The organism is Pseudoalteromonas sp. 2CM32C (genome assembly GCF_023161925.1).
Taxonomy (GTDB): Bacteria; Pseudomonadota; Gammaproteobacteria; order Enterobacterales; family Alteromonadaceae; genus Pseudoalteromonas; species Pseudoalteromonas marina.
The window spans coordinates 1-57,671 of sequence record NZ_JALNTI010000014.1 but is presented as its reverse complement, the minus strand read 5'-3'; the positions used below and the strand labels follow the sequence as shown (position 1 = coordinate 57,671).

Annotated in this window: 56 protein-coding genes (1 of these 56 running past the window's edge); 25 read left to right on the top strand and 31 right to left on the bottom strand. The window is 40.0% G+C overall.

What is annotated here, in order from left to right; all coding sequences use genetic code 11:
• Positions 1–1,206, bottom strand: the 5' portion of a protein-coding gene (locus tag MTF67_RS17765; protein WP_248520278.1) for an acyltransferase family protein. It extends 24 nt beyond the left edge of the window; 1,206 of the gene's 1,230 nt are visible here — the first part of the coding sequence; it begins with the start codon at positions 1,204–1,206; its stop codon lies beyond the left edge, outside the window.
• A 143-nt stretch (positions 1,207–1,349) separates the two neighbouring features.
• Between MTF67_RS17765 and MTF67_RS17760 the strand changes: the two genes are divergently transcribed.
• Positions 1,350–2,192 carry a LytTR family DNA-binding domain-containing protein gene (locus MTF67_RS17760; RefSeq protein WP_248520277.1) on the top strand — a complete coding sequence of 281 codons (843 nt, stop codon included), beginning with the start codon at positions 1,350–1,352 and terminating at the stop codon, positions 2,190–2,192.
• 28 nt (positions 2,193–2,220) lie between these two features.
• Here the strand turns inward: MTF67_RS17760 and glmU are convergent, their stop codons facing one another.
• From glmU to rpmH, 21 genes are all read right to left on the bottom strand, one after another.
• Positions 2,221–3,579: a bifunctional UDP-N-acetylglucosamine diphosphorylase/glucosamine-1-phosphate N-acetyltransferase GlmU gene (glmU, locus tag MTF67_RS17755; protein ID WP_248520276.1), complete on the bottom strand. Its 1,359-nt coding sequence runs from the start codon at positions 3,577–3,579 to the stop codon at positions 2,221–2,223.
• Between the two features lie 318 nt (positions 3,580–3,897).
• Positions 3,898–6,033, bottom strand: a complete 2,136-nt coding sequence (locus MTF67_RS17750; RefSeq protein WP_039038496.1) for a winged helix-turn-helix domain-containing protein — start codon at positions 6,031–6,033, stop codon at positions 3,898–3,900.
• Positions 6,034–6,192: 159 nt separating this feature from the next.
• A complete protein-coding gene (locus tag MTF67_RS17745; protein ID WP_006793948.1) occupies positions 6,193–6,615 on the bottom strand; it encodes a F0F1 ATP synthase subunit epsilon in 423 nt (140 codons plus the stop codon).
• A gap of 13 nt (positions 6,616–6,628) precedes the next feature.
• Complete coding sequence (gene atpD, locus MTF67_RS17740; protein WP_006793949.1) at positions 6,629–8,014, bottom strand: F0F1 ATP synthase subunit beta; 1,386 nt, start codon at positions 8,012–8,014, stop codon at positions 6,629–6,631.
• A 33-nt stretch (positions 8,015–8,047) separates the two neighbouring features.
• Complete coding sequence (gene atpG / locus MTF67_RS17735; RefSeq protein ID WP_008130741.1) at positions 8,048–8,908, bottom strand: F0F1 ATP synthase subunit gamma; 861 nt, start codon at positions 8,906–8,908, stop codon at positions 8,048–8,050.
• A 60-nt stretch (positions 8,909–8,968) separates the two neighbouring features.
• The gene (gene atpA, locus MTF67_RS17730) at positions 8,969–10,510 is read right to left on the bottom strand and encodes a F0F1 ATP synthase subunit alpha (protein WP_006793951.1); all 1,542 of its coding nucleotides are present in this window, start codon (positions 10,508–10,510) and stop codon (positions 8,969–8,971) included.
• A 14-nt stretch (positions 10,511–10,524) separates the two neighbouring features.
• On the bottom strand, positions 10,525–11,058 hold the full coding sequence (gene atpH / locus MTF67_RS17725; RefSeq protein ID WP_006793952.1) for a F0F1 ATP synthase subunit delta: 534 nt from the start codon (positions 11,056–11,058) through the stop codon (positions 10,525–10,527).
• A gap of 16 nt (positions 11,059–11,074) precedes the next feature.
• Complete coding sequence (atpF, locus tag MTF67_RS17720) at positions 11,075–11,545, bottom strand: F0F1 ATP synthase subunit B (protein ID WP_006793953.1); 471 nt, start codon at positions 11,543–11,545, stop codon at positions 11,075–11,077.
• A gap of 41 nt (positions 11,546–11,586) precedes the next feature.
• On the bottom strand, positions 11,587–11,829 hold the full coding sequence (gene atpE / locus MTF67_RS17715; protein WP_008112128.1) for a F0F1 ATP synthase subunit C: 243 nt from the start codon (positions 11,827–11,829) through the stop codon (positions 11,587–11,589).
• Positions 11,830–11,888: 59 nt separating this feature from the next.
• Positions 11,889–12,746, bottom strand: coding sequence for a F0F1 ATP synthase subunit A (atpB, locus tag MTF67_RS17710; RefSeq protein WP_006793955.1), 858 nt, complete (start codon positions 12,744–12,746; stop codon positions 11,889–11,891).
• Positions 12,747–12,761: 15 nt separating this feature from the next.
• Positions 12,762–13,142 carry an ATP synthase subunit I gene (locus tag MTF67_RS17705; RefSeq protein WP_006793956.1) on the bottom strand — a complete coding sequence of 127 codons (381 nt, stop codon included), beginning with the start codon at positions 13,140–13,142 and terminating at the stop codon, positions 12,762–12,764.
• A gap of 142 nt (positions 13,143–13,284) precedes the next feature.
• Entirely contained in the window at positions 13,285–14,211 is a 927-nt protein-coding gene (locus MTF67_RS17700; RefSeq protein ID WP_248520275.1) for a ParB/RepB/Spo0J family partition protein, read from the bottom strand.
• 20 nt (positions 14,212–14,231) lie between these two features.
• Entirely contained in the window at positions 14,232–15,017 is a 786-nt protein-coding gene (locus MTF67_RS17695; protein WP_006793958.1) for a ParA family protein, read from the bottom strand.
• 14 nt (positions 15,018–15,031) lie between these two features.
• Positions 15,032–15,652, bottom strand: a complete 621-nt coding sequence (rsmG, locus tag MTF67_RS17690) for a 16S rRNA (guanine(527)-N(7))-methyltransferase RsmG (protein WP_248520274.1) — start codon at positions 15,650–15,652, stop codon at positions 15,032–15,034.
• A 15-nt stretch (positions 15,653–15,667) separates the two neighbouring features.
• Complete coding sequence (mnmG, locus tag MTF67_RS17685) at positions 15,668–17,557, bottom strand: tRNA uridine-5-carboxymethylaminomethyl(34) synthesis enzyme MnmG (protein ID WP_006793960.1); 1,890 nt, start codon at positions 17,555–17,557, stop codon at positions 15,668–15,670.
• Between the two features lie 426 nt (positions 17,558–17,983).
• Positions 17,984–18,433 (bottom strand): FMN-binding protein MioC, encoded by a 450-nt coding sequence (gene mioC, locus MTF67_RS17680; RefSeq protein WP_248520273.1) that lies wholly within the window; start codon positions 18,431–18,433, stop codon positions 17,984–17,986.
• A 940-nt stretch (positions 18,434–19,373) separates the two neighbouring features.
• Positions 19,374–20,738 (bottom strand): tRNA uridine-5-carboxymethylaminomethyl(34) synthesis GTPase MnmE, encoded by a 1,365-nt coding sequence (gene mnmE, locus MTF67_RS17675; protein ID WP_203985622.1) that lies wholly within the window; start codon positions 20,736–20,738, stop codon positions 19,374–19,376.
• A gap of 134 nt (positions 20,739–20,872) precedes the next feature.
• The gene (gene yidC / locus MTF67_RS17670) at positions 20,873–22,549 is read right to left on the bottom strand and encodes a membrane protein insertase YidC (RefSeq protein ID WP_248520272.1); all 1,677 of its coding nucleotides are present in this window, start codon (positions 22,547–22,549) and stop codon (positions 20,873–20,875) included.
• Positions 22,550–22,557: 8 nt separating this feature from the next.
• Positions 22,558–22,833, bottom strand: a complete 276-nt coding sequence (gene yidD / locus MTF67_RS17665; protein ID WP_006793977.1) for a membrane protein insertion efficiency factor YidD — start codon at positions 22,831–22,833, stop codon at positions 22,558–22,560.
• 126 nt (positions 22,834–22,959) lie between these two features.
• Entirely contained in the window at positions 22,960–23,385 is a 426-nt protein-coding gene (gene rnpA, locus MTF67_RS17660) for a ribonuclease P protein component (RefSeq protein WP_006793978.1), read from the bottom strand.
• Between the two features lie 7 nt (positions 23,386–23,392).
• On the bottom strand, positions 23,393–23,527 hold the full coding sequence (gene rpmH / locus MTF67_RS17655; protein ID WP_004335215.1) for a 50S ribosomal protein L34: 135 nt from the start codon (positions 23,525–23,527) through the stop codon (positions 23,393–23,395).
• A gap of 518 nt (positions 23,528–24,045) precedes the next feature.
• Here rpmH and dnaA point away from each other — a divergent pair.
• From dnaA to MTF67_RS17615, 8 genes are all read left to right on the top strand, one after another.
• Positions 24,046–25,434 (top strand): chromosomal replication initiator protein DnaA, encoded by a 1,389-nt coding sequence (dnaA, locus tag MTF67_RS17650; RefSeq protein ID WP_006793979.1) that lies wholly within the window; start codon positions 24,046–24,048, stop codon positions 25,432–25,434.
• Positions 25,435–25,447: 13 nt separating this feature from the next.
• On the top strand, positions 25,448–26,551 hold the full coding sequence (gene dnaN, locus MTF67_RS17645) for a DNA polymerase III subunit beta (RefSeq protein WP_248520271.1): 1,104 nt from the start codon (positions 25,448–25,450) through the stop codon (positions 26,549–26,551).
• A 15-nt stretch (positions 26,552–26,566) separates the two neighbouring features.
• Complete coding sequence (gene recF, locus MTF67_RS17640; RefSeq protein ID WP_008130777.1) at positions 26,567–27,661, top strand: DNA replication/repair protein RecF; 1,095 nt, start codon at positions 26,567–26,569, stop codon at positions 27,659–27,661.
• A 12-nt stretch (positions 27,662–27,673) separates the two neighbouring features.
• Complete coding sequence (gene gyrB, locus MTF67_RS17635) at positions 27,674–30,100, top strand: DNA topoisomerase (ATP-hydrolyzing) subunit B (RefSeq protein ID WP_039038505.1); 2,427 nt, start codon at positions 27,674–27,676, stop codon at positions 30,098–30,100.
• Positions 30,101–30,241: 141 nt separating this feature from the next.
• Positions 30,242–31,144 carry a glycine--tRNA ligase subunit alpha gene (glyQ, locus tag MTF67_RS17630; protein ID WP_008130780.1) on the top strand — a complete coding sequence of 301 codons (903 nt, stop codon included), beginning with the start codon at positions 30,242–30,244 and terminating at the stop codon, positions 31,142–31,144.
• Between the two features lie 2 nt (positions 31,145–31,146).
• Positions 31,147–33,216, top strand: a complete 2,070-nt coding sequence (glyS, locus tag MTF67_RS17625) for a glycine--tRNA ligase subunit beta (protein ID WP_248520270.1) — start codon at positions 31,147–31,149, stop codon at positions 33,214–33,216.
• A gap of 103 nt (positions 33,217–33,319) precedes the next feature.
• Positions 33,320–33,769: a hypothetical protein gene (locus tag MTF67_RS17620; protein WP_058430326.1), complete on the top strand. Its 450-nt coding sequence runs from the start codon at positions 33,320–33,322 to the stop codon at positions 33,767–33,769.
• 32 nt (positions 33,770–33,801) lie between these two features.
• Positions 33,802–34,281: a hypothetical protein gene (locus tag MTF67_RS17615; protein WP_006793986.1), complete on the top strand. Its 480-nt coding sequence runs from the start codon at positions 33,802–33,804 to the stop codon at positions 34,279–34,281.
• 3 nt (positions 34,282–34,284) lie between these two features.
• Here MTF67_RS17615 and tusA read toward each other — a convergent pair whose 3' ends face one another.
• The 3 genes from tusA to fadB all read right to left on the bottom strand — a co-directional run bounded on the left by tusA (position 34,285) and on the right by fadB (position 38,148).
• A complete protein-coding gene (gene tusA / locus MTF67_RS17610) occupies positions 34,285–34,524 on the bottom strand; it encodes a sulfurtransferase TusA (RefSeq protein ID WP_006793987.1) in 240 nt (79 codons plus the stop codon).
• 290 nt (positions 34,525–34,814) lie between these two features.
• Positions 34,815–35,984 carry an acetyl-CoA C-acyltransferase FadA gene (fadA, locus tag MTF67_RS17605; RefSeq protein WP_008130791.1) on the bottom strand — a complete coding sequence of 390 codons (1,170 nt, stop codon included), beginning with the start codon at positions 35,982–35,984 and terminating at the stop codon, positions 34,815–34,817.
• 4 nt (positions 35,985–35,988) lie between these two features.
• On the bottom strand, positions 35,989–38,148 hold the full coding sequence (fadB, locus tag MTF67_RS17600) for a fatty acid oxidation complex subunit alpha FadB (RefSeq protein WP_008130792.1): 2,160 nt from the start codon (positions 38,146–38,148) through the stop codon (positions 35,989–35,991).
• Positions 38,149–38,340: 192 nt separating this feature from the next.
• Here fadB and MTF67_RS17595 point away from each other — a divergent pair, with 192 nt between their 5' ends.
• From MTF67_RS17595 to MTF67_RS17560, 8 genes are all read left to right on the top strand, one after another.
• The gene (locus MTF67_RS17595) at positions 38,341–40,227 is read left to right on the top strand and encodes a transglycosylase SLT domain-containing protein (RefSeq protein ID WP_248520269.1); all 1,887 of its coding nucleotides are present in this window, start codon (positions 38,341–38,343) and stop codon (positions 40,225–40,227) included.
• Positions 40,228–40,343: 116 nt separating this feature from the next.
• The gene (gene pepQ, locus MTF67_RS17590; protein WP_039038509.1) at positions 40,344–41,666 is read left to right on the top strand and encodes a Xaa-Pro dipeptidase; all 1,323 of its coding nucleotides are present in this window, start codon (positions 40,344–40,346) and stop codon (positions 41,664–41,666) included.
• A 57-nt stretch (positions 41,667–41,723) separates the two neighbouring features.
• Positions 41,724–42,338, top strand: a complete 615-nt coding sequence (locus MTF67_RS17585; protein ID WP_006793993.1) for a YigZ family protein — start codon at positions 41,724–41,726, stop codon at positions 42,336–42,338.
• Between the two features lie 96 nt (positions 42,339–42,434).
• Positions 42,435–43,886: a TrkH family potassium uptake protein gene (locus tag MTF67_RS17580; RefSeq protein WP_006793994.1), complete on the top strand. Its 1,452-nt coding sequence runs from the start codon at positions 42,435–42,437 to the stop codon at positions 43,884–43,886.
• Positions 43,887–43,922: 36 nt separating this feature from the next.
• On the top strand, positions 43,923–44,585 hold the full coding sequence (locus MTF67_RS17575; RefSeq protein WP_033019722.1) for a flagellar brake protein: 663 nt from the start codon (positions 43,923–43,925) through the stop codon (positions 44,583–44,585).
• A gap of 463 nt (positions 44,586–45,048) precedes the next feature.
• On the top strand, positions 45,049–45,261 hold the full coding sequence (locus tag MTF67_RS17570) for an EF-hand domain-containing protein (RefSeq protein ID WP_006793996.1): 213 nt from the start codon (positions 45,049–45,051) through the stop codon (positions 45,259–45,261).
• Between the two features lie 144 nt (positions 45,262–45,405).
• On the top strand, positions 45,406–45,618 hold the full coding sequence (locus MTF67_RS17565) for a calmodulin (RefSeq protein ID WP_006793997.1): 213 nt from the start codon (positions 45,406–45,408) through the stop codon (positions 45,616–45,618).
• A gap of 80 nt (positions 45,619–45,698) precedes the next feature.
• On the top strand, positions 45,699–45,914 hold the full coding sequence (locus MTF67_RS17560) for a calmodulin (protein ID WP_006793998.1): 216 nt from the start codon (positions 45,699–45,701) through the stop codon (positions 45,912–45,914).
• A 68-nt stretch (positions 45,915–45,982) separates the two neighbouring features.
• On the opposite strand, the gene trkA is transcribed toward MTF67_RS17560, so the two are convergent.
• The 4 genes from trkA to def all read right to left on the bottom strand — a co-directional run bounded on the left by trkA (position 45,983) and on the right by def (position 50,214).
• Positions 45,983–47,359 (bottom strand): Trk system potassium transporter TrkA, encoded by a 1,377-nt coding sequence (gene trkA, locus MTF67_RS17555; protein WP_006793999.1) that lies wholly within the window; start codon positions 47,357–47,359, stop codon positions 45,983–45,985.
• An 85-nt stretch (positions 47,360–47,444) separates the two neighbouring features.
• Complete coding sequence (gene rsmB / locus MTF67_RS17550; RefSeq protein ID WP_010558121.1) at positions 47,445–48,740, bottom strand: 16S rRNA (cytosine(967)-C(5))-methyltransferase RsmB; 1,296 nt, start codon at positions 48,738–48,740, stop codon at positions 47,445–47,447.
• Positions 48,733–49,686 carry a methionyl-tRNA formyltransferase gene (fmt, locus tag MTF67_RS17545; protein ID WP_248520268.1) on the bottom strand — a complete coding sequence of 318 codons (954 nt, stop codon included), beginning with the start codon at positions 49,684–49,686 and terminating at the stop codon, positions 48,733–48,735. Before fmt ends, rsmB begins: the two co-directional genes overlap by 8 nt.
• Positions 49,687–49,707: 21 nt before the next feature.
• Complete coding sequence (gene def, locus MTF67_RS17540; protein ID WP_006794002.1) at positions 49,708–50,214, bottom strand: peptide deformylase; 507 nt, start codon at positions 50,212–50,214, stop codon at positions 49,708–49,710.
• Positions 50,215–50,333: 119 nt separating this feature from the next.
• On the opposite strand from def, the gene MTF67_RS17535 reads away from it, so the two are divergent.
• From MTF67_RS17535 to hemF, 6 genes are all read left to right on the top strand, one after another.
• Positions 50,334–51,455, top strand: a complete 1,122-nt coding sequence (locus MTF67_RS17535; RefSeq protein ID WP_006794003.1) for a LysM domain-containing protein — start codon at positions 50,334–50,336, stop codon at positions 51,453–51,455.
• 31 nt (positions 51,456–51,486) lie between these two features.
• Positions 51,487–52,578, top strand: a complete 1,092-nt coding sequence (dprA, locus tag MTF67_RS17530; RefSeq protein ID WP_248520267.1) for a DNA-processing protein DprA — start codon at positions 51,487–51,489, stop codon at positions 52,576–52,578.
• 1 nt (position 52,579) lies between these two features.
• On the top strand, positions 52,580–53,053 hold the full coding sequence (locus tag MTF67_RS17525; RefSeq protein ID WP_006794005.1) for a DUF494 family protein: 474 nt from the start codon (positions 52,580–52,582) through the stop codon (positions 53,051–53,053).
• A gap of 118 nt (positions 53,054–53,171) precedes the next feature.
• Positions 53,172–53,741 (top strand): topoisomerase DNA-binding C4 zinc finger domain-containing protein, encoded by a 570-nt coding sequence (locus MTF67_RS17520; protein ID WP_010558124.1) that lies wholly within the window; start codon positions 53,172–53,174, stop codon positions 53,739–53,741.
• A gap of 24 nt (positions 53,742–53,765) precedes the next feature.
• Positions 53,766–54,329 carry an L-threonylcarbamoyladenylate synthase gene (locus MTF67_RS17515; protein ID WP_006794007.1) on the top strand — a complete coding sequence of 188 codons (564 nt, stop codon included), beginning with the start codon at positions 53,766–53,768 and terminating at the stop codon, positions 54,327–54,329.
• 1 nt (position 54,330) lies between these two features.
• Positions 54,331–55,281, top strand: a complete 951-nt coding sequence (gene hemF / locus MTF67_RS17510) for an oxygen-dependent coproporphyrinogen oxidase (RefSeq protein WP_006794008.1) — start codon at positions 54,331–54,333, stop codon at positions 55,279–55,281.
• A 42-nt stretch (positions 55,282–55,323) separates the two neighbouring features.
• Here hemF and MTF67_RS17505 read toward each other — a convergent pair whose 3' ends face one another.
• Positions 55,324–55,761 carry a group II truncated hemoglobin gene (locus tag MTF67_RS17505; protein ID WP_243532178.1) on the bottom strand — a complete coding sequence of 146 codons (438 nt, stop codon included), beginning with the start codon at positions 55,759–55,761 and terminating at the stop codon, positions 55,324–55,326.
• Positions 55,762–55,814: 53 nt separating this feature from the next.
• Between MTF67_RS17505 and aroE the strand changes: the two genes are divergently transcribed.
• On the top strand, positions 55,815–56,639 hold the full coding sequence (gene aroE / locus MTF67_RS17500; protein ID WP_248520266.1) for a shikimate dehydrogenase: 825 nt from the start codon (positions 55,815–55,817) through the stop codon (positions 56,637–56,639).
• Entirely contained in the window at positions 56,636–56,896 is a 261-nt protein-coding gene (locus MTF67_RS17495) for a DUF1488 domain-containing protein (RefSeq protein ID WP_248520265.1), read from the top strand. The genes aroE and MTF67_RS17495 overlap by 4 nt, the downstream gene beginning before the upstream one ends.
• Here MTF67_RS17495 and MTF67_RS17490 read toward each other — a convergent pair.
• Positions 56,879–57,415, bottom strand: coding sequence for a gamma carbonic anhydrase family protein (locus tag MTF67_RS17490; protein WP_006794012.1), 537 nt, complete (start codon positions 57,413–57,415; stop codon positions 56,879–56,881). The genes MTF67_RS17495 and MTF67_RS17490 overlap by 18 nt on opposite strands.
• Positions 57,416–57,671 lie beyond the last annotated feature (256 nt).

Here is a 57,671-nt window from a genome sequence, read left to right as displayed (position 1 = left end):
AGGTAAAATAAGCAACATACCCAATACATAACCCATTTTTTTAAGCGCTTTCGAATAGTTGTTTTTAATTTTAAGACCTAGCAAGGGCCTAATGATATCAATGCGCATTACCACTAATGTAATAGCTGCGCACGCTCCCCAAGTACCCACTGTAATTAAAAATAACTCAACCACGGGGCCAAAACTAAAAGGTTGCAGCATAAAACATAAAATAATTAATACACTTTGATGCAATACATAAAAGGGAAACACCCAGCTATTTAGTGTGTTTAAGTAAGCTGCTTTAAAATTTAAAAAACGCTGCGCTAAGGTAAGCATGGTAAGTACACCAACTACTCTTTGAATATTGTATATTGCAGTCCACACATAGTTTGGCAAATCCAGTTCACTTTGATACGCCAAAGCAATACACACATACAATAGAGTAAAGCTTGTACACAATAACCAAAGGTATCGATTTAAACTTTTCCAAAAATAAGTGCTTTTAGCTAACAGGTACCCTGTAAATAAAAATATGAAGCCGCTTACTTCACGTACTGCATCACCCTTTAAATAATTATTAATAAGTAATATAGCTATCACTAATAAGCCTGTGAGTATTGGGAATGATAGGTTTACTTTAACCGTATTTAATAAAGAAGAAAAAATAGAAAGCTTTGCTACTAATGAGTATATAAAAACAATAAGCATGAACTGCCATAAAGAACGTAAATACCATAAATGATTTACATCAACATGCGGCCATACTCCAGATTGGTAATCAGCAAACATGCTATGACTGGTATCTAAAAACGCTAAATAAAACTGCCAGTACGTTATATCTATAACGCCTTGTTGATGCATTTCGGCATAAAGCTGAAAAGGCACAACTAACCATAACCCCACCAGCAGGGGGAGTAATATGAAAATAGAACGCTTTAAAACAAACAAGGTACGTAATTTATAGCCACTTACCTTATCAAGCATAAAACGAAGTGCTACCCCTGATATAAACCAAATTAGCAACATTCTCCAAGGGGAAAACAGCAACATAAAATACTCTACGTGTTCAGACGTATAATTACTTTTAAAATGAAACCCCCAATTTTGGCTATACAACATACCTATGTGATAAAAAATGAGAGTCGCAAATGCAATTACTCTCAACCAATCAATAAAGTAATGGCGAGAGTGTGCAGATTGTATTGCGTTTAATTGAGTACTCATACGTTAACCAATGTGTTTGTGATACCGGTAGTTAACTTAAAATAACTCGCAAAAACTATACATAAGTGCTTATATTACAAGCAATAGTGATAAAAGGTGGTATACAGGGATAACTGTCGCCTATAAATATAAAAGCACACATAATGAACCTTCAACACTTTCAACGTTTTCAAACTTTTTATGCCGCGTTACTTCTGTTTAGCTACGTTGTAATAAACAATACGGTTAATGCGACAACTCAAATAATGGAGGCACAAAGAGACGGCGCACTTCCTTTTTTAATATGGGAGCCGTTTGTATGGGAATATTCCAGTGCGTTTAGCACGTTACTTATATTTCCGGCTGTAGTATGGCTATTAAAAAAAATACCTTTTAATTGGCATAATATTGCGCTTTCGCTGTGTACTTACTTTGTAGCGTCTATTATTTTCAGCGTATTCCATATTAGTGTAATGGTTGGAGGACGGAAGCTCATTTATTGGTTGAACGAACTTCACTACAACTTTGGCCTCAGCTGGTTTGAATTTTTATATGAATACCAAAAAGATGCGATAAGCTTTTTATTCTTTATCACCCTTATTAAAGTTTATCAGTATATTGTTAAACAGTTGTTGGGAGAGGCTTCGTCTATTGATGAAGGTGCGCAACACAATACTGATACTATTAATCGCTTATTAGTTAAAAAGCGGGGTAAAGAATTTATTATAAAAATTGACGACGTGGATTGGCTAGAATCTTCAGGTAATTATGTAAACTTACACATTGGCACGTCCATTTACCCTTTAAGGGTGACGCTCACTGAATTAAGTAAACAACTAGAAGTGCAGGGCTTTTGTAGGATTCACCGAAGTCATGGCGTAAAGCTCGATAAAGTAGAATGTATTACACCACTCCCAAGCGGCGACAGCGAAATAAAACTAACTACAGGTAAAGTGCTCAACCTTTCAAGGCGTTATAAAGAGCAATTTAAACTTAAGCTGCAATAAAAAAGGCTACCTAAGTAGCCTTTAATTATTATTTTTTAACTGGTCGTTTCCAGCCAGTTAAATTACGTTGCTTTGAACGTGCTATTGCCAGTTGCTCGTCTTCAACAGTGCTAGTGATCACAGAGCCTGCCCCCACAGTTGCAGTAGAACCAATATTTACAGGAGCAACAAGTGATGAGTTAGAGCCAATAAAAGCGTTATCGCCAATAATGGTTTTTGCTTTATTAACACCATCGTAGTTACAAGTAATAGTGCCTGCGCCAATATTTACTTTTTCGCCAATTTCAGCATCACCTAAATAACTTAAGTGATTAGCTTTAGAGCCTTTACCTAAACGCGTTTTTTTCATCTCAACAAAGTTACCAATGTGAGAGTCTTCTTCCATTACCGCACCTGGGCGAAGGCGAGCATATGGTCCAAGCGTACATTTAGCCGCTACGCTTGCATCTTCAATAAGGGTATTCGCTTTTATTACAACGTTATCGCCTATGGTACAGTTTTTAAGTACACAGTTAGGACCTATTTGTACGTTATTACCAAGGGTTACATTACCCTCAAAAATAACGTTTATGTCAATTAATACATCTTCGCCTGTTTTAACGTTGCCACGTACATCAATACGGGCAGGGTCGGCTAGGGTGGCACCATTTAACATTAATTCTTCTGCTTGCCACGCTTGGTAAGCACGCTCTAACCCTGCTAGTTGTACGCGGTTGTTTGCGCCTTCAACTTCCATTGCATGATCTGGTTGAGCCGATGTAATTTCTACACCTTCACTGTGCGCCATTGCCACTATATCAGTGAGGTAGTATTCGCCTTGCGCATTATTGTTAGATAAGTTGCCTAACCAGGTTTTTAACAGTTTTCCGTTAACCGCCATAATACCGGTGTTTACTTCGCTAATTAGTAACTGTTCTGCACTTGCATCTTTTTGCTCAATAATGCCTACAAGCTTGCCATTTTCACGTAGCATACGACCGTAGCCATTTGGATTAACCAAGTTAACGGTTAATACCGCTAGCCCATTTTTTGGTGTTGCAGCTAATAAGCGCTCAAGTGTTGATTGTTTTGTTAAAGGAACATCGCCGTATAAAACCAATACAGTATCGTCATCGTTAATATGAGGGTTTGCTTGTGCTACTGCGTGGCCAGTACCAAGTTGCTCTGCTTGCAGTACCCAATTAACATCGTTATCGGCAAGTTGTTGTTGTAATAGTTCGCCGCCGTGTCCATAAACTAAATTAGTTGTGGTTGCACCCAGTGCCTTTGCGTTATCAATAACATGCTGCACCATAGGTTTACCTGCCACTTTATGCAGCACTTTTGGTAGAGCAGAGCGCATACGAGTACCTTTACCCGCAGCAAGAATTACAGTAGTTAGAGCCATTAAAACAATTTCCTTTTTCCGTTGTTTTAGTTAACAAGTCTGTTTATGCAGAAGATTACGTAAGTCACGCCCTGTGCAAATACTCAGTAAACTAATTTGCTAGTACTGAATCTTGGCTGAAAAACACACTTAATTGAATAGCGTTATTGTAGCGGGGATTGGTGAAGGATATAAGTGAAAATTATAATTACAGTAAAGTACCTTGTAGGGTGCTCGTTTTCATTTAACGAATTCATCGTCTTTAAGTATATTGTTTGCCATATGCTTACCAACTAATGGAAAGTTACCAGTGGGTATATCACTTTACACGTATTCGAATTAATCGCTTTTCTCTAGTGACAACCTCACAAGTTCATTATTTCCTAACTCTACAATTTCTAATGATAGAATGTTATCTGAACTAGAGAATTCTATGTCACGAACAAATTTTTTAACTTTTCCGACCTTAAATACTTCTTTAGGGGATGTATCAGTGCTTTCAGAAAAATCATATTCGTAAACCTCTTTACCAGTCGAGTGGTAAATTTTATTTTGACTTGTAGATAAAGAGTGTTTATAAACCGATGGATTTACTTTAAAGCCTTTTGTTTGTTCCCCAGTTGATAAGTCGAAAAATATCAACATATCTAAATTATTCAAAAAAATAAGTTTGTTATTTCGTAACTGACCAAACCACACTGCATTTTTAACTGGTAATAATATGCTTTTAGAGTTGCTCCTATTAAAAATATAAGAGCGAGTACTTGCACCAGACTCATCTTGCACAATGTAACCAATGTTTTTATCTAGTAAATAACTAGCTGATATAAAATTCCCTTCGGGATTAATAACCTCTTTAACGGATAATTTTTCATAGTTGAGTATTTCTATTTCACTTTCATTAACGCCAAAGGCTTCTTGTGAGTCGGGAGATATTTTAAAGTCTCGATAGCTAAAGCTGACTTTTTTTGACTTGACCTTCCCGTCTTTGAATACGGTATTTAATTTAATTGATTCCCCATCATTACTTAAAAATACAAAGTTTTCTCCAACAAAACTTGCAAACCGGCTATCAAATTTAGATGCTAGTTCGATGTTTTGAGAAGTCAAATCAAGTTTGTATATATTATGAGAAAAAGGGTATATCAGCCCTAAAATACTTTTATTATCAATAGGGTAGGTAAGTGAGTATCGGCTGTCACTATCTACTTTTATTTTACTTTCTATACGGTTATTTTTTAACGAATATTGGTAAAAGATCTCTTCGTTATTGTCATACCATAACAATGAATCAGTTTCTTTTTGATAGTTAATTAACCATATTCTATTTTTAGCCTCGTGTAGCTTAACCTGTGCACCACCTTCTAAATCAGTCATGTACAGTTCACTAGAATTAAATTGATGCCTCTCAAATATAATTTTATTTTTGTTTTTAATATAGTATAGAAACTTATCACCATACGAATTCAGGTTTGGTGAACTTATTTGAAACTCGTCACCAGTGCTTAAATTAAGATTAACAAGCGCCGATAATTCAGAGCGATTTCTGTAACCATATTTTGAATATATATAAGAGTTGTTACCTAAACTTACAACGTTCATTAGATTTGAGGGCTTACATTCAAATAAAAATTTACTAGCCGCATTACTTGCTAAGCCAACTTCCCATAATTCACATTTACCCTCACCCTCTATGCTATAAATTGCACGCTCACTATCAATTGACCAACCTGCTGAGAAAACATTAGCGTTAGCTTCTGAGATTTTTCTCTCTTGCCCTGTATGTAGGTTTTTTAATAAAAGCGCTGAATATGATTGATCTTCTTCAATAAATGAAAGTGCGACAGTCGAATTATCAGGAGAAAGTATCAATCGACTATACACCCCTTGTAGCCAAGAGAGCGTTTCTTCGTTAAATTTTTTCTCTACGATATTTGGGCTTTTTGTCTCAACCTTCAGTAACGTATCATTTCCAACCTCATTATCTAGACTAGATAAACTTTGAAACATGTAAATACTAATAAAAGCACCTAAAACTAATATTGTTATTAGTGCGATTAGCTTTTTTTGTTTTTTATTAGGTGTTTCTTTTAATGCGTTAACTTGGCTAAATGACGAAGTACCTTTTTCATGATGTATGATCTCTGGTTCTAAGAAAAAGCTATACCCTTTTCTGTAATGTGTTTTTACCACTAAGCCGCGTTGTTTATCTGATTTAAGGGCTTTTCTCAGTTCTGAAATAGCTCTGTTAATGGCGTTATCGTCAACATAATGTTGACACCATACGTCGTCAATTAGGTCTTGACGGGTAATTATCGACTCTTTATTAAGAATGAGGTAACTAAGAATTTTAAACAGTAGCGGCTCCAATTCCCTTTCAATTACACCATCATTAATAGTTTGCTGTTTGGGGTTTAAACGCCATGCTCCAAACTTTATTTCTACTATTGATTCTGAAAAAGTTGACGGTTTCATTGGGAGGTCACTACGTCCTTATAGCTAATAATTTGATAGGATTTAATTATTAAAACTAACTACTTAATGTTGTTTATATTATCAGCAAAGCTAGATAGAATCATCTATCAAGCACAAAAAAGCCCACTTTAAAGTGGGCTTTTTATAAACCAGATAGGCTTACTTTTTACGTAATTGCTGAATAACACGTAGTTGTGCTACCGCTTCAGCTAGCTGCATTGCCGCTTGATTGTAATCAAGCTCTGACGATGCACCTTTTGCCATTTGCGCTTCAGCGTCACGTTTAGCTTGCTCTGCAGCTTGTTCGTCTAGGTCTTCACCACGAACGGCTGTGTCTGCAAGTACGGTCACTATGTTCGGTTGAACTTCTAGTGTACCGCCAGCAATATAGATGAGTTCTTCTTCACCAAATTGCTTAACTAAACGCACCATACCAGGTTTAAGGGCAGTTAGTAGTGGCGCGTGACCGGCATTAACACCAAGCTCACCTTCACTACCAGATACTTGAATCGATTCAACCAAACCAGAAAACAAGTTCTGCTCTGCGCTTACTACGTCAAGATGTACAGTCATAGCTGCCATACTACCCTCCTAATTACATGCTTTTGGCTTTTTCTTGAGCTTCTTCGATAGAGCCAACCATGTAGAACGCTTGCTCTGGAAGGTCATCAAACTCACCGTTTAAAATGCCTTTGAAGCCAGCAATTGTGTCTTTAAGTGAAACGTATTTACCTGACGCACCTGTAAATACCTCTGCCACGAAGAACGGCTGAGATAGGAAACGTTGGATTTTACGTGCACGAGATACAAGTTGCTTATCTTCGTCAGAAAGCTCGTCCATACCTAGGATTGCGATGATGTCTTTAAGTTCTTTGTAACGCTGAAGAACTGTTTGAACGCCACGCGCTGTATCGTAGTGCTCTTGACCAATTACTAATGGGTCAAGTTGACGTGAAGATGAATCAAGTGGATCTACCGCTGGGTAAATACCAAGTGATGCGATATCACGTGAAAGTACTACTGTTGCATCTAAGTGAGCAAACGTTGTTGCTGGAGATGGATCCGTTAAATCATCCGCAGGTACGTATACCGCTTGGATTGATGTGATTGAACCCGTCTTAGTAGATGCAATACGCTCTTGAAGTACACCCATTTCTTCAGCTAGTGTAGGCTGGTAACCTACCGCTGATGGCATACGACCAAGTAGTGCTGATACTTCTGTACCCGCAAGTGTGTAACGGTAGATGTTATCTACGAAGAAAAGTACGTCGCGACCTTCGTCACGGAACTTTTCAGCCATAGTAAGACCTGTTAACGCTACGCGTAAACGGTTACCTGGAGGCTCGTTCATCTGACCGTATACAAGCGATACTTTATCAAGTACGTTTGAATCGTTCATTTCATGGTAGAAATCGTTACCCTCACGAGTACGCTCACCAACACCTGCGAATACTGAGTAGCCGCTGTGCTCGATTGCGATGTTACGGATAAGTTCCATCATGTTTACGGTTTTACCAACACCGGCACCACCGAATAAACCAACTTTACCACCTTTAGCAAACGGACATACAAGGTCGATTACCTTGATACCTGTTTCTAAAAGTTCTACTGAACTTGATTGCTCTTCGTATGAAGGCGCTGCACGGTGAATAGACATACGGTCTTCTTCGCCGATTGGGCCAGCTTCATCGATTGGCTCACCAAGTACGTTCATGATACGACCAAGTGTTGCTTTACCAACTGGAACTTGAATCGCTTCACCTGTGTTTGATACTGCTGCACCACGACGTAAACCGTCTGTAGTACCTAGTGCGATAGTACGTACCACACCGCCACCTAGCTGCTGTTGAACTTCTAGAGTCAAACCAGCTAAATCGCCATCTGTTACTTTTAGCGCGTCATATACGGCTGGCACGTTGTCTTGTGAAAACTCAATATCCACAACGGCACCGATAATTTGGACGACCTTACCTAAACTCATGTCTATTCCTCTCGTTAATCTTTGCCTGAAGCATTAAACTGCGGCTGAACCAGAAACAATCTCACTAATTTCTTGTGTGATTGCCGCTTGGCGGGCCTTGTTGTAAACAAGCTGTAACTCATCCATAAGGTCGCCAGCGTTATCAGTTGCGGCTTTCATCGCAACCATACGGGCAGCCTGTTCAGAGGCAGCGTTCTCAACCACACCTTGGTATACCTGAGATTCTACAAAGCGAACTAACAAAGACTCTAAAATAGCGTCTGGGCTAGGTTCGTATAAGTAGTCCCATGTGTGGGCAGATACTTCTTCTTCAGCTTTTGGCAAAGGGAGTAACTGATCTATTGTTGGCTCTTGCTTCATGGTATTAACGAAGTTGTTATATACCAGGAATAAACGGTCAATTTTACCTTCAGAGAATGCATCAAGCATTACTTTTACAGGACCAATAACGTCTTGTACTGAAGGTTTATCTCCTAGGCCTGCTTTTTTAGCAAGCACTTGACCACCAAAGCGTTGAAAGAAACCAGCAGCTTTGCTGCCTAAAGTTGCAAACTCTGCGTCTACACCTTTTTCTTTCCATGCTTTTATGTCTAATGCAACTTTCTTAAACTCGTTTGAGTTTAAGCCGCCACATAGACCACGGTCAGTAGAGATAACAATATAACCAACTCGTTTTACTTCACGTTCTTCTAAGAACGGGTGAGTAAAATCAAGATTTGCTTGAGCAACACGACCAATCACTTTGCGTAATTTGTCAGCGTATGGACGGCTTGAAGCCACTCGTTCTTGCGCCTTTTTCATTTTAGACGCAGCAACCATTTCCATTGCGCTAGTGATCTTTTGAGTATTTTTAATACTCCCGATCTTGCTTTTAATCTCTTTTCCGCTGGCCATGACTCTCTCTCCGAATCAAGGTGTGCTTTAGTAAACTAAAGCGCACCATTAATAACTAAATTACCAAGTTTGCGTAGACTTGAACTTCTCTAGAAGTTCTTTAAGTTGCGCTTCGATCTCGGCGTTGTAGTTACCAGTTTCATTGATTTGAGCCACAAGCTCTGCGTATGTGCTACTTGCGTAAGAAAGTAAAGCTGCTTCGAAATCCATGATTTTAGCGATTTCGATATCTTTAAGATAACCTTTCTCAGCTGCAAATAACGACAAAGACATTTCAGCAACAGACATTGGCGCGTACTGTTTCTGCTTCATTAGCTCTGTTACACGCTCACCATGCTCAAGTTGAGCACGTGTAGCATCGTCAAGGTCAGACGCGAACTGCGAGAACGCAGCTAATTCACGGTACTGAGCTAGGGCTAGACGGATACCGCCACCTAGTTTCTTAACGATTTTAGTTTGTGCAGCACCACCAACACGCGATACCGAGATACCAGCATTTACTGCCGGACGGATACCTGAGTTGAATAAGTCAGTTTCTAAGAAGATCTGACCATCGGTGATAGAGATAACGTTAGTCGGTACGAACGCAGAAACGTCGCCGCCTTGAGTTTCAATGATTGGCAATGCCGTCAATGAACCAGTTTGTCCTTTCACTTCACCGTTAGTGAACTTTTCAACGTAATCAGCGTTTACACGCGATGCACGCTCTAAAAGACGCGAGTGAAGGTAGAATACGTCACCTGGGTATGCTTCACGACCTGGTGGACGCTTAAGTAGCAATGAGATTTGACGGTAAGCAACAGCTTGCTTAGATAAATCATCATATACGATTAATGCGTTTTCACCACGGTCACGGAAGTATTCACCCATAGTACAGCCCGAGAACGGTGCTAAGTACTGAAGTGCCGCAGACTCAGAAGCAGATGCTACAACTACGATAGTATTTGCAAGTGCACCGTGCTCTTCTAATTTACGTACTACGTTAGCAATAGTAGATGCTTTTTGACCAACCGCTACGTACACACACTTAACGCCTGTGTCTTTTTGGTTGATGATCGCATCGATTGCTAGTGCAGTTTTACCTGTTTGGCGGTCACCGATTACTAGCTCACGCTGACCACGACCAACTGGAATCATCGCATCAATAGATTTGTAACCAGTTTGTACTGGCTCATCTACAGATTGACGCTCGATTACACCTGGTGCAATTTTTTCTACAGGTTCAAACCCGTCGTTGTCTAAAGCGCCTTTACCATCGATAGGAGCACCTAGCGTGTTTACAACACGACCAAGTAAGCCAGCACCAACAGGAACTTCTAAGATACGACCAGTTGTATATACTTTTACGCCTTCAGTAAGGTCAGCGTATGGACCCATTACTACTGCACCAATTGAGTCGCGCTCAAGGTTTAGTGCGATAGCATAACGGTTGCCAGGAAGCTCAATCATCTCACCTTGCATACAGTCAGCTAGACCGTGGATGCGGATGATACCGTCAGTAACAGATACAATTGTACCTTCGTTACGAGCTTCACTTACAACTTCGAACTTCTCAATACGTTGTTTGATTAGTTCTGAAATTTCAGTGGAATTAAGTTGCATGCTCTTTTTCCCAATTACGATTGTAGTGTTGTGGCTAAGCGGTTTAATTTTCCGCGTACAGAGCCGTCGATTACAGTGTCGCCTGCCTTAATAATAAGGCCGCCAACTACTGACGCGTCTTCACTACAATTCAGCTTAACTTTGCGTGCGAAACGTTTTTCAAGTGTCGCTACCAATGACTCTTGCTGCGCTGCAGTAAGAGGGGTTGCCGAAATCACGTCTACATCGATTTCTTTGTCATACTCTGCTTTAAACGCAGCGAATAACTGTGCAACCTCAGGCAGTGCAATCAAACGTCCATTTTCAGCCATCACCTTCACTAGGTTCTGACCTTGTTCGTTGAGCTGCTCTGCGCATAAGTTAATAAATAACTCAGCTTGTGCAGAAGCAGTAGGCAATCCAGCTAAAATGGCTGATGCTTGCTCGTCGCTGGCAACGTGGCCAGCGAAAAACAACATGTCATTCCAGCTTTCAATAGCGCCTTTTTCAACGGCAAGTTCAAAAGCCGCTTTAGCGTATGGGCGAGCGATAGTAGTCAATTCAGACATGCTCATACCCTCCTAATTACAGCTCAGCGACAAGTTTTTCAACGATGTCACTATGTGCGGCTTGATTGATTTCACGCTCTAAAATTCTCTCTGCGCCAACCACAGCCAGTGTTGCTACTTGCTTACGTAGCTCTTCTGTCACACGGTTACGCTCTGATTCAATTTCAGAGTGCCCTTGAGCAATAATTTTTTCACGCTCTTCTTGTCCACGAACTGTTTCTTCGTCAACAATTAGCACGGCACGCTTTTTAGCTTGATCAATGATATCAGCCGCTTGAGCTTTTGCATCTTTAAGCTGTTCTGCAGCTTTTTGTTGCGCAAGTTCTAAGTCTTTTTCGGCTCTATCAGAGGCAGCTAAACCATCTTCGATTTTCTTCTGGCGAGCTTCAATTGCACCGTTTAGTGGTGGCCATACGAACTTCATACAAAAAAGTACGAACACCGTAAACGCAATTAATTCACCGATAAGAGTGGCGTTTAAGTTCACAACCGCTCCTCCTTAAATAGTAAGCTGTTCAAAAAATAAAATTAAAGTACGAACAACAATACCATCGCGATACCAACACCAATCATTGCTACAGCATCGATTAGACCAGCAAGGATAAACATTTTAACTTGTAGCGATGGTGCAAGCTCAGGTTGACGCGCACATGCTTCAAGGAATTTACCGCCCATGTTACCAAAACCGATTGCTGTACCGATTGCACCGAAGCCAATTAGTAGTGCAACTGCGATGTATTTTAAGCCGTTTAAAAGTTCTAAAGCTTCCATTTATTTCTCCAAAGTTTCAATTGTATATTAAAGTTAAAGTAAAATTGTAAATCTAGTAATTAGTGATTATCTGAACTTGCCATGCTTAGGTATACGATTGTTAGCATCATGAATACGAATGCTTGCAATACGATTACTAAGATATGGAATACAGCCCAAACAAAGTGCAACGGTAGTTGCATTAAGCCAATCGCACCTATAAGGATGAAGATTAGTTCACCTGCATATAAGTTACCGAACAAACGCAGCGCCAGTGAAAACGGCTTAGAAACCAATGCGATAAGCTCTAGTAATAGATTGAATGGGATTAAAAGAATCTGCATAGCTGTATTGTTTGAACTAAACGGGTGAAGTGTTAGCTCTTTAATAAAACCGCCGATACCTTTAATTTTAATTGAGTAACCAATCATTAATATAAACACGCCTAGCGCTAGCGCTGCTGTTAAGTTTATATCTGTTGTTGGTACAATTTTCATGTATACGTCGTGTGAGTCCATGCCAAAGGCTTGCTCACCTACTAAACCAGCAAATGCAGGTAAGAAGTCAACTGGGATTAAATCCATTAAGTTCATTAAGAATATCCAAACGAATATCGTTAATGCTAATGGTGCAATCAGCTTGCTTTTACCATGGAAAGTATCACGTACGTTGTCGCCAACGAACTCAACTATCATTTCAATGAAACACTGAAATTTACCTGGTACGCCCAATGTTGATTTTTTAGCGGCACTACGGAAGATCCATAAAAAGATAAGACCTAGTCCGATTGACCATGCGAGGGTATCTACATGCCATGTCCAAAAACCACTGTCCGTACATGCTTTATTGAAGGCTAGACCGGCGTCGGTCGAGCACATCTTAGCATTGGTTAAGTGGTGCTGGATATGGCTAGATAGAGTAACTTCTTCTGCAGCCATGTTATATCCCAAAAGTTAATGTTTAAAAAAAACGGGTGCAAACAATCCAGTGAATAAAGCCAGTACATAGATACTAAAAAAGGGCAGCAAAACTACCGGAAAATGCTTTAGTACTAGCGCAAACAATATGATTGTCAGCATAAACTTTAGTGCGTTACCGCGTTTTAACGCGTTATACGCTTGTTCTGCACGACTCGCCCCCATAAATCGGAATGCGTAAAGTGCAAAAACACAGTGAGGAAGTATCGCAACTGCACCACCAGCTAACGCTGACAGACTGGCTTCAACTCCCAAACCAATAAAAATAATTACGGCAGCAAATAATGCTACAACACCCTGAAGACAAATTAGTTTAAATGCGGCAAGCCTATACGGACTTGCTAACTTATTATTCACTTTTTGTTAACCTTAATGGCGTTCAAATCGTTAGGGTGTGAAAACTGGCGAAATTATACTGTATCCTGCCAGTTTTGCAACTTGAGTAGAGTGTTTGTAACACAAATTTGCTACAAATGTCTCTTTTTAGACATGTAATAGATCAATGGTGGGTATTGTCGTGATTAATACGATTCAAAATGCCGTCAAGCTCGTCTAAATTAGTATATGAAATAACCAATTTACCTTTGCCTTTTTTGTTGTAGTTTATCTCTACTTTAGCACCTAGGTTTTCAGCTAATTGTTGTTCTAACTGTTTAACATCTGGGTCTTTTTGGTGTTCTTGCTTGGCGGGTGCAGGTTCTAAAATTGCACGCACTAGCTTTTCAGTTTCTCTTACTGTTAGTCCCTTTGCAACGGCGGTTCGTGCTGCGTCAGACTGTGCTTCGCCTTCAAGTGCTAGTAAGCAACGCGCATGGCCCATTTCTATGTCACCATGTTCTAACAGAATTTTTACATCACTATTTAAATTATTTAAACGTAATAAGTTTGTTACGGTGGTTCTTGATTTACCAACTGCATCAGCCACTTGCTGATGTGTTAATTCAAACTCATTTAATAAACGATTAAGCGCAACCGCTTCTTCCATTGCATTTAAATCTTCACGCTGAATATTTTCAATCAGTGCTATAGCAACGGCGGCTTCATCGGGTACATCTTTAATAATACATGGAACTGCGTCTAGTTTTGCAATTTGCGCTGCGCGCCAACGACGTTCACCAGCGATAATTTCATAGCTATTGTGGGCAATAGGGCGCACAACGATAGGTTGAATAATTCCTTGTGAGCGAATAGAGCTGGCGAGTTCTTCGAGTGCCTCTTCAGACATGTCTTTACGAGGTTGGTACTTGCCTGAATGCAAAAACTCAATAGGCAATGTTTGTAACGGGTTATCTGTAGCACTAACTGTGCTTTTGACAACCTCTGTTACGTTTTGTGTGTCTTGTTCCTTGCTGGCGCTCGGTGCAGGCTTAGACGAACTTAAAAGTGCATCGAGTCCTCGGCCTAAACCTCGTTTTTTAGCAGACATGTTATTTTTTTACCTCAAAGTTAGGCGACAACGGACGCTGTTTTTTCTTTTCTGCGCAGCATTTCACCGGCAAGTGCCAAATACGCTTTTGCGCCACTTGATGCTCTGTCGTAGTACATAGCAGGTGCGCCAAAACTTGGCGCCTCAGCTAGACGAACATTTCGTGGGATCACAGTGCGATACACTTTATCACCAAAATGTTGTTTTAATTGTTCTGAAACGTCGTTTGCTAGGCGGTTACGCGGATCGTACATAGTGCGTAATATGCCTTCAATTTTTAATTCAGGATTTACTAATTTAGCCAATTGCGTAATGGTATCCATTAATGCTGTTAGGCCTTCCAGTGCATAATATTCACATTGCATTGGTACTAAAATAGAATCTGCAGCGGCCATAGCATTAACAGTTAACATGTTTAATGAAGGCGGGCAGTCTATAAATATAAACTCGTATTGGTCCTGAATTTTTTCAAGTGCATTACGAAGACGCACTTCACGGGCAAATAATTCCATTAGTTTAACTTCGGCAGCGGTTACGTCTCCGTTTGCTGCAATCATATGGTATTCGCCAGATGTTTCTTTAATGATCACGTCTTCAATGGGCTTATCTTCAATAAGTAGGTCGTAAATAGTGGGCACGTCGCCATATTTATCTACACCACTGCCCATAGTGGCATTACCTTGCGGGTCGAGATCAATTAACAGCACTTTACGCTTCGTTGCGGCCATAGACGCAGCGAGATTAACAGCGGTCGTAGTTTTACCTACACCCCCTTTTTGATTTGCTAATGCGATGACTTTTGCCACAGTGTCTCTGATCCCTAGTCTTTAGAAAGAATAATTAAATGTCGTTGTGCATCTAACTCAGGTACTTCTAATGCAATTTTTTTCTCAAACTTTACGCCAGCGGGTAATGACTCTAACTCTTCGCTAGGGTAAACGCCTTTAAGCGCAATAAAATGGCCAGATTGATCAATTAGGTGTGAACACCAATCAACCATATCTTGTAATGATGCAAATGCACGACTGAGTACGCCATCTAATTTAACACTTGGCTGATATTCTTCAACTCTTGACTGTACCGGGGTAACATTATCAAGCCCAAGTTCATGCTTTACGTGCATTAAAAAGCGTACACGCTTACCTAAACTGTCGAGTAACACAAATTGGGTATTAGGAAGTGCAATAGCTAATACAATACCTGGAAGCCCTGGGCCTGTACCAACATCAATATAATGATGACCGGGTAAATGAGGTGCAACAACAAGGCTATCCATAATATGCTTTATCATCATTTCTTGAGGTAAACGTACTGAGGTTAAGTTATACGCTTTATTCCACTTATCCAATAGTTCAACGTAACGAACAAGCTGTTGCTGTTGTTTTTCTGTTAGCGCAATATCAGTTTGCGCTAACAATGTAGTTAATTGTTGTTGTAACACTAGGTGCCCTTACCGTTACGCAGATTTGCGTAATAAGCCTTGCTTCTTCAGATACACTAATAATAACGAAATAGCCGCTGGTGTGATACCAGAAATACGCGAAGCCTGACCAATAGTATCCGGACGAGACTCTTCTAGTTTTGCCACTACCTCGTTTGATAAACCTGATACGGTTTTATAATCAAACTCTTTTGGTAAGATTGTTTCTTCATGGCGAAGCTGTTTATTGATCTCATCTTGCTGACGCGCAATGTAACCTGCGTATTTTGTATGGATCTCAACCTGCTCTAAAGCCGCTTTATTTGTAAATTCAGATCCTAAGCCTTCAATAGCCATTAGATCATCATAACGGATCTCTGGGCGGCGTAGTAATTCTTCTAAACTTGCTTCACGCGTTAATGGAGCTTTTAATAAAGCGTTTACTTGATCAACAACAGTATGATCTTTGTGAATCCACGTGTCTTTTATACGTTGTTTTTCTTTTTCGATAATTTCCATTTTTTCGTTAAATGCCTGCCAGCGCTCATCGTTAACTAAACCTAGCTCACGGCCTTTTTCAGTTAAACGAATATCGGCATTATCTTCACGCAACAATAAACGGTATTCAGCACGGCTGGTAAACATACGGTAAGGTTCTTTTGTACCAAGCGTTGCTAAGTCGTCAATTAATACACCAACGTATGCTTCGTCACGACGTGGCGTCCACGAATCTTTACCTTGCACTTTAAGTGCCGCGTTCATACCAGCAATTAAGCCTTGTGCACCCGCTTCTTCGTAGCCAGTAGTTCCGTTTATTTGGCCTGCAAAGAATAAGCCTTCAATAAATTTAGTTTCTAGTGATTGTTTTAAATCACGTGGATCAAAGTAATCGTATTCAATAGCATAACCTGGTCGGCAAATATGTGCATTTTCAAAACCTGTGATCGATTGCACTATTTCTAATTGCACATCAAACGGTAGACTTGTCGAAATACCATTAGGGTAAAGCTCGTAAGATGTTAAACCCTCTGGCTCTACAAATATTTGGTGTTTGTCTTTATCTGCAAAGCGAACAATTTTATCTTCAATAGATGGGCAGTAACGTGGACCAATGCCTTCAATAACACCTGAGTACATAGGTGAACGATGCAAGTTTTTGCGTATAACATCATGTGTTTTTTCATTTGTGTAAGTGATGTAACACGGTATTTGTTGCGGGTGGTCACTTTGTTTACCTAAAAATGAAAATACAGGTGTAGGTGCATCGCCTGGTTGCTCCTGCATTTTGCTAAAATCAACCGTACGCGCATCAATACGTGGTGGAGTACCTGTTTTTAAACGATCTACTCTAAAAGGCTGTTCACGTAATCGTTGTGCTAAAGCTATTGATGGTGGATCGCCTGCACGTCCGCCTTTGTAATTTTCTAAACCAATATGTATTTGGCCACCTAAAAATGTACCTACGGTAAGTACTACACTAGGTGCACTAAAACGTAACCCCATTTGAGTTACTACGCCGGTTACTCGATCGTTTTCAACAATAAGATCATCACACGACTGCTGAAATATTTTTAAGTTTTCTTGATTTTGTAATGTGGTTTGAATAGCCGCTTTATACAAAGCGCGATCAGCTTGTGCACGGGTTGCACGAACCGCAGGTCCCTTTGAAGAATTTAAAGTACGAAATTGGATCCCGCCTTTATCAATAGCTTGTGCCATTGCACCGCCAAGCGCGTCGATTTCTTTTACCAAATGACCTTTGCCTATCCCACCAATTGCTGGGTTACAAGACATTTGACCAAGGGTATCCATATTGTGAGTTAGTAGCAGGGTATTCATCCCCATACGGGCAGCTGCCAATGCGGCTTCAGTGCCTGCATGTCCACCACCTACTACGATAACGTCAAAATTTTCATGAAAAATCATTAATGGGATCCTACTTAAATCAAACCGGTAAACTTCAAAAGGGAGCGTATTCTACCTAGAAATGAGCAGAAGATAAATGATTAAACTGTGCTCAGATCTAAGTAAGTGATCTCTAATAATATAAAGGATCTTTTAAAGAGATCTTTTAATACTATTACTACTACTGATCGGCTTTTCTGTTGATAAGCTTTAGATCTTGTTTAAAAACATTAAATTAGATCAGATCTAAAGGTGTTAATATGATCGGATCATCCCACAAATAAGCACTGATCAAAAAGCCACTTTATACACAGGGGGAGATTAGTTAGATCTTATCCCATGGATAAGCATGCTTTAAAATGCAGTTTATTCAAACTTTATCCACATTATTAATTAAATTATTAGTAAATTGTGAGTAACTTTTATATGAGATTTTACTTGATCTCTTTATTTTAAACCTGTTTGGGTAACCCAAGTGTCTAACCAAGCAAGGGCTGTGTCTTCAGGGAGTGACTCGTCTAATATATTTAACTCTAAGCGTTCAGCCACTTTTATAGCGCCTTTTTTACTTAGTAGTGCTTCTATATTGCGCCCTGCTAAGTTATATGTGTCGTAGCTGGTATCACCTAACGCAATAACCGAAAACTTTAAATGCTTTAAATCAGTTGATTGCGCTACTTGTTCTGCAAAGCTTAAAAGATTATCGGGATAATCACCTGCGCCATAAGTAGATGTACATATTAACCAGAGCGTATTGTGTTGATCTATTTCATTAAATTTTGGCTGATCATGGAGTTGGGTTGTAATACCTTGGTTATTTAGCTCATCGCTTAATTGCTCCGCGACATACTCGGCCGATCCCATTTGGCTGCCCACAATAATATTTACTGAACTCATGATTAGATATGATCGCATTAGTTTTAATTGCTGCCTATGATAGCCGAGTACACACTGCAGTAAAGGGAAGAGTGTGGGTTTGGATAACTATTTTTAGGCTAATTTTTAGATCATTGTTTAAAGTTTTTTTAAGTTGTTGATTTATATAGATGTAAAATAATACCTTCAAATGTAACCTTCTGATCAAACTGTTAATAAGATTGGGGGAAGTTCTGTTTAACTTTATACTCTATTTAGCTAAAATTTTGTAAGTTATTGATTTTAAGCTTTTGTAAGTCCAATTATGATGAATGTTTAATATAGAAGTAATGTTGATCATTGTGTGGATATAAAGGGTGTTGATAACCGATTATTTAGATCGAAAATAATTTTAAATAACGATCAATTAAATATGATCTTATTAAATAAATATCAAAATAGTTTTTATAACGGCCGCTTTTTACTAAAAATAGAGCTAATAACGTGTATTTCAGCTAAAAAATTTTGGATTTTTGTCCAAAAAATGGGAATTGTGGATAACTGATCTGACTAAATTTAAAGTTTTTGTGATATTCGATCATGCATTTACATGTTTGAGCTGGTGGATAGCGCGATCAATACACACTTGTGATCGCCTTATTTATTGATATATAGCCAATTAAGGCTGCAATTTTAGCTAATAAAATATTAAAAACAGTGATTTCAGCTTGTTTTAAGGTTAATTATAGTGGCTTAACTTATTCGTATATGGGAGATATATCACCTTAAATAGGCGGTTATATCTTGTAAAGTAGGTCATTAATAAGCTTTTAAAGATACTAATTTAGTGAAAATGAGAGCCTAAAATAGCACTCAGCTTATCTAAAAAATATCCATATGTTGATATAGGAAGGCTTAATTAAGGCAGTAAAAAAGGGCGTTTTTACGCCCTTAATTTTTAATTATTTAATTGTTAGGTCTTTTATTTACCAATACAGAACGAGCTAAATATTTTTCCAAGTAGATCGTCTGAAGTAAACTCACCGGTTATTTCGTTTAAAAATTGCTGCGTTAGGCGCAGCTCTTCGGCCAAAATTTCACCTGCAACATGCATTTCAAGCTGCGTTTTACCCGTATCTAAATGATAAGCTGCGCTCTCTAAAGCGTCTAAATGACGGCGACGAGCCATAAAGCCACCTTCTGTTGCGCCGTCAAAACCTATACAGGCCTTCAAATGTTCACGAACGAGCTCTATACCTTCAGCGTTTTTAGCACTTAAACTTATGACCGGGTATTGTTGGTTTTCATCCAAGCCTACAATATCACCCGATAAATCGGCTTTGTTTCTGATCACTGTAACCCCCATACCTTTTGGTAATTTTGCCATAAACTCTGGCCAAATTTTATGTGGGTCGGTGTCTACAGTATCGGTGCCATCAAGCATAAATAAAACGCGGTCGGCTTGGTTTATTTCATCCCATGCGCGCTCAATACCTATTTGCTCTACACGGTCAGGGCTTTCACGAAGACCTGCGGTATCGATAATATGCAGTGGCATGCCATCAATATGGATGTGTTCGCGCAGTACGTCGCGGGTGGTACCTGCTATTTCGGTTACGATTGCTGCCTCTCGGCCTGCTAGGGCATTTAGTAAGCTTGATTTACCCGCGTTAGGACGACCTGCAATCACAACACGCATACCTTCGCGCATTATGCTTCCCTGTTTAGCTTGGTCAGTTACTGTGTTTAATTGGTTTATAATTGCGTTGAGATCGCCCGATACTTTGCCATCTGATAAAAAGTCTATTTCTTCATCTGGAAAGTCGATTGCTGCTTCTACGTACATACGAAGATGAATTACTTTTTCAACCAGTGTTTCAATGTGTTTAGAAAACTCACCTTGAAGTGATTGTAAGGCGCTTTTAGCTGCTTGTTCACTAGTGGCATTAATTAGGTCACTAATTGCTTCTGCTTGGGTTAAATCAAGCTTGTCGTTCATAAATGCACGCTCTGAAAACTCACCTGGTTTTGCTAAGCGTACACCTTCTATTTTGCTAATTTCTTTAAGTAGCATATCAAGCACAACTGGGCCACCATGACCTTGCAACTCAAGTACATCTTCACCAGTAAATGAGTTAGGTCCGGCAAAATAAATGGCAATACCTTGGTCAAGTTGATCGCCATTTAAGTTTTTAAATGGTACATAATCGGCGTACCTCACTTTTGGTATTTTACCAATAACTTGTTCAGCAACGCTTTTGGCAAGGCTGCCAGAAACCCGAATAATACCAACACCACCACGCCCAGGTGCGGTTGCTTGTGCTGCAATTGTGTCTTGATTGATCATGCTATTTAATTTACCAACAATGTGTACGTTATGGCGCTATTGTAACCTATGAAATTACCACTCGCGAATGCTCTGATAAAAAATGGGCAATAAAAAAGGCGACTTAAGTCGCCTTTATAATAAGTAGGGCTAAGTTAGCCTCTTACTTTTATTCCTTTCTTTTCCATACCGCGATAAATATAAAGCATTTGCGCGATTGAAATAAGGTTAGATACTAACCAGTAAAGTACTAAGCCTGATGGGAACCATAAGAAGAATACAGAGAAGATAACCGGCATAAAGGTCATCATTTTTTGCTGCATTGGATCGGTAACCGTCATAGGTTGAAGCTTTTGAGTTATAAACATACTTGCACCAAATAAAATTGGTAATACGTAGTATGGGTCTTGTGCTGATAAATCAGTTAACCAAAGCATAAACTCAGCATGGCGAAGTTCTGTTGATTCTAAAAATACATAAAACAACGCTAAGAAAATAGGCATTTGTAGCAAAATAGGGAAACAACCACCCATTGGGTTTACTTTCTCTTTTTTGTACATTTCCATAGTAGCTTGACCGAATTTTTGACGGTCATCACCATATTTTTCTTTAAGAGCTGCCATTTTTGGTTGAAGGGCACGCATTTTAGCCATTGACGTATATTGCGCTTTAGTTAGCGGGTACATCAATGATTTAACAATAATAGTGATAGCAATAATTGCTAAACCCCAGTTACCTAAACCGCCAACATTTATATCAAACAAGCCAAAGAATGAACCTTCGCCAGAGTATAAAAACTTCAGTAGTTCAAATAGTGGCTGTGAAATAAACCATAACCAGCCGTAGTCTACAGTTAGGTCTAAGTCAGGGTGAAGCGCTTCTAATACATCAGACTCTTTAGGGCCCATGTAGTAAATAGAAGTAATGGTTTGCTCTGAACCGGCTTGAACATTAACAGGTTCTGCTTTTGTACCAATGATAGCGGCGTTACTGCTTGTAATTAAGCTATAAAGGGTGTTGGTTTGGTCTTGCTTTGGTACCCACGCACTTACAAAGTAATGTTGAATAAATGCAATGTAACCACCTTGCGTGCTTTCATTTAGGTTTTTGTCGGCCATGTCAGAAAAGCTATACTTTTCGTACGGTTCTTCGTCTGTACCGTAAGCTGCACCTAAATAGTTTTGATCAACTAAGCTGCCTTTTTCCTGTACTGTGCGTTTAACCTGTGTGTAAAGCTGCACTTGAATAGGGGCACTGGTTGTATTGTTTACTGTGTATTCTAAGCCAACATCATATTGACCTTTTTTAAATACATACGTTTTGGTAAAGCTAACACCGTTGCTATCAGTAAACTGTAACGGTACGCGTAACTCATCACCTGTTAAGGTATAAGACGTTTGTTCGCTGTGGTAAGTAGGGCGACCGTTTGCAGATGCGTCTGGGCCATTTAAACCAATCAAACCACTTTGTGAAAAGTATTGATTACCCTCAAATTCACCCAGCAGCATGAAAGGTGTTTCTTCGCCTTTCACTTCTTCGTATTGAAGTAAGTCCGATTCAACAATATCACCACCTTTGGTGTCGATTTTAACTTTAAACACGTCTGTTGTTATTTCTATAACAGAACGTTTAGCTAATGTTGTTGAAGCCGGTAAGCCAGATTCTGACGATGAAGGTATAAAATCATCCGATTCAGTTGAATTTGCTTGTTGCGTTTGTGTTGTGGCACTTGGATCGACTTTTGGCTGGTTATAATCATTATTCCATTCTTGGAACAATAAAAACGACACTAGCATTAGGCCAATGAATAAAAACGTGCGTTGCGATTCCATAACAGCTCTTATTTCTCGTGTTGGTGGTTAATATGGGTTATTTTTTCAGGTACTGGGTCATCACCACCTGAATGTAAAGGATGGCATTTTAATATGCGTTTTAATGCTAACCAACTTCCTTTTATCAATCCATGCAATTTTATTGCTTGAATTGCGTAATGTGAGCAGCTTGGATTAAAACGACAATGCGGACCTAATAGCGGGCTAATCCACTTTTGATAACCGCGGATCAATAACACTAAACATAATGTCGGTAAAGCAACAAGTGGTTTGAGTAACCTCATGATGTTTATGCCCCTAGTTAAATTTAGTGAGATAGATATCATGTATTTAAAGGCTCTATTGGAAATTTTAAATGCATGATTAAAAGGTGAGCTAAAGATACATTAATTAACCCTGTAATTCTATTGCTATTGGGTTTGTTTATTAGATTTAGCTGATTTGTTTGGGCGTTTCTTAAAGGGTGGAGGCTTAGGCGCACCTGGTTTACAGCGTTCGTTGATTTTTCGCCATAACTTGGTCAGTTGCTTGGTTAATTCTTCATTAGACTGCTCGTCAATGCCATTTTTAACCATAAGCACAATATCAATGTTATCGATGTTGTGTTGATTTAAACGAAAACTTTCGCGAGCAAGACGTTTAATACGGTTTCGTTGGCATGCCTTTTTTACACGTTTTTTAGCAACAGTAAGTCCTAACCTAGGCTTTTCTTGGTCATTGGGTTTAGCTAATAGAGTAAAGTAAGGAGTTGCAGCCCGAGCGGGTTCGTTAAATATACGAGAGTAATGCGAGGGAGTTAACAGACGTAACTCCCTGCCAAAGCTAAAGTCTTCCACTTATAAATTAAGCAGAAAGAACTTTGCGGCCTTTAGCGCGGCGACGTGCTAATACTTTACGGCCATTTACAGTTGCCATGCGAGCACGGAAACCGTGTGCACGTTTGCGTTTTAAAACGCTAGGTTGAAAAGTTCTTTTCATAACAATCTCATCCGATCGGTTAAAGTTAAAACATCCTATGCAGGTCGCGATCCTGGCACAGGTGCCATTGCGAGCGCGAGATATTATAGATGAAACGACCTAAAGTCAATCATAATTACGCGTTAAGCACCGTGTTTATTAAGCAGGCAGTTAGTGATCGTAAAGCGCGATCCAGTAGGATCATCATAAATAAGAAGTTTTCCACAGCCCTTGTATAAAAAGTGAATAAAAGCGGGGGAAAAGTAAATTGGATCGTAAAATTGGTTCGCGATCTTGGTGTTATTTTGTTATGATCTGTTATCAGGCTAATAATTAAAAATTCAATTAAATCAGGTTGTTAGCTTTTTTTCATGTCGTTATACATAATTTTATAAAAATCAGCCTTTTACTTGTGGATAAAGTGCCTTCATAATACTTGGTCTTGGGCCGCTTATTTGGCTATTTAAACGCAATAAATGCATGGTTTTTAACCATTTTTGATGTGCGGGAATAAAAATTATATCTCTGGGAGTTTAACTGTGTATCTGTCGGTTTGGCAAAGTTGTTTATATGTATTGCAAGATGAATTGCCTTCGCAGCAGTTCAGTATGTGGGTAAGACCACTTCAAGCAGAAAGTACCGAAGATACTCTGACTATTTATGCACCTAATCGCTTTGTGCTTGATTGGGTGAGAGAAAAATACCTTAACCGCATTAACGAACTACTCGTCGAGATTTGTGGTGACGAAGCACCGGAACTTCGTTTTGATGTAGGTAGCAAACCACTTTTAAATACACAGGTTGCACCTGCTACAGAAGCACAGCCTGCACCTAGTATTCAAGCATCAGCAAAGCAACAGCCGCGTGAGCAAAAACCGGTTGTTGAACCCGCACCTAAATCGGGCTATAAATCAAACATTAAAGAAAACTACACCTTTGATAGTTTTGTTGAGGGTAAATCTAACCAATTAGCAAAAGCGGCTGCAACTCAAGTTGCCGATAACCCTGGCTCTGCATTTAACCCTGTATTTATATACGGTGGTACGGGCTTAGGTAAAACGCACTTACTCCATGCTGTAGGTAATGGCATTATGGCAAATAAGCCTGATGCTAAAATTGTGTATATGCATTCAGAGCGTTTTGTACAAGATATGGTTAAAGCACTACAAAATAATGCAATAGAAGAATTTAAACGTTATTACCGTAGTGTTGATGCATTAATGATTGATGACATTCAATTTTTTGCCAATAAAGAACGTTCTCAAGAAGAGTTTTTTCATACTTTTAATGCGTTGCTTGAAGGTAATCAACAAATTATTTTAACGTCTGACCGTTACCCTAAAGAAATTGAAGGGGTAGAAGACAGGCTTAAGTCTCGTTTTGGTTGGGGATTAACAATTGCTATTGAGCCACCAGAGCTTGAAACACGTGTCGCTATTTTGATGAAAAAGGCGCAGCAGAGTAAAATAAATTTACCTCATGAAGTGGCTTTTTTCATTGCAAAAAAATTACGTTCAAATGTACGTGAACTTGAAGGCGCACTTAACCGTGTAATTGCAAATGCAAACTTCACTGGACGTCCTATTTCTATCGACTTTGTAAAAGAAGCATTGCGTGACTTATTGGCGCTGCAAGATAAGCTCGTCACAATTGATAATATACAGCGTACAGTGGCTGAATATTATCGAATTCGTGTCTCGGATTTACTTTCTAAACGCCGAAGCCGCTCAATAGCAAGGCCACGTCAGGTTGCTATGGCGCTGTCTAAAGAATTAACCAATCACAGTTTACCTGAGATTGGAGACGCGTTTGGTGGTCGTGACCATACAACGGTTTTACATGCGTGTCGTAAAATAAAATCGTTACGTGATGAAAGTCACGAAATTAAAGAAGATTATCAAAATTTAATAAGAACATTGTCATCTTAGGGCTGACTTTTTTATGCAAATAACAATATCAAGACAACAATTTTTAAAGCCATTGGTTCAAGTATCGGGCGCAATTGAGCGTAAGCATACGTTACCGATTTTATCTAACGTTTTGTTAGTAGTAGAAAACGGACAGCTTTCGATGACAGGGACCGACCTTGAAATTGAATTAGTGTCTGGTGTTTTTGTTGGTGATGATATTGCCGATACAAAATTAACTTTACCTGCTAAAAAGTTACTCGATATTTGTAAAAGTCTACCTGAAGGTTCAGACATTACGTTAAGCTTACAAGACCACCAGTTGTTATTAACGAGTGGTAAAAGTCGTTTTTCACTTACAACGTTATCAGCGGCTGACTTCCCCAATTTAGAAGAATGGGATGGTGAAGTTGAATTTCAACTAACGCGTTTAGAGCTTCGTAAATTACTTGAAAGCACGCACTTTTCAATGGCAAACCAAGATGTACGTTATTACTTAAACGGTATGTCGTTTGAAGTTGATAATAGCGATATTAAAACGGTGGCTACCGACGGACACCGCTTGGCGATTGCACAGAAAAAGCTTACTCAATCACTTAATACTCAACGCCAATTAATTATTCCACGTAAAGGTGTGCAAGAAATCATGCGCCTTATGGTTGCCGACGATGAGCTAGTTACTATTCAATTCGGTGCTAACCACATTCGCATTATTGACATTGAGTTTACGTTTACCAGTAAACTAGTTGATGGTCGTTTTCCTGATTACCGTCGTGTACTTCCACGAGGCGGTGATAAAACAATTATTGCCAACCGTGAATGGTTACGAAATGCTTTTCAGCGTGTATCTATTTTATCAAATGAGAAGTTTCGTGGTGTACGCTTAAACTTATCAAATGGTTTATTAAAAATTACTGCCAATAACCCAGAGCAAGAACAAGCTGAAGAGATTGTTGAAGTAAATTATCAGGGTGATGAGTTAGAAATTGGTTTTAATGTTTCATATGTTTTGGATGTATTAAACACATTAAAAACTGAAGATGTACAGTTTACGTTAGCAGACTCAAACAGCAGTGCACTAATAGAAGGCGCTGGTGATGATGAAGCAATGTATGTTGTTATGCCTATGCGTTTATAAGATCACAAACATATAATGAGCTTAAGTCATTTGAGCCTCAAATATTTTCGTAATATTGAGGCGCTGACGCTAGAACCTGTTAATGGCGTAAACATTATATATGGTGAAAATGGCAGCGGAAAAACCAGCCTTTTAGAAGCTATTTATTACCTTTCTCACGGCAAGTCTTTTAGAACACCAAAGCACAAAAGCATTATTGCACACCAGCAAGAGCAATTTGTAATTCATGGCCGAAAGACGGTGCATGATTTATCAATTCCTATTGGTATTAGCAAAACGCGTTTAGGTGAAACAAATTTAAAGATTCAGGGTAAAGCGAGCCGTAAAATATCTGAGCTTGCACAGCTAATGCCTGTTCAAATTATTACGCCTGAAAGTTATTCTTTATTTTTTGGTGGGCCAAAAGAGCGTAGAAAGTTTTTAGACTTAGGTTTGTTCCACGTGGAACATGAGTTTTTTTACTTGTGGCAATCGTTTAATAAAGTATTAAAACAGCGTAATGCTTTACTAAAATCTAAGCCTAAGAATTATTTTGACCAAATTAAGTTTTGGGACAAAGAATTTGTTAGACTGGCTGAAGAAATAAATAAATTAAGATTGGCGTATATAAGTAGGTTTAAGCAGCAATTTTTTGATAAAATGTGCTCAGAATTAACGCTTATACGCGATTTAGAAATGACGTTTAATGCAGGCTGGAAAGAGAATGAATCTCTTGCAGATGCGTTAGAGCAAAACTTTGAGCGAGATGCTCGCCAAGGATTTACAAGTAAAGGCCCACATAAGGCCGACTTTAGTTTCAGTGTCGCTGGCAACAGTGTAGAGAATACGTTCTCACGCGGGCAGTTAAAGTTATTATTGTATGCGTTAAAAGTAACGCAAAATAGCTTAATTGAGTCAGAGACCGATAAGCAATCTATATTGCTAATAGATGATTTACCCTCAGAGTTAGGCGAAGATACAAAAGAGAAAGTTGGACAACTATTGTCTCACTGCAGTTCTCAAATATTTATCTCTTCAATTTTATCTGAGAGTATTTCTGCTGTGGTGGAACCCATGCAACGAGAACTAAAAATGTTCCACGTGAAACATGGCAACCTAATAACAAGATAAGTGGGATTAACCATGTCTGAGAATTATGACTCGTCGAGTATTAAAGTACTTAAAGGATTAGACGCAGTAAGAAAGCGTCCTGGGATGTATATAGGGGACACCGATGATGGCACAGGCTTACACCACATGGTGTTTGAGGTCGTTGATAACTCAATAGACGAAGCCCTTGCTGGTCATTGTGATGATATTTTTGTAACGATTCACTTAGATGGCTCTGTATCGGTTAGAGATAATGGCCGTGGTATCCCAGTGTCTATCCATGAAGAAGAAGGCGTTTCTGCTGCCGAAGTAATCATGACGGTACTTCATGCTGGTGGTAAGTTTGATGATAACTCTTATAAAGTATCAGGCGGCTTGCATGGTGTGGGTGTTTCGGTTGTAAACGCACTTTCAGAAAAATTAAAACTAACCGTGCGTCGAGAAGGTAAACTTCATGAGCAGTTTTACACTATGGGTGTGCCAGATGCGCCACTTGCTGTTATTGGAGATTCTGAAACAACGGGTACAGAACTACGTTTTTGGCCAAGTGCAGAAACATTCACTAATTTAGATTTTCATTACGATATTTTAGCAAAACGCCTACGTGAACTGTCGTTCCTTAACTCGGGCGTTAGTATCATTTTAAATGATGAGCGTGAAGAAAATAAAAGCGACCACTTTAAATACGAAGGTGGTATTCAGGCATTTGTTGAATACATTAACCGTAACAAAACACCTATCCATAAAGGCGTTTTCCACTTTACACATGAGCGTGTAGAAGACGGAATTAGCGTTGAAGTATCAATGCAATGGAATGACGCATACCAAGAAAACATTTACTGTTTTACAAATAACATTCCACAACGTGATGGTGGTACTCACTTAGCCGGTTTTAGATCTGCGCTAACACGTACACTTAATAACTTTATGGAAAAAGAAGGCTTTAACAAGAAAGCAAAAACAACCAGTAACGCAACCGGTGACGATGCGCGTGAAGGTTTGACTGCTGTAATTAGTGTTAAAGTCCCTGATCCTAAGTTCTCTTCGCAAACAAAAGACAAGCTAGTATCTAGCGAAGTTAAGTCTGCGGTAGAACAAGCAATGGCTGAGAAGTTCACTGAGTTTTTATTAGAAAACCCAGTAGATGCAAAAATTGTTGTTGGGAAAATTATAGATGCATCACGTGCGCGTGAAGCGGCACGTAAAGCGCGTGAAATGACACGTCGTAAAGGCGCAATGGATCTTGCAGGTTTACCGGGTAAATTAGCCGATTGTCAGGAAAAAGATCCTGCACAATCAGAGCTTTACATAGTGGAAGGGGACTCTGCTGGCGGTTCAGCCAAGCAGGGTCGTAACCGTAAGAATCAGGCGATTCTTCCGCTTAAAGGTAAAATTCTAAACGTAGAAAAAGCACGTTTTGATAAAATGCTGTCTTCACAAGAAGTTGCAACACTAATTACTGCATTAGGTTGTGGTATTGGCCGTGACGAATATAATCCTGAAAAACTACGTTATCACCGTATTATCATCATGACCGATGCGGACGTGGATGGTTCTCATATTCGTACTTTATTGCTTACGTTCTTCTATCGTCAAATGCCGGAAATTGTAGAGCGCGGATATATTTATATTGCTCAGCCACCACTTTATAAAGTGAAAAAAGGTAAGCAAGAGCGCTATATAAAAGATGACCCAGCACTTGTTGAGTACTTAACATCGCTTGCACTTAATAATGCAGCTTTATACACAAGTGCAGACGCATCTGCGCTTGAAGGTGAAGCATTAGAGAAAATAGTTCACGATTACCAAAATACAGTTAAAGTAATCGAGCGCTTAAAACGTAAATACCCTAACACGGTAATGGAACGTTTAATCTACCAAAGTGAATTAACAAAAGAAGACCTTGCAGACGAAGCTAAAGTAATTGCGTGGACAAAAGAGCTTGTTGACGATTTAGTTGACCGTGACGAAGATGCAACTATTTTCAACGCTGCAACTCAGTATGATGCAGAGCGTAACTTGTACTATCCTGTTGTGAATATTCGTCAACACGGTGTAGATAAGTCTCACGTATTAAGCTACGACTTCATCACATCGCGTGACTACCAACGTATTGCTGTGACTGGTGTTAACATTGCAAACATCATTACAGAAGGTGCTTATATTCAACGCGGTGAGAAAACAAAACCTGTTGATAACTTTGTGGATGCTTTGGAATGGTTGATCACTGAATCTAAGCGCGGGATCTATATCCAACGCTACAAAGGATTGGGTGAGATGAACCCAGATCAACTTTGGGAAACTACCATGGATCCAGGCGCACGCCGTATGTTACAAGTAACCATTGAAGATGCTGTAGGCGCGGATCAGTTATTTGCTACGCTTATGGGTGATCAGGTAGAGCCACGTCGTGACTTTATCGAAACTAACGCACTACGCGTAGTTAACTTAGACGTGTAAAAACATATTTAGATAATAAAAAGGAGCCTAAGGGCTCCTTTTTTATTTTCTACAAATACACAAACTGCTTAAAACCTGAGTGTACACACGGTATACTAAGGATAATTTTCACGCTACTTCTTAGATAGTAAAAAGCCAAATATGCAAAAATACGACGTAAAAACCTTCCAAGGTTTGATCCTGGCTTTACAGGATTATTGGGCACAGCAAGGCTGTGTCATTATTCAACCACTTGATATGGAAGTGGGCGCTGGGACATTTCACCCGCAAACATTTTTGAAATCAATTGGCCCTGAGCCAATGTCTAGCGCATACGTACAACCGTGTCGCCGTCCTACGGATGGCCGCTATGGTGAAAACCCAAACCGCTTACAACATTACTACCAATTTCAGGTAGTCTTAAAGCCATCACCAGATAACATTCAAGAGCTTTACTTAGGCTCACTAGAAGCAATGGGTATTGATACCCTAACTCACGAAGTACGCTTTGTAGAAGATAACTGGGAATCACCAACGCTTGGCGCATGGGGCTTAGGGTGGGAAATTTGGTTAAACGGTATGGAGGTAACGCAATTTACCTACTTCCAACAAGTAGGCGGATTAGAGTGCTCACCAGTAACAGGTGAAATTACTTACGGCCTAGAGCGTTTAGCGATGTATATTCAAGGCGTAGATAGCATTTACGACCTAGTATGGGCAGACGGTCCACTAGGGCGTGTAACTTACGGCGATGTATTTCATCAAAATGAAGTAGAGCAATCTACTTACAACTTTGAACATGCAAACGTAGAAGACTTGTTTGCGCAGTTTGATAAGTGTGAAGCTGAGAGCCAAAAGTTAATAGAAGCAAATTTACCACTTCCTGCCTACGAGCAAGTGATGAAAGCATCGCATGCATTTAACCTATTAGACGCGCGCCATGCTATATCGGTTACAGAACGTCAGCGTTATATTTTACGTGTTCGTGCGTTATCAAAAGCGTGTGCACAAAGTTATTACGATGCACGCGAAGCGCTTGGTTTCCCGCTGTGTAAGGATAAGTAAGCATGACAGCACAAAATTTATTAGTAGAAATTGGCACTGAAGAGTTACCACCAAAGTCGTTGCGTAAACTTGCCGAGGCATTTGCTGCAAATTTAACTCAAGAGTTAGAATCGCTAGAATTAGCACATCAAGGCGTAAGCTGGTATGCATCGCCTCGTCGTTTAGGTTTACAAGTTAAAGCACTTGAAGCTAAACAACAGGACAAAGAAGTTGAAAAACGCGGGCCAGCAACTAAAGCAGCATTTGATAGTGAGGGTAACCCTACAAAAGCAGCAATGGGTTGGGCACGCGGTTGTGGTATTGATGTAAGTGAAGCACAAACACTTGAAACGGATAAAGGCGCATGGTTATTGCACATTGCTAAAGTAGCAGGGCAAGAAACTAAAACGCTAATGGCAGATGCTATCGCAAAAGCGTTAAGTAAATTACCAATACCAAAGCCAATGCGCTGGGGTGCGAATAAAACACAATTTATTCGCCCAGTTCATACCGTCACTATTTTATTTGGTAGCGAATTGCTAGAAGGTGAGATCCTTGGTAAGCAAGTAAGTAACCAACTTCAAGGTCACCGTTTTCATCACCCAGAAAAAATTAGCATTAACCATGCTGATGAGGTTTTTGATGTACTTAAATCTGCTTACGTTATTGCAGATTACGAACAACGTAAAGCGCAAATACGTGCACAAATAGAAGAAGCTGCAAGCGCAGTTAACGCTGTTGTTGCAATGGATGAAGATTTACTAGAAGAAGTAACATCACTAGTAGAGTGGCCAGTTACTTTAACGGCAACATTTGAAGAAGCATTTTTAGATGTACCAGCCGAAGCGCTAATTTACACCATGAAGGACGATCAAAAATACTTCCCGTTATTAGATCAAAACGGCAAGCTTTTAAATAAGTTTTTGTTTGTATCTAACATCGAGAGTAAAGACCCAAGCGTGGTAATTTCAGGTAACGAAAAAGTTGTACGCCCACGTTTGGCTGATGCACAGTTCTTCTTTGAGACCGACAAAAAGAAAACATTAGAAAGCCGTTTAGAATCGCTTGATACCGTTTTATTCCAAAAGCAGTTAGGTACGCTTAAAGACAAGTCTGAGCGTATTAGCGAACTTGCAGGGTATATTGCTGAGCAATTAGGCGCAGATAAAGACTTAGCAAAACGTGCAGGCCTATTAAGTAAAACAGACTTAATGACCGAAATGGTAATGGAATTTACCGATGTACAAGGTGTAATGGGAATGCATTACGCTCGCTTTGACGGTGAAGCAGAAGATGTAGCGCTTGCACAAAACGAGCAATATATGCCACGCTTTGCAGGCGACAACTTACCTACAAACCTAATTAGTTGTGCAGTAGCCATTGCAGATAAGTTTGATACGCTGGTGGGTATTTTTGGTATAGGCCAAGCACCAAAAGGTGATAAAGACCCATTTGCACTTCGTCGTGCTGCTATTGGTGCACTGCGTATTATGGTAGAAAAAGAGTTACCTCTTGATATTTTAGACCTTGTAGCAAAAGCACAAACATTGTTTGGCGATAAGCTAACTAATCTAAATGTATCAACCGACGTATTTGAATTTATGCTTGGACGTTTCCGTGCATGGTATCAAGACGAAGGTATTGAAGTAGATGTTATTCAAGCTGTGCTAGCTCGTCGTCCAACTAAACCAGTTGATTTTGACCGTCGTGTTAAAGCCGTAAGCCACTTCCGTACATTAGACGCAGCAGAAGCCCTTGCAGCCGCAAATAAACGCGTAAGTAACATTCTTGCTAAAAATGACATCACAAGCCAAGGTAATGTTGATGAGAGCTTATTAAGCGACGACGCTGAAAAAGTATTGGCATCACAAGTGGCAAAATTTGCAACTGAGCTTGCACCACTTTATGCCGATGGAAACTACCAAGAAGCGCTTAGCCAATTGGCAGGCATTCGTGAAAGTGTTGATAACTTTTTTGACAACGTAATGGTTATGGCCGACGATGAAGCTGTTAAGCAAAATCGCCTTGCACTATTAAGTCAGTTAAGTGGTTTATTTTTGGATATTGCAGATATTTCTGTTTTACAAAAATAACAACCATTAGCAATTTAAAAAGCCAGCATAACGCTGGCTTTTTAGTTTTAATACCTACCTAGATTAATTAAGCTAATAGGTATAATGAATAGGATGAAAATTGATGATTTCAATAAAAAAAATAATACCACTCGCTATTGCTGGGTTACTCAGTGCATGTTCAAGCCAAATATCAATTAACGATGTATTGCCACAAAAAGAACTCGACCGCACCATGTACCTGCGAGGCGATTTTACTTTATGGGACGCAGAACCACAGTATCAGTTTAACTTAGTGGGCCCAGCACTGTATCAAGCACAGGTAAAATTTAGCACACCAGGTAAAGTGTACGAATTCAAAATTGCCGATGCCGATTTTAGTGAAGGCTTTAACTGTGGTTACAGCGACTCATACCCACAAGGTCAAAGTTTAACACTTGGGCAAGCTGCAACGGCAGACTGTAATACTATTTATAATTACTTTAGTTACACACCTGCGATAAAAGGCACATACATAGTAAGCATTGATTTTAGTGACTATGACGAGCCAAAAGTGACTATTACTAAGAAATAGTTGATAGCATAAAGCTTATAAGGATATTTATAATGGCATCTGAAAAGAAAGATGATTGGGTTCACTACTCGGTAGCTGCGGGCGCTAGTTTTGCGTATTTTTTAGCATTGCCCAGTTTTGCAAATGTAGATAAAAATTTTATTAATATTTCTACTCATTTATTCGGGCTTAGTTTAATTTGGAATTCTCTGTTATCTGTGAGTTTAAGAAAAGATAAAAATTTAAATCGTAAGATTTTTAGTGGTTTAGGAGAGGTTGGACGTCTGCTTTATTTTTCGTTACCACTTTTAATCTTTGGTTTAGCTATACTATGTTTCATATGGTCAATATCTGGAAGTGTCGTTTTATTTATAATTAGTGGGATCTTTACATTTATAGGGGTTTCACAATTGTCATTATATAGACAAGATAAGAGTCAAACAGTATTTACCTATAGAAGAGCATCCAAGACTTCATACATAGGCCCATTTTTAATTGCATCAATATTAGTCTATCTAGCAACTAGTGGTTAGTAATTACAACCCTTTCTTCACCACATACCTATACGGTGCTTCATCGGCATCTTTAGCCACCAGCGTGTGATCCATAAATACACAAAAACTTGGAATATCACGGGTGGTTGAGGGGTCATCAGCAGTTATAAGCAGGGTTTCACCGTCGTTCATTTTACGAATAGCAGCACGTACCATCATTACTGGCTCGGGGCAGCGAAGGCCAATGGCATCTAATTGGTGATCGGGGTTATCAAAATTCATAGTACGTATGCCTGTAAATAGTTTTCAAATCTGTGACTTTACAAGTAGTCAGATTTTTTGTTGCGCCAAAGTTTAGCGTAATTTTAAGTATAAATTAACTAATTTACTTAGATCTGGATCAGTTTTAATTTAAGTGTATTTATTTCAACGCCAAATTATAAACCCGATCACAACAACACAAATCTAAATTACGTTAGTATAGCGCCTTAAAATTTGGCAAATAAAAAAGGCGAACTAACTTTCGTCAGTGCGCCTTTTTACTCACCAAGATGGTTTACGTGTTAAGAGTATTAGTCTTGAACACGCTCAAATACAGTTGCGATACCTTGGCCTAAACCAATACACATTGTCGCTAAACCGTACTTAGCATTTTTGTCTTCCATTAAGTGAATTAGCGAGGTGCTAATACGCGAACCAGAACAACCCAGAGGGTGACCCAGTGCGATAGCGCCGCCATTCAAGTTAACTTTTTCGTCAACCACATCAGCTAAACCTAAGTCTTTAAGTACTGGTAGTGATTGCGCAGCAAAGGCTTCATTAAGCTCAGCTACGTCGATGTCATCAATAGTGATACCAGCTTGGGCAAGTGCTTTTTTACTTGCTGGTACTGGGCCGTAACCCATGATTGATGGATCGCAACCGGCAACCGCCATTGCTTTAATGCGCGCACGAATTGGTAAACCTAGCTCTTTTGCTTTTTCTTCGCTCATTACTAACATGGCTGATGCGCCGTCAGAAAGTGCTGAAGACGTACCCGCTGTAACAGAACCCGAAGCTGGGTTAAATACTGGGCGAAGCTGAGATAAACCTTCAACTGTTGTTTCAGGACGAATTACTTCATCATCTTCAACTAAAATTAAAGAACCATCTGCTGCGTGACCTTCCATTGCTAAAATTTCGCGGCGGAAACGGCCTTCAACTGTTGCAGCATGTGCACGTTGGTGCGAACGGTATGCAAATTCATCTTGCTGCTGACGGCTGATGCCGTGAATAGTAGCAAGGTATTCTGCTGTTAAACCCATAGAGCCAGACGCTTGTGCAATTGAAGTTGCTAAGCCTGGGTGAAAGTCGTTACCGTGAGTCATAGGAACGTGGCCCATGTGCTCAACACCACCAATTAGGTAAGTGTCGCCAGCGCCCGTCATAATGGCGCGTGCTGCGTCGTGCAATGCTTGCATTGACGAGCCACATAAACGGTTAACTGTGGTTGCTGGTACTGAGTGTGGAATACCCGCAAGTAGTGATGCGTTACGTGCAACGTTAAAGCCTTGCTCTAATGTTTGCTGTACACAACCCCAATAAATGTCGTCGATTGATGCTGGATCAACCGCTGGGTTGCGTTCTAGTAAGCCCTTCATTAAATGAGCGCTTAAGTCTTCCGCACGCTTGTTTTTAAATACGCCGCCTTTTGAGCGACCCATTGGTGTGCGGATACAATCTACAATTACTGGATTATTCATGATATTAACCTTCCACCTTATAGAAAACACGGCCTTCTTCAGCCCATTTGCGAGTTTGCTCTGATACTTGGTAAATCGCACCTAGGTGAGCGTATTTGTCTGCTGCTGCAACAAAGTTAGCTAAACCAGTTTGATCTAAGTAACGGAACGCGCCGCCTCTAAATGGAGGGAAACCAACGCCGTAAACAAGTGCCATATCAGCTTCTTGTGGAGAAGCAACAATGCCTTCTTGTAAACAAAGAAGTACTTCGTTGATCATTGGAATCATACAACGGTCAATGATTTCTTGCTTATCGAATTCTTTCGGTGCATCAGTAATTGGCGCTAGTAGCTCAACGGCTGTTGCATCGCTTGATTTTTTAAGACGACCACGACGGTCTGTTTCGTACTTGTAAAAACCTGCTTTGTTCTTTTGACCAAAACGTTTTTCGTTAGCAAAAACAGTTACCGGATCTTTTTCTGCACGTGCCATACGCTCAGGGAAACCGTCAGCCATTACGCCAGTACAATGATAAGCCGTATCAATACCTACAACATCAAGTAGGTAAGCCGGACCCATAGGCCAGCCAAATACGTTTTCCATTACTTTATCTACTTTTGCAAAGTTAGCGCCTTCAACAACTAATTTGCTAAAGCCTGCAAAGTAAGGGAATAAAACACGGTTTACAAAAAAGCCTGGGCAATCGTTTACAACAATAGGAGACTTGCCAAGTTTAAGGGCGTAATCAACGACTGCGTTAATTGTTTTGTCTGACGTTTTTGCACCACGGATAATTTCTACTAATGGCATTTTTGGCACTGGGTTGAAAAAGTGCATACCACAGAAGTTTTCTGGTTTATCAAGTGCTTCAGCAAGTAGGTCAATACAGATAGTCGACGTATTTGATGTAAGTACAGTGCCTTCTGGCATGTTCTTTTCAAGGTCTGCTAATACTGCTTGCTTAACTTTAGGGTTTTCTACAACGGCTTCAACAATAATGTTAGCGTCTTGTAGGTCTGCATCGTTAAGTGTTGGCTTAATTTTGCTTAGTGTTGCCAACATTTTTTCCATTGGCATGTGGCCACGCTTAACTTTTGCACCTAATAATTTAGACGCTTCACCCATACCTAAATCAAGCGCATCTTGTTGGATGTCTTTCATTATGATTGGTGTGCCTTTATAAGCAGACTGATATGCAATACCGCCGCCCATAATACCCGCGCCTAATACTGCAGCTTGTTTAATTTCTACATCGCTGTGCTTAGCAAGTTTGCGTGCTTTACCTTTGATGAACTGGTCATTTAAGAAAATGCCCGTTTGCGCTGCCGCTTCGTTGGTACGCGCAAGTTTTGCAAAGTTAGCATTTTCGATTGCCATTGCTTCATCGCGAGTACAGTTTGCCGCTGCTTTAATAGTACGCACTGCCATAACCGGAGCAGGATAGTGGCCTTTGGTTTTACCCATTACCATACCTTCTGCCATAGCAAAGCTCATGCCTTGCTCAACACGGTTTAATTTAAGTGGCTGTAGTTTTGCGTTGCGTTTTGCTTGCCAATCTAGCTTGCCTGCAATCGCTAACTCAAGTGTTGCTACACTTGACTCTAAAAGTTTGTCAGCACTAACTACTGCGTCAAACGCACCTACTTTAAGGGCGTCAGCTGCGCGGTTTTCAGCGCCAGAAGTGATCCACATCATGGCGTTATCTGCGCCAATGATACGTGGTAAGCGCACTGTGCCACCAAAACCAGGCATTATGCCAAGTTTAACTTCTGGTAGGCCCATTTTAGCGCTTTCGCTTGCAACACGATAATCGGTAGCAAGTGCCCACTCACATCCGCCACCAAGTGCTAAGCCGTTTACAACGCTTAGAGTTGGGAATGGAAGATCTTCAATTGCATCAAAAACGTCAGTTGCGTTTTTGATCCACACGACTAAATCTTCTTCAGGTTTAGTAAATGTAGGTAAAAATTCGAAGATGTCGGCGCCAATAATAAAGTGGTCTTTATCACTGGTAAAAACCATGCCTTTGATATCAGAATTAGCAGCTAATTCTTTTAATGCTGCTGCACAATCTGAAAGAGTTTTTTGAGATAATGTGTTTACAGAACCTGCAACACAAAACTTAAACTCGGCGATGTTTTCCTTTAGGAAGCTAACTTCAAAGGAATCGCTTTTATATAACATTTTATTCTCCCTAGTTGACGAACTAAGACTGGTACGATGAGTTTGCATTTCAATCAGTGTGCTTGCTTTGAGTAAAAAATGCAACGAAAAATTTAACTCGGTTACAAACGACTGGTTAAAATATAGCTGGTTTGGTGCTAAGGTGGTGAAAAAGCTTTTATTCACTACTTTAATTTTTTATTAAAGGACATTATGAAAAAACAATTATTTAGTTTTGCGGCAGCTGCTTTTATTTTTCCTCTTTATTCTGCCGAGGCTAGCATCGATAACGACGCATTTTTAGATGCTGAAAAAAAAGTACGCAACGCAAGTTACCGCGAGTTTAAAAACGTAGTTAATAACCTAAACCACCCACTAAAACCGTATGTAGAAAAAACATACTGGCAACGAAACCCGAGCATAAAATATCAAGCAGAAATAGAAGATTACTTAAATATATATCAGCATACGCCACTTGAATGGCCTGTTCGTAAAGTATGGCTGGAGTATCTTGAAAAAAATAATAGAAAAGCGGCGTATATTCGTAATTACCGCGACACCAGTAACGCTGAATACACCTGTACATATTTGGGGTATCAATTAGATTTAGGCGCCCCAGAAAAAGCCATTTTAAATCAGGTGACTGATTTATGGACGGTGGGAAAGTCACAACCTAAGGAGTGCGATTCGTTATTCTCGTACTGGCGCAAAAAAGGTTATATGAATGCCGATACTGTATGGCAACGAATTACACTTGCCGCGCAAGGCGGAACGCAAAGCCTACTACCTTATTTAAAAACACTTTTACCAAAAAATGAGCGTTACCTTGCTGACTTATATTTAAAAGTTCGCCGCGACCCAAGCGCTGCGGCGGGATTATATCGCTATAAAAATAAATCGCCTAAAGAGGGTGAAATTGCACTTTATGGTGTTAAGCGTCTAATTTGGCGCGACAAAGAACTAGCGCTGCGCGCATGGGAAAAAATAGAGCGTATGTTTAACTACACCGATAAAGAAAAGGCAGATTTATACTACACCTTTGCTTTATCACTTGCTTCTAGCGGGCATAAGCAAGCCAGTTTTTGGTTAAACAAAGTGCCAAAAGAGCGCCAAGACAACAAATTAATGCAATGGCAGCTTGGTAACATGCTTAAAACCCAAGATTGGGCAGGTATTGCTGCGTTTTTTACAGGCAAAGAGAATCTTAGTTTAGGTCAGCAATATTGGCTTGCGTATAGTTATGCAGAACGCGGTGACGATCAAACAGCTAAAAAAATGTGGCAAAGTATTGCGACTAACCGAGACTACTACGGTTTTTTAGCCGCTGCGCGTTTAGGTTTGCCGGTTGATCTAAATAATCAACCAAAAGTGGTGAGTGAGCAATTAATTGCAAAGGTGAGTAATGCCCCTGGTTTTAAACGTTCAAAAGCATTATATGAGTTAGAGCGTGTTACTTCAGCGAGACGTGAATGGAATTACTTAACAAACACTTCAAATGAAGAAGAAAAGCTTGCAGCCTCTGTTTTATCTACTAATTTGGGGTGGCACGACAGCACGATATTCACACTCGCTAAAATAAAGGCCTGGGATAATGTTGAACAACGTTTTCCATTTGCTTTTCAAGACATATTTGAGCGCTACAGCAAGCGTAATAAAATAGATGTTGCTTGGAGTATTGCTATTGCAAGGCGTGAAAGCTCATTTGCTCCTGACGCGCGATCAAGTGCTAATGCACGAGGTTTAATGCAATTGCTGCCAAGTACCGCTAAGTATGTAAATAAAGGCAGTGTGTCTAATAGTCGGTTATATCAACCTAAAACAAATATTAGGTTAGGTACCAGTTATTTACGTTACTTGAAAAAGAAAAACCATGGTAACGAAATACTTGCTACAGCATCTTATAACGCAGGCTATCATCGTATAAAACGTTGGGTGCCTGATGATGCAATGCCAGCAGAGTTATGGATAGAACTTATTCCGTATAGAGAAACACGCGATTATGTCAAAAATGTATTTGCTTACAGGCAGGTATATCATACTCGTATGGGCCGAGAGGGTAATTTACTGGCTCCCATACTGGAAATGAAAATAGGCGGTTAGTAAACATAAGTTTAAATAAGGGGGATTGTGCTCACAGTGGGCCATCCCCCTTTTTTGAGCGTAATAGCTATAAGTGGTAGACTCAAAGCAAGTTAAATTTAACAGATGGATTAACAATGGATAAATTAGCCGTTTTATACGCCGAACATATTGCAACACTGCAGCAGCGTACTCGTACAATTTGCGAAAGCGAAGGGTTAGAAGGATTAGTTATTCACTCTGGCCAAGCAAAGCGCCAATTTTTAGACGACATGTATTACCCGTTTAAAGTTAATCCTCACTTTAAAGCTTGGTTACCTGTTATTGATAATCCACATTGCTGGATTGTTGTTAATGGTAGCGACAAACCTAAGCTTATTTTTTATCGTCCTGTTGATTTTTGGCATAAAGTACCTGACGAACCACGTGATTTTTGGGCTGAGTATTTTGATATAGAACTATTGTTACAACCCGATCAGGTTGAAAAGCTACTTCCTTATGACAAAGCAAAGTACGCTTACATGGGCGAATACATAGAAGTAGCTCAAGCACTTGGCTTTAGCATAATGAACCCAGAGCCCGTGCTTAACTATTTACACTTTAATAGAGCATACAAAACGCAGTATGAACTTGAGTGTTTACGTAATGCTAACCGCATAGCGGTTGATGGCCATAAAGCTGCACGCGACACTTTTTTTAATGGTGGTAGTGAGTTTGATATTCAACAAGCGTACCTTATGGCTACACGCCAAAGCGAAAACGAAATGCCGTATGGCAATATAGTGGCGCTTAACGAAAACTGCGCTATTTTGCATTACACTCATTTTGAGCCAAACGCACCGCAAACGCATAACTCATTTTTAATTGATGCTGGCGCAAACTTTAACGGCTACGCCGCAGATATAACGCGTACTTATGACTTCAAAAAGCAGGGTGAATTTGCTGAGCTAGTTAATACAATGACGACGACGCAAATCGAATTAGGCAAAGGATTAAAGCCAGGTATGCTTTACGGCGACTTACATGTTGAGTGTCATAACCGCATAGCGCAAATTCTTAGCGACTTTAATATAGTTAACTTACCGGCTGCAGATATTGTAGAGCGTAAAATCACCTCTACTTTCTTTCCGCATGGTTTAGGGCATCACCTTGGTTTACAAGTACACGACGTGGGTGGCTTTATGAGTGACGACAAAGGTACTCATCAAGCATCTCCAGAAGGGCATCCATTTTTACGTTGTACACGTATGATAGAGAAAAATCAGGTGTTTACTATTGAACCTGGCTTGTACTTTATTGATTCGTTGTTAGGTGATTTAGCGCAAACCGACAACAAGCAATACATCAACTGGGATAAGGTTGAAGCGTTTAAACCTTATGGCGGTATTCGTATTGAAGATAACATTATTGTGCACGATGATAGTTTAGAAAATATGACGCGCGACTTACACTTAGATTAAGTGATAAGTTAGCAAGAGAAGGGGCCTAATGGCCCCATTTTTTTGGTTAAGTAAAATATGTCAGAATATAAATACCCAGCCGGTGCTGTGTTTCACCAAGAAGAAATTAAAAAAAGCACGTTTATTGTGCATATTGCACATACTCCCGATTTAGCCGCAGCTAAAGCTTTTATTAAAAGTATTGAAGATAAATACAGCGATGCTCGGCATAATTGTTGGGCCCATGTGGCAGGTAACCCCGGTGGCAGCCACGTGTATGGTTTTTCAGATGATGGTGAACCCAATGGTACGGCCGGTAAACCAATGTTAAATGTGCTGGTGGGATCAGGGCTAGGTGAAGTTACTGCCGTGGTAACCCGGTATTTTGGAGGAATTAAACTTGGAACTGGCGGGTTAGTGCGAGCTTATGGCGGGTCGTTAAATAATGCATTAGCCAAATTAGACACCGTACTTAAAGTTCCAAGTGTTGAGCTAATTGGCAGCAGTGAATACAGTATGCAAGGCGCAATTGAGCAGCTACTTAAAACGCACTACCAAGTGCTCAACATTGAAAAGCAATTTACTGCTAATATTGATTGGGTGATCACCATTGATAGCCGCCAAGCACAGCAAGCAATTAAAGATATTTTTGATTTAAGTCACGGCGCAGTTGAGTTAACTATTAAAGAGTAATAACCTACACAAGTTGCATACAATGCATATTCATTCTATTTAACCAGGCTAATGCAGTTGAGCCTGAATTTACTAATAATAAAAGCGATTAGCTAAATGCAATTTCGTACCATCATAAAAATTCTTGGGCAACTTGTTGCGCTGTTTAGTATTACCATGGTGCCACCTGCTGTGGTGTCTTTAATTTATAAAGATGGTGGTGGTGTTCCTTTTGTTTTAGCGTTTATTTTCAGTATTATTATTGGCTTAATAGCGTATTACCCAAACCGACATGAAAACGGGGATTTAAAAGCGCGTGAAGGCTTTTTAATTGTGGTTTTGTTTTGGTTGGTACTGGGGGCATTCGCATCCTTGCCTCTTATCTTTTTACAAGAACCTAACTTATCCCTTGCTGATGCGGTGTTTGAAGCCTTTTCGGGTTTAACAACCACAGGCGCTACGGTGCTGACGGGGATTGAATATTTACCTAAGTCAGTGCTGTTTTATCGCCAGCAATTACAGTGGTTTGGCGGTATGGGGATCATTGTATTAGCTGTTGCAATACTGCCCATGCTAGGTGTTGGTGGAATGCAGTTGTATCGTGCTGAAATCCCCGGCCCAGTAAAAGATTCAAAAATGACCCCTCGCATAGCCGATACCGCAAAGCATCTTTGGTATATTTATGTGTCGTTAACCATTGCCTGTATGTTGGCGTATTGGACAGCAGGGATGGATTGGTTTGATGCCATTTGTCATGCGTTTTCTACCGTCGCCATTGGTGGGTTTTCGACTTATGATGCTTCTATGGGCCATTTCGACAGCCCGGTTATTAACTTTATTTGTGTATTCTTTTTAATCATTGCCGCTATTAACTTCTCCTTGCACTACGCTGCGGTGGCAAGCCGGAACGTGCAGGTCTACATTCGCGACCCCGAGTTTAAAGTATTTTTATGCATTCAATTGGCGCTGGTGGTTATTTGTTTTACTGTGTTGTCGTCGAACGAGATATACGCCAATGGTGATGAAACCCTTGACCAAGCACTATTTCAAGCGGTATCAATGAGTACAACGGCGGGTTTTGCTACCGATAACTTTTCAACATGGCCGCTGTTTTTACCTATTTTATTAATATTTTCGAGCTTTATTGGTGGTTGTGCAGGGTCTACCGGGGGCGGTATGAAAGTGGTGCGCGTGTTTTTACTTTACCTGCAAGGCGTACGTGAGCTAAACCGCCTAGTGCACCCTCGTGCTATTTATTCAATCAAACTTGGCCGTAAAGCATTGCCCGATAAGGTTGTAGAAGCTGTGTGGGGGTTCTTCTCTGCCTATGCTTTAGTATTTATTATTATTATGCTGGCGCTTATGGGTACGGGAATGGATAATATTACGGCGTTTTCGGCCACGGCAGCGTGTTTAAATAACTTAGGCCCAGGGTTGGGTGATGTTGCCTCGCATTATGGTGCAATAACCGACGGCGCTAAATGGTTGCTGACTATTGCAATGGTATTTGGCCGACTAGAAATTTTTACTTTGCTTGTGTTATTTACGCCTACGTTTTGGCGCGGATAAAACACAACGTTTTACTACTATGTTTATGGAATGGATATGCCAGCAACACATGCAGATAAATTAAATAATATACCGGTTGGCAGTTTAGTTGACTTAGAAATATTAACACCCACTAGCAGTAAGCGCGTGAAAACAGAAATGGTAGGCTTGCTTGACGAAAAGTTTATTATTTTAAACTTCCCTACAGCCAAACGTTTACCGGGTGCAAATGATTACTTACGAGATGGCGTCACCGTAGTTGTAAGAGCATTAATAGAGGGTGACGATGGACAAATAATTGCGTTTAGACAGCAAATTAAATCTATTGCATCACACCCCGTTAGGCTGATTTTTATAAACTACCCCAAGCAAGTTCAGCTATTTAGTTTACGTTCGCAAACCCGTATTCCAACTCTATTGCCTGCAAAACTTAAACTCAGTGATGACAAGGTACTCGATGGTGTTATAAAAGATATTTCGCTAACGGGGGCTATGTTTGATGTAAAAACTGACGCAGATCTAGAAAGCATCAAAGACTCACAATGCACTGTGGTATTAGGTAGTAATAGCAAAGGCTTTGAAGGCGAAGTGTGCAGCGTGAAAGATCATAATACAGGCGTGCGTTGCGGTATTAAGTTATTAGCCAGTAAAGAAGAGATGAAAGCTTTTATGAAAGAGCACTTTATTGACCCCGCTATGATAGAACTCGATGCCGATTAGGCTTTAATGTCGCTATTTTGCAACAAAATAGCGACTTTTTACTTTATGAACGAAAATAAATTACCAGCCTTTAAATTATTATTTTTTTTAAATAAAAACAGAGTTATAGCATTCAAAATTTTTATAATTTATTTTATTTTTATATCTTGTTCAGTTTAAAACTTCCTGCTCAATACCTAATTACACCTTGATCATTTAAATAACTTCGCTTTGTGGTTTTTTACATTAAACCTAAACATCTGATTTTTAATAATTTATAGTTTTTAATTAAACCAGCGTTGCTAAATAGCTACAAAAATAATGCTTAGATTTGCACTTTTTTCAGTATTTAACACGTAAAGCACTGAAAAGTATAAACTAATAAATATTGGCATTTAAGTTGTAATAGTCTGGTTGTACTAATCGAAAAACGTGATTAACAGTAAGTACCAATCACTCACATACAACTTGAAGGATACATACTATGAAACGCATTAATAAAACATTAGCACTTATCGCACTCGCTTCTTCGTCAGCCGCTTTTGCAGGCTCTGACTTTAATACACTCGATGTAGACGGTAATGGTGCAATTAGCCAAGCCGAAGCATCAGTTGATGCAAAATTAATGAGCATGTTCTCAGAGCTCGATACAGACCAAAATGGTGAGTTATCAAAAGAAGAGTTTTCAAAAGCCTAAATTCAGTAAATGGAATCCTGAGTTGCCAAAGACAACCTAAGTAGGCAAGGGAGCTTACGAAAAAGGATAACAAGGAAGTGAAACCATTTTAAAAGGCAATAAGCCCATTTTTTTGATAGAACATTAAGTATGAAGGATTAAGTTATGAAACATTTAAATAAAGCATTAGCACTTATTGCATTAGCGTCTTCTTCAGCTGCGTTTGCAGCATCAGATTTTGACAGCTTAGATACCGACAGCAGTGGAGCAATTAGCCCAAGTGAAGCGGCAATAGACACCGATTTAATGGCTGAGTTTACAGAGCTAGATACAGATGGTAACGGTGAGCTGTCTAAAGACGAGTTTGCAAAATTTTAAAGTTAACCGGTATTGGTTTAGCTATTTTTCACAGACAGGGATCTTAGAAAAGGATTTCTCATTTTACTAGGAACATCACTATGAAAACATTAAATACAACACTTGCGGTTTTAGTTTTAGCATCTTCTTCAGCAGCTTATGCAGCGGTAGACTTTGCATCGTTTGATAGCAACAGTGACGGTGTTATCAGCATGGAAGAAGCTCAAGTAAACTCACAACTAGTGAAAATTTTTAAAGATTTAGACACAGATGGAAATGGTGAGCTTTCTAAAGAAGAATTTGCCAAAGTACAGTAGCATTGATAATGCCCCAATCATACTCCACTAAAGCCGCCTTGTTCAGCGGCTTTTTTGTGTTTGATGCGTTATAAAAATATAGCACTTACTTGGAAGAGCTTTTCTACTACGTTGATATGTTTTTTATCAATTAAAAACATAATCACGTGATCGCCCGACATAATAATGGTGTCGTCGTGGGCAATAAGTACATCGTCGTTACGCACAATGGCCCCAATAGTTGTTCCGGCTGGTAGTTTTATATCGGCAATTGCACGGCCAACTACTTTGGAGGTATTTTCATCGCCATGAGCAACTGCTTCAATAGCCTCTGCAGCCCCTTTACGCAATGAATACACGTTAACAATATCACCTCGACGTACATGGGTTAACAATGCAGAAATTGTTGCCTGTTGCGGCGATATGGCAATGTCTATTTCGCCACCTTGTACTAGGTCTACATACGCACCACGTTGAATAAGCACCATGGTTTTTTGCGCGCCCATGCGTTTGGCAAGCATGGCCGACATAATATTGGCTTCATCGTCGTTGGTAACGGCAATAAACACATCCACTTGTTCGATATGTTCTTCAGAAAGAAGTTCTTGATCGGAGGCGTCGCCACAAAATACTACCGTGTTGTCGAGCATTTCTGAAAGCTGTTCAGCACGTTCTTTACTGCGTTCTATTAGCTTAACGGTGTGATTTTTTTCAAGAGAGCGAGCAAGGCCTGCACCAATGTTACCGCCACCGGCAATCATTATTTTTTTGTATGAACGCTCAAGCTTCTGCAGTTCGTTCATTACGGCGCGTATATGTTTGGTTGCTGCGATGAAGAACACTTCATCGTCGGCTTCAATAACGGTTGTACCGAGCGGTTTAATAGCTTTGCCTTGACGGTAAATAGCTGCAACGCGAGTTTCTACATTGGGTATATGCTCTTTTAATGCAGATAAGGCATAGCCCACTAATAAACCACCGTAATAGGCTTTTACTGCAACTAGCGAGAGCATACCATCGGCAAACTGCAATACTTGCAATGCGCCAGGGTAGTCAATTAAGCGGCGTATATACTTAGTAACTAACGCTTCTGGGGCAATGTAATGGTCGATTGGTAAATCATCGTTTTGGAAAAGTTTTTCACGGTATTTTAAATACTGCTCAGAGCGAATTCGGGCAATTTTAGTGGGTGTATTAAAAATACTATACGCCACTTGGCACGCCACCATGTTTACTTCATCTGAGCTGGTTACCGCAATAATCATATCGGCATCGTCTGCGCCGGCGCGGCGCAAAACATCAGGGTGAGCACTGTGGCCCATTACACCTTGAAGGTCGTATTTATCTTGCAGTTCGCGTATACGGTTACCGTCAATATCTACTACGGTAATTTCGTTTTGTTCGCCTACTAAGTTTTCAGCTAGCGTGGCGCCAACCTGTCCAGCACCGAGTATGATTATTTTCATTATTTACCAGTGTATTAAGTAGTAATAAAAAGCCATTTTTAAATTTAAAAATGGCTTGTTGTACGCGTTATTAAGCCTTGTTTAACTAGGCTTTTTTAACCATTTTAGCGTAATAAAAACCATCACTTTCACCCGGAAGTAGCTGCAAACCCGGTGTGGTGAGGGTGTCTTTATCATGTAGTGGAATATGCTCTACGTCATCGTTATTAGCTAAAAATTTAGCAACTTGTTGTTGGTTTTCTTTTGGAAGAACCGAACATGTTGCATATACCAATGTACCACCAGGCTTGAGTAGAGGCCAAATGCTATTGAGTATATCGCCTTGTAGTGCGGCTAAGTCTTCAATGTCGGATGCACGGCGTAGCCATTTTATATCAGGGTGGCGACGAATAACGCCGGTTGCTGAACAAGGCACGTCTAATAAAATACGATCGAACTGTTCATCGTCCCACCATGTGTGCGGTTGCGATGCATCACCACATTGTAGGTCGGCACCTAAACCTATACGGGTTAAGTTTTGCTTTACGCGTTCAAGGCGAGTGGCATCGCTATCAAGTGCAAGTACGTCGGCGTCGGCAAGCTCTAATATATGGCATGTTTTACCGCCAGGTGCTGCACAGGCATCTAAAATAACGTCATCATCTTTTGGCTCTAAAAAGCGAGCAGCTAATTGCGCTGCTGCATCTTGCACTGAACAAGCACCCGTATCAAACTCAGGAAGTGAAAAAACATCACGCGGCTTGGCTAGTTTAATCCCGTCTATAAAGTTTGGGTTTAATGTATGTTCTATATCGTTAGCCGTTAGCATATCGCTGTATTCTTGCGTGCTAAATTGTGATTGATTTACACGTAACCACATTGGCGCTTGTTGCTGGTTTTCTTCAAGTATGGCTTCCCAGTTTTCTGGGTAGGCTTCTTTTACCTGTTTAATAAACCAATTGGGGTGGTTGTATAAACACACTGGAATAAGCTTTGCTTTTTCTTCAAGCTCTGCTTGCTGGCGTTGAAAGCTACGTAAAATAGCATTTATTAACCCTTTTAATCCTAGTGCACGCATTTGACCCAGTGCATTTACGGTCTCGCTTATTGCTGCATGCGGTGGAACGCGCATGTGCTGTAATTGATAAATACCTACGTAGAGTAAAAACTGAAAAATTCTGCGTTTACCTTTTAGTGGGCTTTCTACTAAATGTTGGCAGTAGTTTTCAAGGCTAGGTAAGTAGCGTAATACGCCATAACAAATTTGCTGTAACAGTGCTTTGTCTTTTGGTGGTAAACCTTGGCTTGCAAATGGTAGTTCTTGATTAAGCGAAGCGCCTTTATCAACCACGTTATATAAAGTCTCAGCGGCTAGCGCTCGTACGTTTTGTACTTTATTCATTATTTTCGCCTAATAGTGTGCCAGGGCTAACCCAGTCACTGCGACCATTTAAAAAGTCGCTAATTGCCATTGGTTTTTTACCTTGCGGTTGTAACTGAGTAATACTTAAAGCGTGTTCACCACAGGCAACCACAACACCGTTTTTATCACTTGTTAAAATTTCGCCTGGCTTACCTGATTGATCAACTACTTTTGCTTGGTATATTTTTACTGTTTGTTCGCCCATTTGGGTAAAACACACTGGCCAAGGATTAAAAGAGCGAATATTACGTTCTATTTGCACGGCGCTCATAGACCAATCTATATTTGCTTCTTCTTTAGAGAGTTTTTTAGCGTAGTTAGCTAGCGCATCATTTTGAGGCTCAGGGGTAATGTCGCCATTAGCTAGTTTATTAACGGTGTCGATTAATGCACTAGGACCTAACTCTGCTAGTTTGTTATATAAACTGGCACTGGTTTCTGTGTCACTAATAGGGCAGCGGCTAATATGCAGCATGTCGCCGGTATCTAAGCCTTCATCCATTTGCATTATGGTTACGCCCGTTTCCTCGTCACCCGCCCAAATTGCACGTTGAATAGGCGCAGCACCACGCCAGCGAGGTAGTATAGAACCATGCACGTTGAAGCAGCCTAAGCGTGGCGCATTTAAAATAGCTTTGGGTAAAATTAAGCCATAGGCCACCACAATCATTATGTCGGCGTTTAAAGCGGTGAGCTCTGCAAGTGCCTCATCATTTTTTAATGACTGAGGCTGAAAAACAGGCAAGTCATTTTCAAGTGCTAGCGCTTTAACTTCGCTCGCTTTTAATTTTTTACCACGACCTGCTGGGCGATCTGGTTGACTATATACGCCCACAATTTCATGTTCGCTATTTATTAGCGCTTGTAAATGGCGTGCGGCAAAATCCGGCGTACCGGCAAATATTATGCGTAATGGTTGGATCACTGAGTTTTCCTAAGGTACTGATTACTGTGCTGCAAACTTAGCTTCTTTTTCAAGCTTTTTACGAATACGTTGGCGCTTTAATGGAGATAAGTAATCAATAAATAGCTTGCCTTGAAGGTGGTCTAGTTCGTGTTGAATACAAATAGCTAATAGCTCATCTGCGTCTAACACAAATTCTTCACCGTTTTCGTTTAGTGCAGCCACAGTCACTGTTTCTGCTCGGTCTACTTTTGCGTACGAGTTAGGCACTGACAAACAGCCTTCTTCGCTAATCGTTGACCCATCTTTTTTAATGATTTGCGGGTTAATTAATACCAGTGGTTCGTCACGCTCTTCAGAGACATCAATAACCACAATACGCTGGTGGATATTTACTTGTGTTGCTGCTAAACCAATGCCATTTTCGTCGTACATGGTTTCGAGCATGTCTTTTACAATTTGGCGAACTTGGTCGTCAACGTCTGCAACATCTTTTGCTATTGTACGTAAACGCTCATCTGGAAATCTTAAAACTTCTAACCTAGCCATTAGTTACCTTTTTCACTTGTGCTTAATTTAGGGTATTGTATGCTCTTATTTTAGCCATTCACGTTCACCTTTAACAGGTTTTGGGCAATAATAATGAAAAAACAATACAAGGAAGCTCAATGAAATTTCCGTTAGTTGCAATCATACTGGCACTAAGCACCTCTTTTGGGGCGATTGCTGATGTGCTAAAAATAAAAAAAGATGCTCCAAAACAGTATGTTGTAAAAAAAGGTGATACGTTGTGGGATATATCTGGCATTTATTTAGATGAGCCATGGTTGTGGCCAGAACTATGGCAAATGAACCCGCAAATCGATAACCCTCACCTAATTTATCCGGGTGATGCGTTGGCACTTATATACGATGCTGACGGAAATCCACGTTTAGTTATTAATAAAGCGTACCGAAAGCTGTCACCTCAAGGACGTATTACCCCAAAAGGGTTGAATGCAATTACCACTTTACCTTTGCAAATGATTAAACCTTATTTAAGTTACGAGCAAGCGATTAACAGCGACGATATAAAAAATATGCCGTATGTGTTAGGTGCTAACGAAAACACAAAAACACAAACGTTAGGCCATATTTTATACGTTAAAGGTGACTTAAAAGTACATGGTGCTTATGCGATTTACAACGAGGGTGAACCCTACAGAGATTTAAACACAGGCGAAGTATTAGCAACGCGTGCATCGTACGTTGGCATGGCGCGAGCGTTTAGGAGTGGCGATGAAAGTAATGGTGTGCCGTCGTCATTACGTGTTGAGTCAGTAAAACGAGAAATTAAACAAGGTGATTTTTTAATGCCAGCAATGGAGGGGCAGTTGCTGCCAGCCTATTTTGATATTCACCGCCCACTAGAGCCAGTTGAAGGGCAAGTTATAGCGTCTCCTCGCCAAGTAAGAGAATTCAGCACGATGGATGTTGTAGTGCTAAACTTAGGCAGCGAGCAAAATATTGAACCAGGTCATGTTTTAGATTTAGAGCGTGAGTCACCTACGGTTATTGATGGCCCTCGTGGTCCTCGTTACCCAGAGGATTCAAGTAAATTTGAAAAACTGTTATCTGATGCAAGTCAGTTGTTTAGTAATAAAGCTGACGAAGATAATACAACATGGAAAATGCCTAAAGAAAAAGTAGGCGAGTTAATCGTATTCAAAGTGTATGACAAAGTAAGTTATGCATTAATAACAAAAAACCAGCACCCAATTCGCGTTGGAGATATTGCAGTTATTCATTAAGAAGTAGCGAGTCGGTGCTCTAGGAGAGAGCATGGATCAGTCATCAGGCAAGTTAGCTCACTGGCTTGCCTTTTATATGTGTAAGGGATTAGGCACAAAAACCTTATTAGCCCTATCTAAACACCACCCACTTGAGTCATTGTTTGACTTACCCCACGCTAAATTACACGAGTTAGGGTTAACGGCTAATCAGGCCAGTAATTTACTCAATACAGATTGGCAAAAAGTACAGCATTATGAGCGGCTTGTTGCAGAGCATAATATTGAAGTTATTTGTTTTTTTGATACACGTTACCCAGATTCACTAAAACACATAGCTAGCGCACCTTTATTACTATTTTGTAAGGGCGATGTGTCTTTACTTTCTAGCTCGCAAATAGCCATTGTTGGTAGCCGTAACGCCACCCCAACAGGGCTTGAAATAGCCTCCGAGTTTGCCTACGAATTAACAAAGGCTGGTATTACTGTGACATCTGGCATGGCTAGAGGAATAGATGGCGCAGCACATAAAGGTACTTTAGCAGGGAATGGTAAAACTATCGCGGTATTAGGCACGGGTGTTGATATTTACTACCCTAAACGCCATAAACTATTAACAGAACAAGTACTCAATAGTGGTTTATTAATTAGTGAGTTTTTACCCGGAACCGCCGCTAACGCACATAATTTCCCTCGTCGAAATAGGATTATTTCGGGCTTATCTTTAGGTGTATTAATTGTTGAAGCTGAAATTAAAAGCGGCTCATTAATTACTGTGCGTTATGCGCTTGAACAAAATAAAGAGGTGTTTGCAGTACCAGGCTCTATTAAAAACCCGCTTGCACAAGCCAGCCACTTTTTAATTAAGCAAGGTGCTAAACTTGTTGAAAATGTGACAGATATTTTAGATGAAGTGAGCTTTTCTTATCAAAGCGGTCTATATAGTAAAGAAGAAACGCTTCAGCAAAGTAGTGATTGTGAAGTTTTAAACAGTATTGGGTTTGAGGTAACAACTGTTGACGATATTGTACGCCGTGTTCAATGGCCAATAGATAAAGTACTGGCAAGGTTGCTTGATTTAGAGTTAGACGATCAAATTGAACGCATTTTAGATGGTTATATTAGGCTTAGCGTAGGAAGGTAGCATGTTCGATATTCTTATGTATCTATTTGAAAATTACATTCATAGCGAAGCTGACATTTTTGCTGAGCAAAATGAATTAACCGACGAGTTAGTTCGTGCAGGCTTTAATAAACCAGAAATATTTAAAGCCTTAAATTGGCTAGAACAGTTAGCCGATTTACAACACAGCGATGAATCTCCTTATTTAATCGCTAACCCAGGGCGCGCTATTCGTATATTTACAGAAAGCGAATGCAATATGTTAAACGTCGAGTGCCGTGGTTTTTTAATGTTTGTTGAGCAAATTGGGGTTATTAACAGTATTACCCGTGAAATGGTTATGGATAAGCTTGCAGCACTTGATAAGCCAGCGATTAGCTTAGATGATTTAAAGTGGATAGTGCTTATGGTGTTATTTAATGTCCCCGGCTCTGAAGAAGCATATGAGCAAATGGAAGACTTAATTTTTGATGAGCCCACCGAGTTATTGCATTAATACCTTATGAATTTATTTATATAACCCAAATTACTAGAGATGAAGCGCATAGCATAGCTTGTATCTTTAAGTGGTTTGGGTATATTAGGCGAAAATTCACTTACCTCTTAGGAACACTATGAGTAAAATCGACCATTCGCTTTTCTCGGCGAATAAGCACGCCTTAGAAAAAGAATACGAAGTATGCCCACAGTGTGGTTCAGAGTTAGTGATCCGCAACAGTAAGTCAGGCCCTTTTTTGGGGTGTGCAAGTTACCCTCAATGTGACTTTATTAGGCCATTAGTACAACATGAAAGTAACGAAATAAAAGTACTTGAAGATTCCTCTTGCCCTCAATGCAGCAAACCACTGGTGGTTAAAAATGGCCGTTACGGTATGTTTATTGGTTGTACGGGGTACCCTGATTGCCATTATATTGCAAACGACAACGAGCAAAAGGAACAAGAGGCTACGTTACCAGCATGCCCAAAATGCAAAAAAGGCCACTTAGTTGCTCGCAGTAATAAGTTTGGTAAAGTATTTTACTCATGCGACAGCTACCCTAGCTGTAAATACACGCTTAATAATAAACCTGTAGAGCAGCCATGCCCAAAATGTGATTGGCCCATCGTCATAGAAAGACACATGGCAAATGGTACACTACTGCAATGCCCGCAAAAAAGTTGCATGCATAAGCTTACTCAATAACGTTTAACATTTTTGGAGACCACCTTGTCAGAACTTTCAAATACGCCTTCAGCACTTACATGTTTAAATGAAGGCGAAGTTATTGTTTATCCAACAGAGGCTGTGTTCGGCTTAGGATGTGACCCCGATAATCAGCATGCTGTTGAAAAATTATTGGCAATTAAGCAGCGACCAGTTGAAAAGGGCCTTATTTTAATTGCTGATAATTATGGGCAATTATTAAAGTATGTTGATGATGCTAAAGTACCTATGGACAAACGTGCAGACATATTTTCTAGTTGGCCTGCTGCTATTACGTGGGTTATGCCAGCGGCAAAAAGCACACCAAAATGGTTAACAGGGCAGTTTGATACTATTGCGGTTAGGGTAACAAATCACCCAACAGTTAAGCGCTTATGCCAAGAGTTTGGAAAGCCACTGGTATCAACCAGTGCAAATTTAACAGGCCAAGAAACAGTAATAAGCATTGAGCAAGCAAAGGAGCAATTTGCTGATCAAGTTGGCTTTTATGTTGACGAGCCATTAGGTGGAAATACACAACCCAGCACAATAAAAGATGCCATGACCGGTAAAGTATTCAGAGGGTAATATGCAAAGCGAATTATTAGAACAAGTAAAAGCCTACTTTATGGCTTTGCAAGATACCATTTGCCAAGGGCTAGAAGCTGCAGATGGCAGTGCTAAATTTGTCGAAGATAGCTGGCAAAGAGCTGAAGGCGGTGGTGGCCGTACTCGAGTAACTACTGATGGTAACGTAATTGAGCAGGGGGGCGTAAATTACTCTCATGTATTTGGCGCATCCATGCCAGGTTCTGCAACCGCCCATAGGCCAGAGCTTGCAGGGCGTAGTTTTCATGCTTGTGGGGTTTCACTTGTTATTCATCCCAAAAACCCGCACGTACCAACAAGTCATGCCAACGTACGCTTTTTTATAGCCGAAAAAGAGGGCGAAGAGCCAATATGGTGGTTTGGTGGAGGTTTTGATTTAACCCCTTTTTACCCGGTATTTGAAGACGTACAGCATTGGCATCAAGTTGCACACGATATATGTGTGCCGTTTGGTAGTGATGTTTATTCAAAATACAAAACATGGTGCGATGAGTACTTTTACCTTAAACATCGTGATGAAACACGTGGGGTGGGTGGTTTATTTTTCGATGATTTAAATGAACTAGGCTTTGAGCAAAGCTTTGCATTTATGCAGTCAGTCGGCAATGGCTTTTTAGATGCCTATATTCCGATTATTGAACGTCGCAAAAACGATGAGTACACTGAACAGCAACGTGACTTTCAGCTCTACCGCCGTGGTCGTTACGTTGAGTTTAACTTAGTGTGGGATAGAGGCACATTATTTGGATTGCAAAGTGGCGGGCGAACAGAGTCTATTTTAATGTCGATGCCACCACTAGCGCGCTGGGAGTATAACTTTACACCAGCTGAAAACAGCCTTGAGGCAAACTTATATCAGTATTACTTGCGACCACAAGCTTGGCTTTCAAGTAAACCAGAAGAGCTAATAGCCCGAGAGTGGCAAATATAAACAATAAAAAAGACGCGAAAGCGTCTTTTTTATTGTTTATGATTAATGTTGGTTAATCATGTGGCTTGCTAGCTGAGCAAATGAGTTTTTAAGCCCTTCTCGAAGTAGTGGGTTGTCAATTTCAATATCAAGAGTTTTGTTCATACAATACATCCATTGATCCCGTAAGCTCTGGTCAATTAAAAATGGCATATGGCGTTTACGTAACATGGGCTGCCCATGATTTTGCTCAAATAGTGAAGGCCCACCTAACCAACCAGATAAAAACTCGAAAAAGACTTGGCGAATTCTATCTAATGGTTGAGGATGCATATCATATAACGGTTTAGCGTATTCATCTGAGGCCATAATGTCGTAGAATCGTTCAGAAATAGCGCGTGCACCTTTCTCTCCGCCAATGATTTCGTAAGGCGTTTTTTCAGGTGTAGGTGTTTGATCTACTTTCTTAGGCTTAGATTTAGAAAAAAGTCGTTTAATCATATTATTTATCATCGATTATAGGCAGCACTTAGCTGCAAAGAGGTTGTTTTAAAATGGACAAATATGCGGTTTTTGGAAATCCAATTAAACATTCAAAATCCCCCGCGATACATAAACAATTTGCTATCTCGCTAGGTGAGCAAATCGACTATCGCGCAATATTAGCACCTATCGACAGCTTTGAAAAAACAGTATCGACATTTTTTGAGCAAGGTGGAAAAGGTGCGAACGTTACCATGCCATTTAAAGAGCAGGCGTTTGCAATGGCTGATGAACTTACACCGCTTGCTAAAATAGTCGGTGCAGTTAATACACTTAAAAAAAGAAACGATGGAACATTATTAGGAGATAACACCGACGGTGTTGGTTTTGTAAATGACCTCCTTGCTAACAAAGTTGTGATTACAAATAAGCGTATTTTAATAATTGGTGCTGGTGGTGCTGCAAGGGGGGTAATATTACCATTGCTTGAACAAAAACCCGCAGAAATTATTATTGTTAATCGTACCGCTCAAAAAGCAAAAGACTTAGCTCAGCTATTTGCTGAATACGGAAAAGTTTCAGGCTATGGGTTCGATTATTTACCAGTAAGCGATTACTCACTAATTGTAAACTCAACGTCTAGTAGCATGAATAACGAATTACCAGCCTTAGCTAAAAAGCACTTAACATGCTGTGATGTTGCATACGATATGTTTTATTCACTGACAAACACTATTTTTATGAACTGGGTTGCAGAGCATAATAACAATACTAAGCTTTTAGATGGTAGTGGTATGTTGGTAGGGCAGGCAGCACAAGCTTATTATGTTTGGCATAACAAAATGCCAGAAATTCTTCCCGTGGTTAAAGCGCTTAAACAAGGCTCACTAAAATGAACCAAGCTATACAATTTATAGATAGACTCGAGTTTAGAGAGCCTGATCACCAGTTAGTGTTTTTTGCTCAAGTGAGTGGCATGCTGGTGGAGTGTGTTATTGCGATAAGTAAACTTAAACTCACGGATGAAAGTCACGCTACAGATTATTTTGAAAAATACCGTTTTGAATACGAAGAACGTGCCGAGCAACTAATAGAAGAAGAAAGTTATAACTCGGCAGGTCAAATTGAAGTGGAATTAGTTAGCTTCAGCTAGATATTCATCTTTTAATTGGACATAATTATCTGCCGATATTTTTAAAAAAGCGAGCTCCTGCTCAGTCAATGGACGGGCTTGCTTTGCTGGACTTCCTACATACAAATAGCCTGATTCCAGGCGCTTATTTGGTGGTACCAACGAGCCCCCACCAATAATAACATCATCTTCTACAATTACATTATCCATGACAATCGCACCCATACCCACGAGTATACGGTTACCAAGTACGCACCCATGTAGCATCACTTTGTGACCAACCGTTACATCATCGCCTATTATAAGAGGGTAACCATCTGGATTGCTTTTAGTTGCACGCGATAAATGTAATACACTGCCATCTTGAATATTAGAGCGCTCACCAATACGAATATGGTTAACATCGCCTCGAGCAGCAACTAAAGGCCATACACTGCTATCATCGCCTATAGTAATATCACCGACTAATACAGACGACTCGTCTATATAAACAGACTTATTAAACGCAGGGGTAATTCCTTTATAAGAACGTATTGCCATATATGCACCTTTAAATTAAACATATTAAGTGTATTAGTGTAGCAGTAGTGCTTATTTCAGTGCCAGTAAAGCCTATATTGTTTATAAAACTATCAGTTTTAAGGGCTTTCGCTCATATACTGACCGAACAGTGTTTTATTTTAGTTTTTCTTTGAAAAAGTACTTGCGTAAAAATCTGTTCTCCCTATAATGCGACCCCACTGAGACGGCAGGCGCCAACGCATAGCGAGGCAAGAGTTAATCAGAGAGTTAAGTA

What these genes read in the sequence shown, in the direction of transcription:
- MTF67_RS17570 (WP_006793996.1), top strand. Translation starts at nt 45,049, where the DNA reads ATGAAACGCATTAATAAAACATTAGCACTTATCGCACTCGCTTCTTCG.
- fadB (WP_008130792.1), bottom strand. Translation starts at nt 38,148, where the DNA reads ATGTTATATAAAAGCGATTCCTTTGAAGTTAGCTTCCTAAAGGAAAAC.
- aroE (WP_248520266.1), top strand. Translation starts at nt 55,815, where the DNA reads ATGGACAAATATGCGGTTTTTGGAAATCCAATTAAACATTCAAAATCC.
- rsmB (WP_010558121.1), bottom strand. Translation starts at nt 48,740, where the DNA reads ATGAATAAAGTACAAAACGTACGAGCGCTAGCCGCTGAGACTTTATAT.
- atpB (WP_006793955.1), bottom strand. Translation starts at nt 12,746, where the DNA reads ATGGCTGCAGAAGAAGTTACTCTATCTAGCCATATCCAGCACCACTTA.
- MTF67_RS17575 (WP_033019722.1), top strand. Translation starts at nt 43,923, where the DNA reads ATGCCAGCAACACATGCAGATAAATTAAATAATATACCGGTTGGCAGT.
- def (WP_006794002.1), bottom strand. Translation starts at nt 50,214, where the DNA reads ATGGCTAGGTTAGAAGTTTTAAGATTTCCAGATGAGCGTTTACGTACA.
- yidC (WP_248520272.1), bottom strand. Translation starts at nt 22,549, where the DNA reads ATGGAATCGCAACGCACGTTTTTATTCATTGGCCTAATGCTAGTGTCG.
- atpD (WP_006793949.1), bottom strand. Translation starts at nt 8,014, where the DNA reads ATGAGTTTAGGTAAGGTCGTCCAAATTATCGGTGCCGTTGTGGATATT.
- pepQ (WP_039038509.1), top strand. Translation starts at nt 40,344, where the DNA reads ATGGATAAATTAGCCGTTTTATACGCCGAACATATTGCAACACTGCAG.
- hemF (WP_006794008.1), top strand. Translation starts at nt 54,331, where the DNA reads ATGCAAAGCGAATTATTAGAACAAGTAAAAGCCTACTTTATGGCTTTG.
- atpA (WP_006793951.1), bottom strand. Translation starts at nt 10,510, where the DNA reads ATGCAACTTAATTCCACTGAAATTTCAGAACTAATCAAACAACGTATT.
- MTF67_RS17535 (WP_006794003.1), top strand. Translation starts at nt 50,334, where the DNA reads ATGAAATTTCCGTTAGTTGCAATCATACTGGCACTAAGCACCTCTTTT.
- glmU (WP_248520276.1), bottom strand. Translation starts at nt 3,579, where the DNA reads ATGGCTCTAACTACTGTAATTCTTGCTGCGGGTAAAGGTACTCGTATG.
- MTF67_RS17525 (WP_006794005.1), top strand. Translation starts at nt 52,580, where the DNA reads ATGTTCGATATTCTTATGTATCTATTTGAAAATTACATTCATAGCGAA.
- MTF67_RS17595 (WP_248520269.1), top strand. Translation starts at nt 38,341, where the DNA reads ATGAAAAAACAATTATTTAGTTTTGCGGCAGCTGCTTTTATTTTTCCT.
- MTF67_RS17620 (WP_058430326.1), top strand. Translation starts at nt 33,320, where the DNA reads ATGATTTCAATAAAAAAAATAATACCACTCGCTATTGCTGGGTTACTC.
- MTF67_RS17615 (WP_006793986.1), top strand. Translation starts at nt 33,802, where the DNA reads ATGGCATCTGAAAAGAAAGATGATTGGGTTCACTACTCGGTAGCTGCG.
- trkA (WP_006793999.1), bottom strand. Translation starts at nt 47,359, where the DNA reads ATGAAAATAATCATACTCGGTGCTGGACAGGTTGGCGCCACGCTAGCT.
- MTF67_RS17580 (WP_006793994.1), top strand. Translation starts at nt 42,435, where the DNA reads ATGCAATTTCGTACCATCATAAAAATTCTTGGGCAACTTGTTGCGCTG.
- MTF67_RS17760 (WP_248520277.1), top strand. Translation starts at nt 1,350, where the DNA reads ATGAACCTTCAACACTTTCAACGTTTTCAAACTTTTTATGCCGCGTTA.
- atpG (WP_008130741.1), bottom strand. Translation starts at nt 8,908, where the DNA reads ATGGCCAGCGGAAAAGAGATTAAAAGCAAGATCGGGAGTATTAAAAAT.
- dnaN (WP_248520271.1), top strand. Translation starts at nt 25,448, where the DNA reads ATGCAAATAACAATATCAAGACAACAATTTTTAAAGCCATTGGTTCAA.
- glyQ (WP_008130780.1), top strand. Translation starts at nt 30,242, where the DNA reads ATGCAAAAATACGACGTAAAAACCTTCCAAGGTTTGATCCTGGCTTTA.
- recF (WP_008130777.1), top strand. Translation starts at nt 26,567, where the DNA reads ATGAGCTTAAGTCATTTGAGCCTCAAATATTTTCGTAATATTGAGGCG.
- mnmG (WP_006793960.1), bottom strand. Translation starts at nt 17,557, where the DNA reads ATGATTTTTCATGAAAATTTTGACGTTATCGTAGTAGGTGGTGGACAT.
- atpE (WP_008112128.1), bottom strand. Translation starts at nt 11,829, where the DNA reads ATGGAAGCTTTAGAACTTTTAAACGGCTTAAAATACATCGCAGTTGCA.
- MTF67_RS17495 (WP_248520265.1), top strand. Translation starts at nt 56,636, where the DNA reads ATGAACCAAGCTATACAATTTATAGATAGACTCGAGTTTAGAGAGCCT.
- MTF67_RS17505 (WP_243532178.1), bottom strand. Translation starts at nt 55,761, where the DNA reads ATGATTAAACGACTTTTTTCTAAATCTAAGCCTAAGAAAGTAGATCAA.
- mioC (WP_248520273.1), bottom strand. Translation starts at nt 18,433, where the DNA reads ATGAGTTCAGTAAATATTATTGTGGGCAGCCAAATGGGATCGGCCGAG.
- yidD (WP_006793977.1), bottom strand. Translation starts at nt 22,833, where the DNA reads ATGAGGTTACTCAAACCACTTGTTGCTTTACCGACATTATGTTTAGTG.
- MTF67_RS17490 (WP_006794012.1), bottom strand. Translation starts at nt 57,415, where the DNA reads ATGGCAATACGTTCTTATAAAGGAATTACCCCTGCGTTTAATAAGTCT.
- MTF67_RS17700 (WP_248520275.1), bottom strand. Translation starts at nt 14,211, where the DNA reads ATGTCTGCTAAAAAACGAGGTTTAGGCCGAGGACTCGATGCACTTTTA.
- MTF67_RS17750 (WP_039038496.1), bottom strand. Translation starts at nt 6,033, where the DNA reads ATGAAACCGTCAACTTTTTCAGAATCAATAGTAGAAATAAAGTTTGGA.
- mnmE (WP_203985622.1), bottom strand. Translation starts at nt 20,738, where the DNA reads ATGATCAATCAAGACACAATTGCAGCACAAGCAACCGCACCTGGGCGT.
- gyrB (WP_039038505.1), top strand. Translation starts at nt 27,674, where the DNA reads ATGTCTGAGAATTATGACTCGTCGAGTATTAAAGTACTTAAAGGATTA.
- glyS (WP_248520270.1), top strand. Translation starts at nt 31,147, where the DNA reads ATGACAGCACAAAATTTATTAGTAGAAATTGGCACTGAAGAGTTACCA.
- fadA (WP_008130791.1), bottom strand. Translation starts at nt 35,984, where the DNA reads ATGAATAATCCAGTAATTGTAGATTGTATCCGCACACCAATGGGTCGC.
- MTF67_RS17585 (WP_006793993.1), top strand. Translation starts at nt 41,724, where the DNA reads ATGTCAGAATATAAATACCCAGCCGGTGCTGTGTTTCACCAAGAAGAA.
- MTF67_RS17560 (WP_006793998.1), top strand. Translation starts at nt 45,699, where the DNA reads ATGAAAACATTAAATACAACACTTGCGGTTTTAGTTTTAGCATCTTCT.
- dprA (WP_248520267.1), top strand. Translation starts at nt 51,487, where the DNA reads ATGGATCAGTCATCAGGCAAGTTAGCTCACTGGCTTGCCTTTTATATG.
- rpmH (WP_004335215.1), bottom strand. Translation starts at nt 23,527, where the DNA reads ATGAAAAGAACTTTTCAACCTAGCGTTTTAAAACGCAAACGTGCACAC.
- MTF67_RS17520 (WP_010558124.1), top strand. Translation starts at nt 53,172, where the DNA reads ATGAGTAAAATCGACCATTCGCTTTTCTCGGCGAATAAGCACGCCTTA.
- tusA (WP_006793987.1), bottom strand. Translation starts at nt 34,524, where the DNA reads ATGAATTTTGATAACCCCGATCACCAATTAGATGCCATTGGCCTTCGC.
- MTF67_RS17745 (WP_006793948.1), bottom strand. Translation starts at nt 6,615, where the DNA reads ATGGCAGCTATGACTGTACATCTTGACGTAGTAAGCGCAGAGCAGAAC.
- MTF67_RS17565 (WP_006793997.1), top strand. Translation starts at nt 45,406, where the DNA reads ATGAAACATTTAAATAAAGCATTAGCACTTATTGCATTAGCGTCTTCT.
- atpH (WP_006793952.1), bottom strand. Translation starts at nt 11,058, where the DNA reads ATGTCTGAATTGACTACTATCGCTCGCCCATACGCTAAAGCGGCTTTT.